Raw genomic sequence first — 57671 nt, forward strand, 5'->3', positions numbered from 1 at the left:
CAAGGATTCGTTCCAGTACGCCAGTGACGACAAGGTTGCTCGCGTTCTGCGTGAACAGCAAGTCGATGCCCAGCGCCTGCTCGAAGCGGTGCAGGGCGCTCTGGAGACGGATGGCGAGCGTTTGCTCGACGCCGAAGAGCGCATGGTCATCGACCTGCAGATGCAGGAACTGGCCGAACTGATGAAAGGCACCGATGGCTATGCCATCGAGCAGCAGACCAAGCGTCTGTCGCAAGTGACCGATGCTTTTGCTGCCCGCCGCATGGATCAGACGGTCAAAGCCGCTCTGTCGGGGCGCAACCTGAATGAAATCGAGGATATCTGATGCCGCAGGTCATTTTTCTGCCCCACGAGAAGTTCTGCCCTGAAGGCATGGTGGTCGAGGCTGAGCCCGGCACGTCGATTCTCGAACTGGCCCACGAGCACCACATCGAGATGGAAAGTGCCTGTGGCGGCGTCTGCGCCTGCACCACTTGCCACTGCATCATCCGCGAGGGTTTCGACTCGCTGGAAGAAGCCGATGAGCTGGAAGAAGACTTCCTCGATCGTGCCTGGGGTCTGGAGGCGCAATCGCGTCTGGCCTGTCAGGCTATCGTTGGTGAGGAAGACCTCACCGTCGAGATTCCGAAATATTCGCTTAACCATGCGGCCGAAGCGCCGCACTGACTGGTAAGACTGTCATGAGCTACGGTTGGAATGATGTTCAACGCATTGCCGAAGAGCTGGCCGAGGCCCACGAAGGGCTCGATCCGTACTCGGTAGGTTTCGTCCGTCTGCAGCAAATGATCCTTGAGCTGCCTGACTTCGACAGCACTTCCGGCCGGGTCGGCGAGAAGGTGCTGGAAGCGGTTCAGGAGCTTTGGGCCGCAGAATTGGACTGATCGTCTCGCAGGTTAGGCAATACCCAAGAACCCGCGTATAATTCGCGGGTTTAATTTTTCGCAAATTACCGTTTCTGGAGTTACACCATGGCTGTTCAACGTACTTTCTCCATCATCAAGCCTGACGCCGTTGCTAAAAACGTGATCGGCAAGATCACCACTCGCTTCGAAGACGCTGGCCTGCGCGTTGTAGCTTCGAAACTGAAGCAACTGTCCAAAGCTGAAGCCGAAGGCTTCTACGCTGAGCACAGCGAGCGCGGTTTCTTCGGTGACCTGGTTGCATTCATGACTTCGGGCCCGGTCGTCGTTCAGGTTCTGGAAGGCGAAAACGCCATCGCTCGCAACCGTGAGCTGATGGGCGCTACCAACCCTAAAGAAGCGGCTGCCGGCACCATCCGTGCTGACTTCGCCGAGTCGATCGACGCCAACGCCGTTCACGGTTCGGACTCCGAAGCCGCTGCTGCTCGCGAAATCGCTTACTTCTTCGCAGCTACTGAAGTAACCACTCGCTAAGCATTGGCTTAAGAGTGAAGGTGAATCCATGACGACATCGACTGTGAAAACCAACCTGCTGGGTCTGACCCAGCCGGAAATGGAAAAATTCTTCGACTCAATCGGGGAGAAGCGTTTCCGTGCCGGTCAGGTAATGAAATGGATTCACCACTTTGGCGTCGATGATTTCGACGCCATGACGAACGTCAGCAAGGCCTTGCGCGACAAGCTCAAGGCCATTGCCGAAGTGCGTGGTCCGGAAGTGGTCAGCGAGGACATCTCCAGCGACGGCACCCGTAAATGGGTGGTGCGCGTGGCGTCCGGCAGCTGTGTCGAGACCGTGTACATTCCCCAGGGCAAGCGCGGCACTCTGTGCGTTTCGTCCCAGGCAGGCTGTGCCCTGGATTGCAGTTTCTGCTCCACCGGCAAGCAAGGCTTCAACAGCAACCTCACCGCCGCCGAAGTCATCGGTCAGGTGTGGATTGCCAATAAATCTTTCGGCAGCGTCCCGGCCACCGTCGACCGCGCCATCACCAACGTGGTGATGATGGGCATGGGCGAGCCGTTGCTGAACTTCGACAACGTCGTCGCCGCCATGCATCTGATGATGGATGACCTCGGCTACGGGATCTCCAAGCGCCGCGTGACCCTGTCCACTTCGGGTGTGGTGCCGATGATCGATGAGCTGGCCAAGCACATCGACGTGTCCCTGGCGTTGTCCCTGCACGCACCGAATGACGCATTGCGTAACCAATTGGTGCCGATCAACAAGAAATATCCGCTTAAGATGCTGCTCGAGTCGTGCCAGCGCTACATGTCCGCCCTCGGCGAGAAACGTGTGCTGACCATCGAGTACACCTTGCTCAAGGACGTCAACGACAAGCTTGAGCACGCGGTGGAAATGATCGAGTTGCTCAAGGATATCCCGTGCAAGATCAACCTGATCCCGTTCAACCCGTTCCCGCATTCCGGGTACGAGCGGCCAAGCAACAACGCGATTCGCCGCTTCCAGGATCAGTTGCATCAGGCCGGTTTCAACGTCACCGTGCGCACCACCCGTGGTGAGGACATCGACGCTGCATGTGGTCAATTGGTAGGGCAGGTGCTGGATCGCACCCGTCGCAGTGAACGTTACATCGCTGTGCGTGAGTTGAGCGCCGACAGCGATCTGGCTCAGAACGCCACGAACACTCACTAAGAGAGGATCTCTATGTCCCTGCGCTTTGCGCTGCTGTTGCTGTTGGCCAGCCTGTGTGCTGGTTGTGTCCTGTCGGGTGACTACAACCCGATGAAGACCAGCAAGGGCCGCGATGAAGCGCGGGCTGCCTACGTGCAGTTGGGCCTGGGTTACCTGCAGCAGGGCATGACCGAACGGGCCAAGGTGCCATTGAAAAAGGCGCTGGAACTCGACGATTCCGATCCTGACGCCAATGCGGCGCTCGGTCTGGTGTTTCAGTCCGAGATGGAACCCCAACTGGCCGACGAGCACTTTCGCAAGGCCTTGTCCTCGCGTCCCGCCGATGCGCGCATCCTCAACAACTACGGCAGTTTTCTCTACGAAGAACAGCGCTATAAAGAAGCCTACGAGCGATTTGAACAGGCTGCCGCCGATACCCTGTATCCTGAGCGTTCGCGGGTGTTCGAAAACCTCGGCATGACTGCAGCGAAGCTTGGGCAGCGCGATCTGGCGCAGCAGCAACTGGAAAAAGCCCTGCGTTTGAACCGTCAACAACCGCGCGCGCTGCTGGAAATGGCTGAGTTGTCCTTCGAAGACAGGCATTATGTGCTCGCGCGTGACTTTTACGACCGTTTCAGCCAGTTGACCGAACAGAATGCACGTAGTCTATTGCTCGGCGTTCGGCTGGCAAAAGTGTTTGAAGATCGCGACAAGGCCGCCAGTTACGGCCTGCAATTAAAACGACTCTATCCCGGTACGCCGGAATATCAGCAATACCTGTCGGAGCAATGATGAAAGCGGCGCATCCCGAAGTTGTAGCAGCGAATCGCGTAAACCCCGGTGAGACCCTGCGCCAGGCCCGCGAAAGCAATGGCTGGTCGCTGGCCGAAGTGGCCCTCAAGCTCAACCTCACCGTGACTTCCCTGAGCAATCTTGAAGCCGGCGCGTTCGACAAGTTGCCGGGGCATACCTTCGCCCGCGGTTACATTCGCGCCTATGCCAAATTGCTCGGCATGGACCAGAGCGTACTGGTCCAGCAATTCGACCAGTCCACCGGCACCGATTCCCAGGGCAGCAACGTTCACGCCCTCGGTCGTATCGAAGAGCCGGTGCGGGTTTCACATACCATTTTGCGTATTGTCAGCCTGCTGTTGCTGATCGCGGTCATCGGCGGCGGCTTCGTCTGGTGGCAGGATCAGACCTCGCTGCGCACCAAGGATCTGGCCGCTCTGACGCCGGAACACGTTGAAGTCGAAGGCGCGGACGGCACCACGCAGATTCATCCGATCGACGAGCCGGAAGATCAGGCTGTCGAAGAGAATCAGGCCGACAGCTCGACCGCACTGGCGTTGCCACAATCCGAAACCAGCGCCGAATCGACCGGTGCCGAAGCTACTGCGCCGGCCACCGCGCCAGCGGCACCGGTGGCTCCGAGCGTCGCGCCGACCGCCCCGGCTCATACCCCAGCGCCAACCGTTGCCGCGCCCGCCGCTCCGGTGCCAAATGTCGCAACGCCGGCGCCAACCGTCGCCGCTCCAACCGCGCCCGTTGCACCCGCGGCCAGCCCTGAAGCGGCAGCGCCGGTTGCCGGCGAAGGTCAGGTCCAGCTGCAATTCAGCGCCGATTGCTGGGCGCAGGTGACCGACGGCCGTGGCAAGGTGATTTTCAGCGGTCTGAAACACAAAGGCGACAGCGTGACCGTGGCCGGCAAGCCGCCACTCAACGTCCGCCTGGGTGTCGCTCGCGCCGCACAGGTCAGCTACAACGGCCAGCCGGTCGATATCGCTCCGTTCACCAGTGGCGAGACTGCTCGCCTGAAGTTGGGTCAATAAGTCATGCACGGCGAATCTCCAATCAAACGTCGCGTTTCGCGCAAGATCTGGGTCGGCAACGTACCGGTGGGCGGCGATGCGCCGATCGCGGTGCAGAGCATGACCAACAGCGACACCAATGACGTCGCCGCCACCGTTGCGCAGATCAACCGTCTGGAAGCTGCCGGCGTCGATATTGTCCGCGTTTCGGTGCCGGACATGGACGCCGCCGAGGCGTTCGGCAAGATCAAGCAGTTGGTCAAGGTGCCATTGGTTGCCGACATTCACTTCGATTACCGCATTGCCTTGCGCGTTGCCGAACTGGGTGTGGACTGCCTGCGCATCAACCCGGGCAACATCGGTCGCGAAGACCGTGTGCGTGCGGTGGTCGATGCAGCGCGTGATCGCGGGATTCCGATCCGCATCGGTGTCAACGCCGGCTCGCTGGAAAAAGACCTGCAAAAGAAATACGGCGAGCCGACCCCGGCGGCGCTGGTTGAATCCGCCTTGCGTCACGTTGAACACCTCGAACGCCTGAATTTCCAGGACTTCAAGGTCAGCGTGAAGGCCTCCGACGTCTTCATGGCCGTCGAAGCCTACCGCCTGCTGGCGAAAGAAATTGTCCAGCCGCTGCACCTGGGTATCACCGAAGCCGGCGGATTGCGTTCGGGCACAGTGAAATCCGCCGTCGGCCTAGGTATGCTGCTCGCCGAAGGGATTGGCGATACTATCCGCATCTCGCTGGCGGCCGACCCGGTCGAGGAAGTGAAGGTCGGTTACGACATTCTCAAGTCTTTGCATCTGCGTTCCCGTGGCATCAACTTCATCGCCTGCCCGAGTTGCTCGCGGCAGAACTTCGATGTGGTGAAAACCATGAACGAGCTGGAAGGGCGCCTTGAAGACCTGCTGGTGCCGCTGGATGTCGCGGTGATCGGTTGTGTGGTCAACGGCCCCGGCGAAGCCAAGGAAGCCCATATCGGCTTGACCGGCGGCACGCCAAACCTGATTTACATCGATGGCAAGCCGTCGCAGAAACTGACGAATGACAATCTGGTGGATGAGCTGGAACGGCTGATCCGCGAGAAAGCGGCCGAGAAGGTCGAAGCTGACGCTGCGGTCATCGCGCGCGGCTGATCGAACGAATTAAGGAATTTTTGTGAGCAAGTCTCTGCAAGCCATTCGTGGCATGAACGACATCCTGCCCGAACAGACCCCACTGTGGCGTTATTTCGAGGGCACTGTTGCGCGTCTGCTGGACAACTATGGTTACAAGCAGATCCGCATGCCGATCGTCGAGTTCACCGAGCTGTTCAAGCGCTCGATCGGTGAAGTGACCGATATCGTCGAAAAAGAGATGTACACCTTCGAAGACCGCAACGGCGATTCGCTGACCCTGCGTCCGGAAGGTACTGCCGCATGCGTGCGCGCAGTCCTCGAACACGGCATCACCGGCGGCGGTCAGGTGCAGAAACTCTGGTACATCGGCCCGATGTTCCGCCACGAGCGTCCACAGAAAGGCCGGTATCGTCAGTTCCACCAGATCGGTCTGGAGGTGTTCAACCTCGACGGTCCGGACATCGACGCCGAACTGATCATCATGACCTGGCGCCTGTGGGGCGAGCTGGGCATTCGTGATGCGGTCAAGCTCGAACTCAACAGCCTCGGCACCAGCGAGTCCCGCGGGCGTTATCGTGAAGCGCTGGTCGAGTATCTCTCGGCGCACCACGACAAGCTCGACGAAGACAGCCAGCGCCGTCTGAAAACCAACCCGCTGCGCGTGCTCGACACCAAGAATGCCGACACTCAGGCGGTACTGGTCGATGCGCCGAAAATGGCCGATTACCTCGATGACGAGTCCCGTGCTCACTTCGAAGGGCTGAAGGCGCGGCTGGACGCGGTGGGCATTCCGTACGTGCTCAACCCGAAACTGGTACGCGGCCTCGATTACTACAGCAAAACCGTTTTCGAATGGGTCACCGACAAGCTCGGCGCCCAGGGCACCGTCTGCGCGGGCGGCCGTTACGACGGTCTGGTCGAGCAGATGGGCGGCAAGCCGACCACCGGCGTCGGTTTCGCCATGGGCATCGAGCGTCTGGTGCTGATGCTCGAAACCCTCGAACAGATCCCGGCAGAAATTTCCCGTCAGGTCGACGTCTACCTGTGCGCCTTCGGTGAGCAGGCTGAACTGGCCGGCCTGGCCCTGGCCGAGCGGGTTCGCGATCAGCTTCCAAACCTGCGCCTGCAAGTCAATGCCGGCGCCGGCAGCTTCAAGAGCCAGTTCAAGAAAGCCGACAAGAGCGGTGCGCTGTACGCACTGATCCTCGGTGACGACGAGATGGCCCAGCAAGTGGTAGGTTTCAAACCCCTGCGTGGCCAGGGCGAACAACAAAGCATTGCCTGGGATGCGCTCGCCGCTCACCTGGCCACCTGCGTCGTGCAGGGTTGAAGCTGTCTTAACAGCCGATTTAGCGATTAAGGAGTATTGGGGTGTCGAGTACCGAAGACGAACAGTTGGCGGATTTGAAGGACTGGTGGACACGCAACGGCAAACCTCTGGTCACCGGCGGCCTGTTGGCGCTGGTCATCGTGTTCGGCTGGCAGGCTTATCACAAGTATCAGAGCAACCAGTCGCAAGGCGCTTCGGTGCTCTATCAGCAATTGCTGGAAACCACCCTGACGCCTGACGGCAAGCCAGACGCCGCACGCGTTGCCGATCTGGCCGGCAAGCTCAACAGCGAATTCGGCGGTTCTGCCTACGCGCAGTACGGCAGCCTGTTCGTCGCCAAGGTCGCGGTCGACAGCGGCAAGCTGGACGATGCGGCCAACGAGCTGAAAGCCATCGTCGACAAACCGGCCAACCCGGCGCTGGGCGAGATCGCCCGTCAGCGTCTGGCGCAGGTGCTGGGCGCGCAGGACAAGACCGAAGACGCCCTGAAGCTGCTCGACGGCGATGCCGACAAAGCGTTCCTGGCCACTCGCGAAGAACTCAAGGGCGACCTGCTGGTGAAGCTGGGCCGTACCGATGACGCGAACAAGGCGTATCAAAAAGCCAAGGCAGCACTGTCGGATGAAGCGGCAGTCGGCGGCCTTCAAATCAAGCTCGACGACCTGGCCAAAGGGGATGCGTGACGTGATCCGTTGGAAGCATGCAGCATTGCTGGCTCTGGCCCTTCTGGCCGCGGGTTGCAGCAGCAACAGCAAGAAAGAATTGCCACCGGCTGAACTGACCGACTTCAAAGAAGAAGTGGTTCTGCACAAGCAGTGGAGTCGTTCGATCGGTGACGGTCAGGGCGAAACCTACAACATGCTGGTGCCGGCGATCGATGGTGACACCATCTACGCCGCCGATGTCACCGGCGTGGTCATGGCCATGGATCGCAGCAATGGCGACGTGAAATGGGAACAGGATCTTGAACTGCCTGTGTCCGGCGCCGTTGGCGTTGGTTACGGTCTGGTGTTGATCGGTACCCTGCGTGGCGAAGTCGTCGCTCTGGACACCAGCAACGGTGAAGAGAAGTGGCGTGCTCGCGTCAACAGTGAAGTCCTCGCGCCGCCGGCCAATAACGGTGACGTGGTGGTGGTGCAGACCCAGGACGATCGTCTGATCGGTCTGGATGCCTCCACCGGTAATCAGCGCTGGGTCTATGACAGCACGCCGGCGGTACTGACCCTGCGGGGCACCAGTGCACCGCTGGTGACCAACCGCCTGGCGCTGGCTGGCCTGTCGACCGGTAAAGTGGTCGCCCTGGATATTTCCAACGGCGTGCCGGTGTGGGAACAGCGCATCGCCATTCCACAGGGTCGTTCGGAACTGGAGCGCGTAGTCGACATCGACGGCGGTCTGCTGCTGTCCGGCGGTACGCTGTACGTGGCCAGCTATCAGGGTCGCGTCGCGGCGCTGGACGTGGAAAGCGGTCGTCAACTCTGGCAGCGCGATGCCTCGAGCTACGCCGGTATCGCTCAGGGTTTCGGCAGCGTCTACGTGAGCCTGTCCTCGGGCACCGTTGAAGGCGTCGATGAGCGTTCTACCACCGCATTGTGGAGCAACGATGCGCTGGCTCGCCGTCAGCTGTCGGCTCCGGAAGTGTTCTCCAGCTATGTTGCAGTGGGTGACCTGGAAGGTTATCTGCACCTGCTGAGTCAGGTTGACGGTCGTTTCGTCGGCCGTGAGCGCATCGACAGCGACGGCCTGCGTGCCCGTCCGCTGGTGGTGGGTGACATGATTTATGTGTATGGCAACAGCGGCAAACTGGAAGCCCTGACCATCAAGTAACACCTATGCTTGGGGTTGACACCCCAGGCAGCTTCACTTGTGGAAGTGAACCTGTTCACTCCCACAGTGTTGCCCCGAGCACCAGCCGCTGCCTCGCAGCGGCTTTTGTATTTTCTGAAATAACGAAGTGGAGAGCCGCATGGTTCCCGTAATCGCCCTGGTGGGCCGACCGAACGTCGGCAAGTCCACCTTGTTCAACCGCCTGACTCGGACTCGCGACGCCATCGTCGGCGACCTGTCCGGTCTGACCCGTGATCGCCAGTACGGTGAGGCCAAGTGGCAAGGGCGTTCCTACATTCTGATCGACACCGGCGGTATCTCCGGTGACGAACATGGTATGGACGAAAAAATGGCCGAGCAGTCGCTGCTGGCTATTGAAGAAGCAGACGTTGTGCTGTTCCTGGTAGATGCCAAGGCCGGTTTCACCGCCGCTGACCAGATGATCGCCGAACACCTGCGCAAGCGTAACAAGCGTTCCCACGTGGTCGCCAACAAGGTCGACAACATCGACCCGGAAATGGCCCGCGCCGAATTCGCCCCGCTGGGCATGGGCCACGCGATCCCGATCGCCGGTGCTCATGGCCGTGGCATCACGCAATTGCTCGAAGCCGCCCTGAGCGACTTCCCGCGAGACGATGACGAGCCGGCTGAAGGTGAAGAGGAAGAAATCGTCGCCGAAGGCGAGGAAGCCAAGCGCATTCCTGGCCCGAGCGAAAAAGACGGGATCAAGATCGCCATCATCGGCCGTCCGAACGTCGGCAAGTCGACCCTGGTCAACCGTATGCTCGGTGAAGACCGGGTGATTGTGTATGACCAGCCCGGCACCACCCGCGACAGCATCTACATCCCGTTCGAACGCAACGAGGAAAAGTACACGCTGATCGACACCGCCGGTGTGCGCAAGCGCGGCAAGATCCACGAAGAAGTCGAAAAGTTCTCCGTGGTCAAAACCCTGCAAGCGATCAAAGACGCCAACGTGGTGATCTTCGTGATGGACGCCCGCGAGGGTGTGGTCGATCACGACCTCAACCTGCTGGGCTTCGCCATCGAGTCGGGCCGTGCGCTGGTCATCGCGATCAACAAGTGGGACGGCATGACGCCGAGCGAGCGCGACTTCGTCAAGGTCGAGCTGCAACGTCGACTGTTCTTCGTTGACTACGCCGACATCCACTTCATCTCGGCACTGCACGGCACGGGCGTGGGCAACCTCTACGCTTCCGTACAAAACTCGTTCAAGTCGGCGGTCACCCGTTGGCCGACCAACCGTCTGACCCAGATCCTGGAAGATGCGGTTGGCGAGCACGCGCCACCGATGGTCAACAACCGCCGGATCAAACTGCGTTATGCGCACTTGGGCGGTGCCAACCCGCCAATCATCGTGATCCACGGTAACCAGATCGAGAAAGTGCCGAAGTCGTACGTGCGCTATCTGGAGAACACTTACCGCCGTGTGCTGAAGCTGGTCGGTACGCCGATCCGCATCGAGTTCAAGGGCGGCGAGAACCCGTACGAAGGCAACAAGAACACGCTGACCGACCGCCAGGTCAACAAGAAGCGTCGCTTGATGTCGCACAACAAGAAAGCCAGCAAGAAACGCCGCGACAAGAAATAAGGTCGCTTGCAGGATCGTTCCCTCGCTCCGCGTGGGAATGCCGCCAGGGACGCTCCGCGTTCCGCCGTTGTTGTGACGCAGAGCGTCACCGGATGCATTCCCACGCAGAGCGTGGGAACGATCAGTAATAGAGAAGGGTGCCGGTTGGCGCCCTTTTTTTATGGGCGCCGGATGGGCTATCCTCGGGCTCTCCCGCGCCGTCGTCAGAGCCGGGTGCTGCCCAGGAATCCCCCGATGATCACCAGCAAGCTGCCGAATGTCGGCATCACCATTTTCACGCAGATGTCTCAGCTCGCGGCGCAGACCGGGGCGATCAACCTGTCTCAGGGCTTTCCGGATTTCGACGGCCCGCAGTCGCTGCGTGACGCGGTGGGTCGGCATATCGCCAGCGGCCATAACCAGTATTCGCCGATGACCGGCCTGCCGGCGCTGCGTCAGCAGATTGCCGCGAAAATCGCGCGCAGCTACGGCGCCACTGTCGATGCCGATCACGAAGTGACCGTCACGCCCGGTGCCACGCAAGCGATCTTCTGCGCCATTCAAGCAATTATCCACAGCGGCGACGAAGTCATCGTCTTCGACCCGGCTTACGACAGTTACGAGCCTGCGGTAGAACTGGCCGGCGGCCGCTGCGTGCATGTGCAGCTGGGCTTGAAGGATTTCTCCATCGATTTCGATCAGCTCAGTGCAGCCCTGACCCCGCGCACGCGGATGATCATTCTCAACACCCCGCACAACCCGAGCGGCGCGCTGATCAGTCGTGCCGAACTGGATCAGCTGGCCGCGTTGATTCGTGATCGCGACATCTACGTAATCAGCGACGAAGTCTACGAACACCTGGTATTCGACGGTGTGCCGCATGTCAGCGTGCTGGCTCATGAGGAGCTGTATCAGCGCGCATTCGTGGTCAGTTCGTTCGGCAAGACCTACCACGTCACCGGCTGGAAAACCGGCTACGTCGTCGCACCGCCAGCGCTTACTGCCGAACTGCGTAAAGTGCATCAGTACGTGAGTTTCTGCGGTGTCACGCCGCTGCAATACGCACTGGCCGATTACATGGCCGAGCACCCTGAACACGTCGAAGAGCTGCCGGGCTTCTATCAGGCCAAGCGCGACCTGTTCTGCGACCTGCTGGCGCCGTCGCGCTTCAGTTTCACTCGGGTCACCGGCACCTATTTCCAACTGGTCGACTATTCGCAGATTCGCCCCGACCTGAATGACGTCGAGATGGCCCTGTGGATGACCCGTGAGCATGGCGTGGCGAGTATTCCGGTGTCGGTGTTCTACCAAAAACCACCGCAAGGCCAGCGTCTGGTGCGCTTGTGCTTTGCCAAACGCGAGGAGACGCTGCGTGAAGCGGCGGCAAAACTATGCGTGATCTGAGTGCATTGCCCGACCTTAACCTGGCGCTGATCCAGACCAGCCTGGCCTGGCATGACCGCCAGGCCAACCTTGAGCATTTCGAGGGGCTGCTCGAGCAGGCGCGGGGTGCCGATCTGATTATCTTGCCGGAAATGTTCACCACCGGTTTTTCCATGGAGTCGCAAACCCTCGCCGAAGCCGAGAACGGCCCGACCAGCAAGTGGCTACGGATACAGGCAGCGAAACTTGACGCAGTGGTCACCGGTAGCGTGATCATCCAGGCCGCCGACGGCAGCCATCGCAACCGCCTGCTGTGGGCGCGACCGGACGGCGAAGTGCTGCATTACGATAAGCGTCACCTGTTCCGCATGGCCGGCGAACACAACCATTACACCCCCGGCGAGCGTCAGGTGCAGTTCGAATTGAAAGGCTGGCGCATTCGCCCGCTGATTTGCTACGACCTGCGTTTCCCGGTGTGGAGCCGCGACGCCCAGGACACTGACCTGCTGCTGTACACCGCCAACTGGCCCGGTGCGCGACGCCTGCACTGGAATCGCCTGTTGCCGGCCCGAGCCATCGAAAACCTCTGCTATGTGGCAGCGGTGAATCGGGTTGGCACCGATGGCAAGGGCTTCGCCTACACCGGCGACAGTCAGGTGCTGGATTTCCAGGGCGAGACGTTGCTGGCGGCGGGGGAGGCGGACGGGGTGTTCAAGGTGGTGCTGGAGGCGGCGCCGTTGGCGGCTTACCGCGAACGGTTTCCGGCGAATCTGGATGCCGACACCTTCGAGTTCACTTAAGCCTTTTTGTTGCCTGAGCTGACCCTATCGCGAGCAGGCTCACTCCTACAATTGGAATGCATTCCCCTTGTAGGAGTGAGCCTGCTCGCGATAGGGCCAGTGAAGGCGGCACAAAAAACTCAGATATGAAAAAGGCACCGGGGCTTTCACTCCGGGGCCTTTTGCATTTCAGCGCTCGATCAAGCCGCTTTCGCCTCTGGCTGGCTCAGCGAGCGATTGAGTGCGCTGAACAGTGCCTTGAAGCTGGCGGTGGTGATGTTCTCATCGATCCCCACGCCGTGCACCGCACGTTCGCCGTTCACGCGCAGCTCGATGTAGGCCGCTGCCTTGGCGTTGGTACCGGCGCCGATCGCGTGTTCGTTGTAGTCCATGATTTCCACTGGAACCGGCAGGCCGGCGACCAGTGCTTCCAGCGCACCGTTGCCCATGCCGCGCCAGTGCAGGTTGGTTTCGCCCTGACCCTTGCTCGCCACTTCCACTTCGACGGCGCTGTTGCCGTTTTCTTCCTGCAGGCGATGGCTGACCAGTGCGTACGGGGTGTTGGCTTGCAGGTATTCACTGATCAACAGCGAGTGAATCTGCTTGGCTGTCATTTCCAGGCCGAGACGGTCGGTTTCACGCTGCACCACCTGGCTGAACTCGATCTGCATGCGACGCGGCAGGCTGATGCCGTATTCCTGCTCCAGCAAGTAGGCGATGCCGCCCTTGCCCGACTGGCTGTTGACGCGGATCACCGCCTCGTAGCTGCGGCCGATGTCGGCCGGGTCGATCGGCAGGTACGGGACTTCCCAAAGGGCGTCCGGTTTCTGCTGGGAGAAGCCTTTGCGGATCGCATCCTGGTGCGAGCCGGAGAACGCGGTGTGGACCAGGTCGCCAACATACGGGTGACGTGGGTGAACCTGAATCTGGTTGCACTCCTCGACCACTTTGCGCACGCCATCGATGTCGGAGAAATCCAGCTGCGGATCGAGGCCCTGGGTGTACATGTTCAGCGCGACAGTGACGAGATCGACGTTACCGGTGCGTTCGCCGTTGCCGAACAGGCAGCCTTCGACGCGGTCGGCGCCGGCCATCAGGCCCAGCTCGGTCGCCGCAACGCCGGTGCCACGGTCGTTGTGGGTGTGCAGGCTGATGATCACGCTGTCACGACGGTTGATGTTGCGGCCGAACCACTCGATCTGGTCGGCGTAGACGTTTGGCGTCGCGCATTCAACGGTGGCCGGCAGGTTGAGGATCATCTTGTGCTCAGGCGTCGGGTTCCACACCTCGATCACCGCGTCACAGACTTCCTTGGCGAACTCCAGCTCGGTGGCGCTGAAGGTTTCCGGGGAGTATTCGAAGGTCCACTCGGTGTCCGGCTGCATCGCTGCGTATTTGACGAACAGCTTGGCCGCGTTGACCGCGATGGCCTTGATGCCGTCCTTGTCCTGGTTGAACACGATGCGACGGAACGACGGCGATGTAGCGTTATAGAGGTGAACGATGGCTTTCTTCGCCCCGCGCAGGGATTCGAAGGTGCGCTCGATGAGGTCCTCACGGCCCTGGGTCAGCACCTGAATGGTGGTGTCGTCCGGGATGTGGCCTTCTTCGATCAGGGTGCGCACGAAGTCGAAGTCGGTTTGCGAAGCCGCCGGGAACGATGCTTCGATTTCTTTCACGCCGACCTGCACCAGGGTTTTCCAGAAGCGCAGCTTCTTCGCCGCGTCCATCGGTTCGATCAGCGACTGGTTGCCGTCACGCAGGTCGGAGCTGCACCAGATCGGCGCGGTGTCGATGGTCTTCGACGGCCAGGTGCGGTCCGGCAGATTGATGACGGGAAACGCGCGGTATTTCGAAGACGGGTCTTTGAGCATGCTCATCGGGAAATTCCTTGTTGTCTGGGCCGAAAAGAGGCGGCCTGCCGGTTGAACGAATGTTCTTGGAAAAGCGTAGGACGAGGCGCAGCGATTCAGCCTGGCAGTCGTGCGCTGACGAGGCACAGGCTGCGGTGCTGGCGAAGCTGAATGAGGGTGTGAGAGGTTTTCATGCCCTCAACCCTAACCGCGAGGGGGAAGGATGGCAAGCAGTCGAAAAAAATTGAGAGGAATCCTCGGCAGGCGAGATTATGCGAGATTTTATTGCGCTGGAGTTCGCTGATCGTTGTGATTTTTGCGCGAGGTTTGATTGGGGCGCAATTGAGGTCGATCGGGTGTCAGGGGTGTTTGAGTACAGCATAAGCCGCCATCGCGAGCAGGCTCACTCCTACAGTTGATCGTGTTCACAACACCAGTCCAATGTAGGAGTGAGCCTGCTCGCGATGAGGCCATCAGCTTCGCTCTATTTTTTAAGGTTGGAAGGCACCAATGAAAATCGCCGGATCCACCCGCGCATCATTCAGGCTGACATTCCAGTGCATGTGCGGCCCGGTCGCCCGGCCGGTCGCGCCGACTTTGCCGACCACCGCGCCACGGGCCAATTGCTGGCCGTTCTTCACATCGATTTTCGACATGTGACAGAACATGCTGATAAAGCCCTGCCCATGGTCAACAAACACCGTGTTGCCGTTGAAAAAGTAGTTACCGATCAGAATCACCTTGCCCGCCGCCGGCGTCTTGATCGGCGTACCGGCCGGGACGGCGAAGTCGAGACCGGCGTGGGGGTTGCGTTCTTCGCCATTGAAGAACCGCCGCACACCGAACTTGCTCGACAGCGGCCCGTTGACCGGTTTGTCCAGCAGCAGGTTGCTCGGCGTGTTCGGGCTGAAGCTGCGGTAGGCCTTGATCTGCTCGGCCAGTTCGCCCTCGATGCGCTTGAGGTTCGACTGATCCGGATTGACCTGCTGCTTGTTCTTCAGGGTGATGCGCTGCTCCGGGTATTGCTTGCTGCCCACGGTGAACGGCAGAGCCCGGCCGCCGCTGCTGATCTGCTGCGCACCAGGTTTGACGGTCAGCGGCACGCCGACAATCGCCAGCCAGTTGTTCTGTTCTTTCACCACCAGCACCGGTTTGCCCTGATACGTGGCTTTCGGCGCTTGTGCTGCCGCGCCCAGATCCACCACCGCGACGCCGCCCGGCACTGGTTTGTTCAGCAGGCGAGTGATGTAACTGTCGGCGTGGGCGTTGAAGGTCAGGCACAGCAAAAGCAGCGGAGCGAGAAAGCGCGGCATGGATCAGTCCAGTAAAGAAAGGGTGACGGGCGTCAGGTGGTTATCCTCGACGCGCACTTGCAGCTCGCCTTCGCCCAGTTTGGCTTTGAGGCGCTGGCCGGTGTGGGTCTGCGCGGCGTCGCGGATCGCGTGACCGCGCTCATCGAGCAGAATGCTGTAGCCGCGACCGAGGGTTGCCAGCGGGCTGACCACATGCAGCGTCTGCATCTGGCTGTGCAGTTGCAAGCGACGGTTTTTCAGCCCTTCGCGCATGGCCCGGGGCAAGCGGTCGGCGAGGCTGTCGAGGCGTTGACGCAGCATCGCCAACTGACGACCCGGATGTTGCCCGGCGAGGCGGGTTTCCAGGCGGATCAGGCGTTCGCGGCGGGTGTTGAGATGACGCTCGAACGCCCGGCGCATGCGCATGTCCAGATCATCCAGACGCTGCGCCTGCTGGCGCAAACGCTCGCCTGGATGGCGCAGCCGTCGAGCCATGCCTTCCAAACGCAGGCGATCGCGCATCAAGCGATCGCGCATACGCATCACCAGGCGGCGATGCAGGCTTTCGACCTGACGGATCAGATGGCTCGAATCCGGCGCAAGCAGTTCGGCCGCGGCGGATGGCGTCGGTGCGCGCACGTCGGCAACAAAGTCGCTGATCGATACGTCGGTTTCATGGCCGACTGCGCTGACGATCGGCGTCACGCAGGCATCGACGGCGCGCGCCACGGCTTCTTCGTTGAAGCACCAGAGGTCTTCCAGCGAACCACCGCCACGGGCGAGGATCAACGCGTCGAAACCGCGGGCATCGGCCATTTTCAGCGCGCGGACGATTTGCGCGGTGGCTTCGCGGCCCTGTACGGCGGTGGGGATCAATGTCAGTTGAATCTGCGGCGCACGGCGGCGGAACACGCTGATGATGTCGCGGATCACCGCGCCGGTCGGTGAACTGATGATGCCGATGCGCTGCGGATGCGCCGGCAGCGGTACTTTACGTTCGGCACTGAACAGACCTTCGGCGCTGAGTTTTTCCTTCAGTGCATCGAAGGCCAGACGCAGCGCGCCGTCACCGGCCGGCTCCACGGTGTCGAGAATCAACTGATAGTCGCCACGGCCTTCGAACAGCGAGACCTTGCCGCGCACTTTCACCGCCAAGCCGTCCTTCAACGCCTGACGCACCCGCGCGGCGTTTTGCCGGAACAACGCGCAACGCACTTGGGCGCCGCTGTCCTTGAGAGTGAAATACACATGCCCCGACGCCGGGCGGGCGAGGTTGGAAATTTCACCTTCGACCCAGATGTTGCTGAACACGTCTTCCAGCAACACCCGCGCGCGGCCGTTGAGCTGGCTGACGGTCAGGACTTCACGGTCCAGGCCAAGTCTTGCAAAGGGATCTTTAATCATGGGGCGCAGTTTAAAGGCATTTGCTCGTCAATCACCACCGATCCAATGTGGGAGTTAGCCTGCTCGCGATAGCGGTGTGTCAGCATATATTGATGTGTCTGACCCACCGCTATCGCGAGCAGGCGAAGGCCTACAGGGGGATGGTACAGTCAGCGGCCTTATAAAGGATGCGGGCCGATGGACGTTATGGAGCTGTTGGGGGCGTGGTCGTGGGGCGCGGGCGGTTGGGCGGCGATCGGGCTGGGCATTGCGCTGGCCTACATCGTCTTCGGCATCGCCGGGTTCGGTACGGCGCTGGTCGCGGGGCCGATTCTGATCGTGTTCATGCCACTGTCGAAAATCGTGCCGCTGCTGGTGCTGCTGGATTTCGTCGCGGCGTTTGGCAACCTGCTGCCGTCGCGGCGCGACGTGGCCCGGCCCGAGTTGTTGCGGCTGCTGCCGTGCATGGCGATCGGTTGCACGCTGGGGGTGATCTTTCTGCTCAACCTCAAGTCCGATGTGCTGCTGTTATTGATGGGCCTGTTTATCAGCGCCTATGCGGTCTATAGCCTGTGGGTAAAAGCGCGGCCGGCGCAGTTGTCGACGGCATGGGCCGTGCCGATGGGCACGGTGGGCGGATTGTTCGGTGCGTTGTTTGGCAGTGGCGGGTTTCTCTACGCGATCTATCTCAACAGCCGCTTATCCAAGGAAGCCGCGCGGGCCACGCAGAGTGCGCTGATCAGTTGCAGCACCGTGGTGCGTCTGAGTCTTTTCGTCATCGCTGGGGTGTATGCCGAGCTACCCTTGTTGATATTGGCGCTGTGCCTGTTGCCGGCGATGGCGCTGGGCTTGTGGATCGGCCGGCGGCTGAGCATGAAGTTGTCGCGCGAAGCGTTTGTGCGGCTGGTGACGTGGCTGGTGCTGGCCAGCGGGATTGCCCTGATCGGGCGCTATTTCAGCACTTGACCGGATTTTGTCAGGGATTAAGCTGCCGGCCGCATTTCCCTTGTAGGAGAGAGCCTGCTCGCGATAGCGGTGTATCAGTTTGCATTGAACTCACTGACAGACCGCTATCGCGAGCAGGCTCACTCCTACAGAGGGTGTCCCGGTATTTTCAGCAGGCTCGACCATGAACACGCAAAGCATCATCGTCCCGAAAATCTCCACCCTGCCGGTGCACGAACCCCGGGCGCGGGCGATCGTGCGTTGGCTGGTGCGCAAGAACATCGTCGAAGAACAACTGACGACCTGCGGGCGCACCGGCAACCGCATGGCCCACGCCATCGCTGACGGCGCCCGCGCGGTGGTGCTGCACCCCGAGGCGCTGCCGTTCGGTGAACCGATCAATGGTCTGGAAATCGTCACCAAGCGTTGCATCTATACCCCGGCCAAGGGCTTCCTCGAAGAAGCCGGCTGTGCCGAATGCCGCCGCGAAGTCGGCGAAGCACTGTTCGAAAGTCTGGAAGACTGGTTTCCCGGCCGCACCGACAATTTCACCTGCCCCGAATGCGGGCATGAAGATGACATCAACGGGTTCCTGTTCTTGCAGGAATGCGCGTTTTCCAACCTCGGTTTCATTTTCAACAACTGGCTCGAGGCCGGGTTCAAGCAGAGCTTCATCGACGAGTTCGCCGACTGGCTCGATCAACCTGTCTCTTGGGTCAAGGTAGAGCTGTAGGGCCGGGCTTTTCCTTCTATCAATTAGGCTGAGTTTTACATTGAACAGCAGGGGGTGTCTGACTATAATGGCGCGCTTCCATTTTCCCGCTCGGGAGCCCCCGCGATGCTGCGTATCAGCCAAGAAGCTCTGACATTCGACGACATTCTCCTAGTGCCCGGTTATTCCGAGGTACTTCCCAACGAAGTCAGTCTCAAGACCCGTCTTACCCGTGGCATCGAACTGAATATTCCTCTGGTTTCTGCCGCCATGGACACCGTTACTGAAGCCCGTCTGGCAATCGCCATGGCTCAGGAAGGTGGCATCGGCATTATCCACAAGAACATGACCATCGAGCAGCAAGCTGCCGAAGTGCGCAAGGTCAAGAAGTTCGAAGCCGGTGTGGTCAAGGATCCCATCACCATCGAGGCCGACGCCACGGTGCGTGATCTGTTCGAACTGACCCGTCTGCACAATATTTCCGGCGTTCCGGTACTGCACGATGGCGACCTGGTCGGCATCGTCACTTCCCGTGACGTACGTTTCGAAAACCGTCTGGAAGCCACTGTCCGCGAAGTGATGACGCCTAAAGAGCGTCTGGTCACGGTCAAGGAAGGCGCCGACAAGAACGACGTCCGTGAGCTGCTGCACAAGCACCGCATCGAGCGCGTGCTGATCGTCGACGACAAATTCGCCCTCAAAGGCATGATGACCGTCAACGACATCGAAAAAGCCAAAGCCTACCCGCTTGCCAGCAAGGATGACCAAGGTCGTCTGCGCGTTGGCGCTGCGGTCGGCACCGGCAAAGACACCGGTGATCGCGTGACCGCATTGGTCAACGCTGGCGTGGACGTGGTGGTGGTCGACACCGCGCACGGTCACTCCAAAGGCGTGATCGATCGCGTGCGCTGGGTCAAAGAGAATTTCCCTGAAGTGCAGGTGATCGGCGGCAACATCGCCACTGGCGCCGCCGCCAAGGCCTTGGCCGAAGCGGGCGCCGACGCAGTGAAGGTCGGTATCGGCCCTGGCTCTATCTGCACCACCCGTATCGTCGCCGGTGTCGGCGTGCCGCAAATCAGCGCGATCGCCAACGTCGCCGCCGCCCTTGAAGGCACCGGCGTGCCGTTGATCGCCGACGGCGGTATCCGCTTCTCCGGTGACCTGTCCAAGGCCATCGTCGCCGGTGCGTCCTGCGTGATGATGGGTTCGATGTTCGCCGGTACTGAAGAAGCCCCGGGCGAGATCGAACTGTTCCAGGGTCGTTCGTACAAGGCTTATCGCGGCATGGGTTCGCTGGGCGCCATGTCCCAGGCCCAGGGGTCTTCCGATCGCTACTTCCAGGATTCCTCGGCCGGCGCCGAGAAGCTGGTACCGGAAGGCATCGAAGGCCGCGTGCCGTACAAAGGCACCCTGAGCGCGATCATTCACCAGTTGATGGGCGGTCTGCGTTCTTCGATGGGTTACACCGGCAGCGCCAACATCGAAGAAATGCGCACCAAGCCTGAGTTCGTGCGGATCACCGGTGCAGGCATGGCCGAATCCCACGTTCACGACGTGCAGATCACCAAGGAAGCGCCAAACTATCGGGTCGGCTGACGCCGACAGCTCTAAGCCACAAGTTACAAGCTGCAAGCGGTGCTGCATCAGTGCAGGGCCGCTCGGCTTCCGATTACTTGCAGCTTGCAGCTTGAAGCTTGCAACTGCTTTTCAGAGTTTCTTTCATGGCCCTCGACATTCACGCTCACCGCATCCTGATCCTCGACTTCGGTTCGCAATACACCCAGCTGATTGCCCGCCGCGTGCGCGAGATCGGTGTGTACTGCGAACTGCACCCGTTCGACATGGACGAAGATGCGATCCGCGAATTCGCCCCTAAAGGCGTCATCCTCGCCGGCGGCCCCGAGTCCGTGCACGAAGCCAACAGCCCGCGCTGCCCGCAGGCCGTGTTCGATCTGGGCGTGCCGGTTTTCGGTATCTGCTACGGCATGCAGACCATGGCCGAGCAACTGGGCGGCAAGGTTGAAGGTTCCGAGCTGCGTGAGTTCGGCTACGCCCGCGTTGACGTGGTCGGCAAGAGCCGTCTGCTCGACGGCATCGAAGACCACATCGACGCCGATGGCCTGTTCGGCCTCGACGTGTGGATGAGCCACGGTGACAAAGTCACGAAGATGCCGGAAGACTTCCACATCCTCGCCAGCACCCCGAGCTGCCCGATCGCCGGTATGTTCAACGACGATCGCGCTTACTACGGCGTGCAGTTCCACCCCGAAGTGACCCACACCAAGCAGGGCGGCCGCATCCTCTCGCGTTTCGTGCTCGACATCTGCGGCTGCGAAGCCCTGTGGACGCCGTCGAAAATCGCTGAAGACGCGATCGCCAACATCCGCGCCCAGGTCGGCACCGACAACGTCCTGCTGGGCCTGTCCGGCGGCGTCGACTCCTCGGTCGTTGCCGCGCTGCTGCACAAAGCCATCGGCGATCAACTGACCTGCGTGTTCGTCGACAACGGCCTGCTGCGTCTGCACGAAGGCGAGCAAGTAATGGCCATGTTCGCCGAGAACATGGGTGTCAAGGTGATCCGCGCCAACGCCGAGGAGCAGTTCCTCAACAACCTGGCCGGCGAAGCCGACCCGGAGAAGAAGCGCAAGATCATCGGTCGCACCTTCATCGATGTGTTCGATGCCCAGTCCAACAAACTGGAAAACATCAAGTACCTCGCTCAGGGCACCATCTACCCGGACGTGATCGAGTCGGCTGGCGCGAAAAGCGGCAAGGCCCACGTGATCAAGTCGCACCACAACGTGGGCGGCCTGCCGGAAGAGATGAACCTGAAACTGGTCGAGCCACTGCGCGAACTGTTCAAGGACGAAGTCCGTCGTCTGGGCCTGGAACTCGGCCTGCCGTACGACATGGTCTACCGCCACCCGTTCCCGGGCCCGGGCCTGGGCGTGCGCATCCTCGGCGAAGTGAAAAAGGAATACGCCGACCTGCTGCGTCGTGCCGACCACATCTTCATCGAAGAACTGCGCAAGGCCGACTGGTACCACAAGGTCAGCCAGGCCTTCGTGGTGTTTCAGCCAGTGAAATCGGTGGGCGTGGTCGGCGACGGCCGTCGTTACGCCTGGGTCGTGGCCCTGCGTGCCGTAGAAACCATCGACTTCATGACCGCACGTTGGGCACACCTGCCTTACGAACTGCTGGAAACCGTCTCCGGCCGCATCATCAATGAAATCGAAGGCATCTCGCGCGTCACCTACGACGTGTCGAGCAAGCCGCCAGCGACGATTGAGTGGGAGTGATCCTGCGCATGCCAAAAAGTCTGTAATCAAGAAAGCCCGCTGAATTGCGGGCTTTCGCATTTTTGCGTTTCGTACTTTCCGAAAAACATTTCATTACAACCGGACGAGCGCGACGCTACCGGTGGCTCGGTGTGTCTTGCCTCTTGGTGTGCTACCTTGTGTAGCATAATGATCAAGCCGTTTGGGGTATCCAATCCATGAACAACAAGCTGAATACCTATGGTGTATCCATAGTGGAGAGGCCTAAAATCAAAGCCACCAAAAAGCTGGACTTGGGTGGTGACCAAGGTAAGCAGATCGTTTACTCAGAAACGAAGCTCGTTCTCAGAACTCACCAGAAGACTTTCAAGAAGCTGGCTGACATGTAATGGAATTGATCTTCTTTCCATTTGAGCGGGTCGTTGAAATAAACACTCAGATTTTGACTACCGAGCCCGGCATGAGAGGGCGGATAAATATTCCAATCCTGCAAGGTGCGCTGGCCAGAATCGACAACGCGATTGCTTATAATGGCCTCGATGATGTATTCGAAATTGCCGCCAAATACACTGCCAGCATCGCGCAGGGCCACGCATTGCCCGATGCCAACAAGCGCACCGGGCTTGCAGTCGGCCTCGAATACCTTTCTCTAAATGATTATGAAATTACCTTGGACAATGATCTGCTAGCGGATGCCGTTAGAGACTTGGTTACTGGGGATATTAACGAGCAAGACTTTGCTGATATTCTTTACTCCAGCTTCAGGGCCTCTCAAAGTCAGACTTAGTATCTGGAGTTCTTGTCATGGTTACTGGCTTGATTAGCTGTAGTTTTGATAAGCAATAATATTGGCTTGATGGATTTTCATCTTCTGTTGTTAATTTTGTAGAACTATTCCCTCAGCAGTTCGATTAACAAAAAACCCTTGGCCTCAAGCCAAGGGTTTTTTCGTTTCATCAGCCTGCAAGCGATTCAGGTGGGCAGGCGGCTTTGCAGGGTCAGGCCGATCTCTATCAGCCGTTCGGATAGCGCGGCGAGGTCGCGGAACATGATGCCGCTGATTCGAGGCATCGACTGGGCCCAAATGTAGACCTGGCCGTCCCTTCGGCTATTCACCGCTGTTCGCACCAGATTGCCTGAGCTGTCGCGGCGTACCAGTGTGTAGGCATTCTGGTTTTTTTCGATCAGAAACATGCCATTGCGATGCAGCAGCTTTTCCTGCGCGGCAGGCGTCCATTGCGGTACAGGTGATTCGACCTGCAAACGCAGGTCAGCATAGAGCACGTCTGAGGAGGCACGGGTCGTTGCGCCGTTATCAAACGGGCCGCGCGCGACTTTCAGGCCGGAATCGATACTGACGCCTGCTTCCTCCGCGGACGAAACCTCCTCGATGCGTAAACCGATGCCGCCCATGTGTTCGCTGATTCCCGGCAGGTTTCTGAAATTGTTGGTAGTCGTTGCTTCGCTCAAGACAACCCATTTGCCCGGTTTGTTGAGAATTTCGTCACCCCACATGATTCGGGTGGTCAGGCGAGTGCGCATCATCTGTTCTTCAATCGAGGTGAGCGGTACCTTCGGCTTGTAGTTCTGCGCAACGTCAAGGCCATGAACCCGGATGCCATTGGCCTGCGCGGTGCTGACCAGTTCGAGGACGTTGGACCTTTCATTCGGGTCGGTGCCAAGACTCGACAAATAGGTACGCAGATCCTGCGACATCTCTCCCGACAGATGAAAGTCGTTGAGATCAACCTGAGCAAAATCACTGAGCAGTCCACGCACGTAAAGGGTGTCGATATGTCGTGCGAATGCCGACATGTTTTCGATCATGAAGCCCATGCTGGTGATGCGATCCAGTGTCTCGCCAATCACCAGTCCATTGCTGTTGGCAAAAATACTGTCAATCAGCTCGCCTGCCGGCATCGCAAAAGTGACAGGCGGGATGACCGGCCGGGCGGGCAGGTTGGTCCAGCTCAACTCCGAATAGAACTCCTTGGCCTCGTTGAGCAGAATGGCTCGTCTTTCGCCGAAGTAGGCGGCAAACACCTCAGCAATCGGTCGATTGCCGTGGGCGGCGCTGGGCAGCGTAGCGAAGGTTTCAGGCAGGTTCATCGCCCATCTTCTCAGCGCTGGCATGTCCATTCCCATCACTTCATGAATGGGCGTCACCAGGCGCAACGGGCGGGCAGATGGGGGAACCGGTTCGACCAGCGGCAACTCCGCCGAGTGCGTTGTGGACGACGGCATGGAGGTTGTCGTTTCAATGTCTGGCACACACGCCTTGCCCACGCATTGACCGCCGCCCCTGAGCCGCAACGCAGGGATGCGTTCCCACTTGCCGCCAGCACCGAAGCGTACGGGCAGCGAATACGCGAACTGATTGGGGCGCTCGGGATTGACGATCGCCCAGTGTCCGCTCTCCTCGGAATCGTCAAAGTAGCGCACGTAATACGCGTCGTCGCCGATTTTGATCGCGTAGCGTGGCTCCTTGTCGAGACGATAGATGCCTTCAAATTTCCCTGGGTCCGCCTGGACGGCGTCCGGTACCAGCACCTCGTTGCATCGGTAGCGCGCAGGAATGCCTGGCACGGGGGCAGCGGCAGTCGTTGAGGTCTGGGATGTGGCAGGGGACGTTTCGGCGGGAAGGTCGTTTGCCAACTCATCGCCGGCTTCTTCAATCACCGTGGCTGGCGGCGGCTCCACGGGGGGCAGGAGAGGCGTGTTCGCCGAAGTGAACTCGATCAACCCGGCCATTTCTTCGGCTTCGGCAAACTCGACCTGCGGGCCGACTTCCAGCTGCGCGCCCGTGCCGATCAGAAACGGCACATCCAACACAATTTCGATACCGTTGAGCACTGCATTGGCAAGACCCGTTTTACGTTCGGCGGCTGTGGTGCCGTTGACGGCCTGATCAATGTTCAGCCCCATGTTGGCGATGCTCGCGCCGATCAACGGCAACGCCGCCGGCCAGCCCACCGCCGCCATCGGGCCGAATACTTTCAGACCGGCGCTCAGATAGCCTATCCAGAGTTTTTTGCGCAGGTCACTGTTGGAGGTCAGCACCAGCCGTGCCTCGGCGACCATGGCGCTGCGTGTCGATTCGCTTAACCAGGTGAACGCGTCCCCGGTGACGGCGACGTTGCTGCGATTGATCATCTGGTGATCGCTATGGCCCCAGGTACTTACCAGGCGGTTCATCAGATCGGTGAGATTTTCGCTGATGCGGTGACTCTCGGCGAGCGGGAAATGCTTGAGGAATGCGCTGCGTTTGTCCTCGGCATTCATCTGCTCAAGCAGCCACCAGTGCAGATCCGCCTCACTGTCCATCAGGCGAAAAGCCGGGGCTTCGCCTGGCAGGTAAAGGGTTTGCCGGCCGCTGTCTTCGACCAGACGCAGCACATCGGTGGCGACGTGGCCATCGAGATCCAACGCGCGTACTTGTGCGCCGACCGGGTAGGTCGCCCGCAGCATTTGCAGAGTGACGGGCCAGGTAATCGGCCCGATGACCGAGGCGATGATGCGCTGAAAATCATTGCCCCCAAGGTCGTTCTGTTGCAGCGCCTGCACCGCCTGACTGAGGAAGTTGCACTTGCTCAGAACACGAAAATCATCCGCCGAGGTTTGCCAGAACTTACTCAATTGCTCGCTGTAGCGCGTGCTGAAGTCGACTTCCCAGAACACTTTCAGAACATCGCTGCCAAGCAAGCGCACTTCGTTGCTTTGATTGAAGTTCTCGGCAGTCGGACCCTCCGAATAAAAGCCACCGTAGAGGCCGAGGAGGTCGGCGTTGTCTTGATCGGTCGCGCGAAAGCGATGAATGACCAGTTGGGTGAGGGTCAGCGTTTCGTAGGGCTTTTCCAGCAAATGTTCCCAACCGGTAAAGGTCAGCGCGCTGCTCTGCGCGGTTTTGAAACGGTGGAAATACACCCGGTCGGGATCGAGGCCGGACAGACCTTTGGCCACCAGCAGTTCGCTGGCAACCTGACGCGCGGCGTCAAACAGACCCGGGCAGGTCTGCACGAGGGTCGTGGCGAGGGCTTTCAGGACGGTTTTGTCTGCGGCGTTGGGCAGCAGACGGCGTTCGGGAGCGGTCATGAGTTTTTCATCCTTGAGAAAACAAGGATGGAGCATGACCGAATGGCTCAAGCCAAGTGCGTTACCCGGCTATGGCCCGATGCCTTGTTGGCGGCGAGGGAAGGTTGTCACACGCATCAAAGAAATTGCGACCGAATCAGATCCGTATCGAACGGCGTCAGCCCTTGATCTGGCGAGAAGACCGTTTGCGCCTGCTGTGCAGAGGCCACTCGTACGCCTCGTGCCCGCACATGTAAATCGAAAAGCGTGTGCAGATCCGGCCGCGGTGTATGCACCAAGGCGCGCAGCATCAGCGAAACTCCGCTGAGGTTGTTGTCGACGTTGTTCCAGCGGGGCGATGAAGTCAGCCCCAGGTCGGCCCAGATCATGCGTCTCTCGTGTAAGTCCATTACGAAGGGCAGACAGATACCTGTGTCGGAGGCGATATCGATGCGATCGACCACGGAAAGCGGCTCGAACACTTCACCCGATGCCGTATCGGCGCGAGCCATCCAGCCTGCGAAGCATTCAGGAAGGTCACAATATGGCTGCCGGGTAAACGAGTTGAGGGAGGACACGACATAGCGGATACCTTTCTCGACGAGAACATCAAGGTCTAGGTCGATGAACTCGGAAGCCCCCTCGGGCGCGTCGACGATGTCGCCGCTGTGGTAACCGCCGTAACCTTTGAGGTTGTAGTACGCGACCGCGTCCTTGAAGACGAAGTCGGCGTCGTAGAAGACAGCGGACAAATCGATATCCGTGCGCTCACGGCCATTCTTCCACCACAGAAACAGGCGAATGAATCGCGTATCGGGCATCGGCAATCGACTGCCGCGTACCAGCGTGCGCAGGGATTTCGCTGCGGCCCGCTGTGCCAGTGGCACTCGGTATTCGCGCAATGCAGGATCGATGAAGCAGCGGCCCAGCGGTGGAAGCGATGCGAAACGCGTTATCAGGGCGTGTTCGCAGATCTGTGCGGCACGCGCCAATACTGGTGGTGCGATTGGATCGCGACGATCTTTGGTGCCGAAGACTTTGGCCAGCGCTCCTTTCGGTGTGAACGCCCGCAAGGGCAGGGGACGCGGGGCTTGTACCTGAGCCAGCAACTGCAGCAGAACAGGCGAGGACACTTTCGCTGCAACAGTTTCAAAAGCGTCGAGTACCGCGTCTGGATCGGTGGCACGCCGCAATGTTACATCCAGACGTCGGGCGAATTCTCCAGGACGATCTTGCAGCACGGGTGTCAGCGCGGCGATCTGGCGTTGGGCAAGCATGGTTTCGACAAGGGACCCAAACGAAGCCGGCGCATCGTTGCGTCGCGCTGCGGTGATGGCGGCGAAAGCTTGCGGATACTTGTCAGCGTAATCGCCCGGATGCAGGACTTCGGCCAGGCGTTTCCAGCGTTCAGCCTGGCGCATCACATCTTCCGTAGCGTTGGGTGCGCGGTCGAGCAGGCGCAACAGCCGGCGACGCATCGAACGCTTCATTTTGCGGAAGCGCGTCAGCGCGGTCGCCAGCGACAAGTCCCCACCATGCAAGGCGATCGCCACGCGCAGCACGTCGGTTGCTGTTTCGACGTTTTGTTCCAGAAATGCTTCCACCCCGGCATTGTCACCAATATGCAGAATTAATGCTCCGGCGATCAGTGCACGAATTTCGCGGAACGGGATGGTCTCAGGCAACAGACGGAACACGTCGTTTTTATACGTTCGGACAAACCAGATGACATCGGCGGCTTCCTCGTCGGACAGCGAGGTGCGCGATGAGACGAGCGGTTCGAGCAGTGACTCGAATTCGCTGACGCTTCCCGGTTCGATCACCCAATGGATGAAGTTGCCTTCAAGCAGGGCCGGCCGAACCTGTTCACTGGGCGGCAAGCGTCGCAGGGTGTGATAGTGCAGGACGGCGTTGAGATACAACTCCGCCTCTGAAGCCTCAAGGACCTGATTGGGAAAATCGGGATAAAACGGTCGGTGATGGACGTGAGCGCCGCTGCGTCGCCGCAGTACTCGGATAACCTCACGCATCCAACTCCTGAGTTCTTCCGCAGAGAGCATGCCAATTTGCTCAATCAGCGGCTCGGAGAACACGCATCTGAACGCCGTGACTTCTTTGACAGCCGATGCGACCTGCGCACGCGTGGCTCCGCCGGTACCCGCAGGGACGTGAAATTTAGTACGGCGCCGCAGGAACAGCTCCTGATTGATCATGATTTCTTCCTTGGTCGCCGTTTCCAGTGAGCGGAGGCTCACCTGTGCAATTGATACGAAAACGCCTGCAATAAGCAGGCGCAGTGTGGAGAGCGGAACCCCTAGTTCATAGGGGATAGAAGGAAGGTGTTCCATAGCCACGGCGGCATACTAACGGAGGTCATCGGGTTTGTCAGCGAACCACATATTTTGAAACCAGCTCGCTTGTCAGCGGCTGTCAACGCCGCGCCACATCCGAAAAATAGAACTTGTCCAGCGTATGCCGTGACTCGGTGTATTCGAACTGCCGGCCGTCCTGCAGGAAGGTCTGGTTGCTGACCACGATGACGTGGCTCTGGCCGTCGAGGTCCAGATGCAGCTGATCGTCCTTGCTGCGCGGCACGGCTTCGATGGTGCGCTGGGCATAGGCGATCTGTAATTGCAGGGTCTGCTCGATGTGGGCGTAGATCGACTGTTGTGCGATGTCCAGAGACAGGCCAGGAATCACATCGCTGACGAAGTGGTTGATGTCGAGGATCACCCGTTTGCCGTCGATCCGCCGCACGCGCTTGATCCGCGTGATCAGGCTGCCGGGTTCGGCATGGATGTGTTCGAGCAAGGGGCCTTCGAGGGCGAACTGGCTCAGTTCGACCACTTCGGTGCTGACGTCGTTGCCCAGGCGCGGGTAGGTTTCTTGAAAGCTGACGATGCCGCCGAGCTGAAACTCGATCGGGTTGGTCGAAAGTACGAAGGTGCCTTTGCCGTGAACCTTTTGCGCGAAGCCGCGTTCCTGCAGCAGTTCGATCGCCTTGCGCACCGTGCCACGGCTGGCCTGGTAGCTGTCCATGAGTTCGGTTTCGGACGGCAGCCGGGCACCGCGCTCCAGGCGTTCAGTGGTGATACTGGCCAGCAGATCGTTGTAGATCTGGTTGTATTTGCTCATGGATGGGCTCGGTGCCGAGGCTGCTCAAAGCTTCGAACCTTAAGGCCAGGGTAGGGCTTTGTCCATGTGGACGATAGAAATCGGCCTAGGGCCAAGTAGGAAAATTCGCCATTGGTCTGGCGGGAATATGCACAAACAAACTCGTCTGTACGAGTTGTTGCATTAACTCGTCTGTACGAGTATTTTTCGCTTCGGCGTGCTGCCAATAACAACAACCCACAGCGGAAGAACAAGCATGAGCCACGACTACCCGAACATCGCCAGGGACTTGCTGCAAAGCCTCGGTGGCGCCGACAACCTCGAGCAGGCCGCGCATTGCGTCACGCGTTTGCGTCTGGCTCTGAAAGATCCGAGCCTGGTCGACACCGCCACGCTCAATCAGATCGATCTGGTCAAAGGCTCGTTCTTCACCGGTGGTCTCTATCAGGTGGTGATCGGTCCGGGGGAAGTGGAAAAGGTCTATGCCGAACTGCGCAAACAGACCGGTCTAGCCGCGTCGACCATTGCTGACGTTAAACAAAAGAGCGCGGAAAAGATCAACGCCATGCAACGGCTGGTGCGGGTGTTCTCTGACGTGTTCATGCCGATCCTGCCGGCGCTGATCATTGCCGGCCTGCTGATGGGCATCAACAACCTGCTTGGCGCCAAGGGCATGTTCATCGACGGGCAGACGCTGCTCGATGCCTACCCGAAACTTGACGGGCTGTGGAGCCTGGTCAACCTGATGGCCAACACTTCGTTCGTATTTCTGCCGGCGCTGGTGGGCTGGTCGGCGGCCAAGCGTTTCGGCGGCAGCGAAATTCTCGGCATCGTGCTCGGCCTGATGCTCGTCCATCCGGACCTGCTCAACGCCTGGAACTACGGCAAAGCGGTGGCCGGGCTGGACGGGCAGCAACTGCCGTACTTCGACATTCTTGGTTTGTTTCAGGTGGAAAAGGTCGGTTACCAAGGGCAAATCCTGCCGATCCTGCTCGCTGCCTACGTAATGAGCGTGATCGAAAAGTGGCTGCGCGCCCGGGTGCCCAACGCGATCCAGTTACTGGTGGTGCCGATCACCACCATCGTCGTCACTGGCGTGCTGGCGCTGGCGATCATCGGTCCCGTGACGCGGCATATCGGCATCTACATTACCGAAGGTCTGGTGATGCTGTTTGACCTGGCGCCGTTGGTGGGTGGACTGATTTTCGGGCTGCTGTATGCGCCGCTGGTGATCACCGGCATGCACCACATGTTTCTTGCCGTGGACCTGCAATTGATCTCGAGCCAGGGCGGCACCTTCATCTGGCCGATGATCGTCATGTCCAACCTCGCTCAGGGCAGTGCGGCGCTGGCGGTGTTCTGGATGACGCGCAATGCGCGGGACAAGAGCATGGCCTCGACCTCGGCGATTTCTGCTTATTTCGGTATCACCGAGCCGGCGATGTTCGGCGTCAACCTGCGCTACAAGTTTCCGTTCTACGCCGCGCTGGTCGGCTCTGCGCTCGGCTGCATATTCCTTTCGCTGAACCGCATCCAGGCCTCGGCGATTGGCGTCGGCGGGTTGCCGGGGTTCATTTCGATCATTCCACAGTACATCCCGATGTTCGTGATCGGGATGCTGATTGCCATACTCGTGCCGTTCGTCCTGACCTGCGCACTGAGCATGAAGATTGTCCGTCCCGGTTTTCGGGTTGCCTGAGATATCTGAAGGAGTTGTGCCATGCAGGACTGGCAGCGTTCGGTGATCTACCAGATCTACCCGAAGAGTTTTCATAGCCACGCCGGCAACCCGACCGGGGATCTGCTGGGGATTGTCGCCAAGCTCGACTATCTGCACTGGCTGGGTGTCGACTGTCTGTGGGTCACGCCGTTCCTGCGTTCGCCGCAGCGCGACAACGGCTACGACATCAGCGATTACTACGCCATCGATCCGAGCTACGGCAGCATGGCCGACTGCGAATTGCTGATTGCCGAAGCGGGCAAGCGCGGGATCAAGCTGATGCTCGACATCGTGGTCAACCATACTTCGATCGAACACATCTGGTTTCAGCAAGCGCGCAGCAGCCTCGACAATCCTTATCGCGATTTCTATATCTGGCGCGATCAGCCGAACAACTGGGAGTCGAAGTTCGGCGGCTCTGCCTGGGAGTACGAGGCGCAGACCGGTCAGTATTACCTGCACCTGTTCGATCACACACAGGCCGACCTGAACTGGGACAATCCGCAGGTGCGCGCCGAAGTCTTCAAAATGATGCAGTTCTGGCGCGACAAAGGCGTGGGTGGTTTCCGCCTGGACGTGATCAACCTGATCTCCAAGCCCGAAGACTTTGCCGAAGACGACAGCGATGGCCGGCGCTTCTATACCGATGGGCCGAACGTGCATGCGTACTTGCAGCAGATGCACCGCGAAGTCTTCGAAGGCTACGACCTGATCAACGTCGGCGAGATGTCATCGACCAGCCTCGAACACTGCATTCGCTATTCGAATCCGCAGTCGAAAGAGCTGTCGATGACCTTCAACTTTCATCACCTGAAAGTCGATTATCCGAACCTGCAGAAGTGGGTTCGCGCCGACTTCGATTTCCTCCAGCTCAAGCGAATCCTCTCTGACTGGCAGACCGGCATGCAGGCCGGCGGCGGCTGGAATGCGCTGTTCTGGTGTAACCACGATCAACCGCGGGTGGTCTCGCGTTTTGGCCACGACGGCGAGTTTCGCGAGCTGTCGGCGAAGATGCTCGGCACCGCGCTGCACTTTCTGCAGGGCACGCCATTCGTGTATCAGGGCGAAGAGCTGGGCATGACCAATCCGGGCTTCGAGTCGATCGAGCATTATCGCGACGTGGAGACCCTGAACATCTTTCGCCTCAAGCGCGAGGCGGGTAGCAGCGATGCCGACAACATGGCGGCGATCATGCAGAAGTCCCGCGATAACGGGCGCACGCCGATGCACTGGGACGCGACGCCGAACGCCGGTTTCAGCGTTGCCGAACCGTGGATCGGTGTGCCGGCCAATGCCGCGCAGATCAACGTTGCTCAGCAGTTCGATGACCCGGACTCGGTGCTGCACCACTACCGCACGCTGATCGCACTGCGGCGCAGCGAACCATTGATCACCGACGGGCTGTACCGGCAGTTATTGCCCGAGCATCCGCAAGTCTGGGCGTATCTGCGTGAGGGCGACGCCGAGCGCTTGCTGGTGGTGAACAACTTCTACGCCGCGCCGTGTGCAATCGAATTGCCCGCAAGCGTTATCAGCGAATCGATGCGCCAGCGAACCTTGATCAGTAACTATCCGGACGCCACGCCGCGCACTCGCCAGTTGATCTTGCGACCTTACGAGTCGTTCGTTGTGCACCTGATCGATCCCTGATTTCTAACCCGTAAAACCATGTTTGAAAAAACACGCAGAACCCTGCGCGGGGGAGCTTTGCGCGCTGAATTTCTGCAAACACACAATAAAAATAATGGGATGGCTCATGAAAACAACAATAAAGCGCAGCCTTGCAATGACAGGTGTTTGCCTGGCGTTACCCGCCTCGACACACGCGCTGGAGTTCGGCGGTTACTTGCGCAGCGGTGTCGGTACGTCGGTCAACAGCAGCAGCCAGTCGTGCTTTCAGTTGCCCGGCGCGCAAACCAAATATCGCTTGGGCAACGAATGCGAACAATACGGCGAACTGGAGCTGCGTCAGGATCTGTACACGCTGGAGGACGGTTCGGTGCTGAGCGTCGACGGCATGGCTTCGCTGTACAACCGCTACGACCGCAAACCTACATTCAAAGACCACACCGGTTCGATCCGTTTGCCCCAGGCCTACGCGCAATGGTCGGCGATGCCCGCGCTCAACGGTGGTTCGTTGTGGGCCGGGCGCCGTTACTACAAGCGTAACGACATTCACATTTCCGACTTCTATTACTGGAATCAGAGCGCTACCGGCGGCGGCATCGAAGACGTATTGATCGGTGATCTGAAATACAGCTACGCGTTTTCGCGCAAGGACAATCTCTACCAGAAGGACTACATCAATCGCCACGATTTCAACGTGGGCGGGTTCAAAAGCAACCCCGGCGGTGAGCTGGAATTCGGGCTGAGCTACATCGACAAACCCGACAGCCGCGACGCCCATCGCGGCTGGGCGCTCACCACCCAACATGTGCAGGACGGATTCCTCGGCGGCAAGAACAAACTGGCCCTGCAATACGGCGAAGGGCCCGGCACCGGGTTGGGCTATACCGGCGACGTCGGACTCGACGACAGCAATAAAAGCTATCGCATTGTCGAGTTCTTCGACTGGCAATTGACGCCGCGTTTCGGCGGACAAATCGCAGCGGTGTATCAGAAGGATATTCGTGCGCAGGGAGCCGATCAGAGCTGGCTATCGTTGGGCGTGCGCCCGGCCTATGCGCTCACCGAGCAGTTCAAACTGGTCACCGAACTGGGCCACGATCAGGTCGATGCGCCAGGCGGTACGCGCAAACTGAGCAAATTCACCGTGGCCCCAACCTGGTCGCCGAAAGGTCCGGCCTTCTGGGCGCGGCCCGAGGTGCGGTTGTATTACACCTATGCGACGTGGAACGAGGCGGCGAAACGCGCGGCCAATCAACTGGCGAAAGGCTCGGCACTGTCCGACAGCGGCGCCTTCGGCAATGCCCGGCACGGTGCGAATGTCGGATTGCAGGTCGAATACTGGTGGAAATAAGCGATGCTGACGGGAGCATCGCGCCCCGTCGGTACTTCAATACGAACATTGCAGGTGACGTCATGGCCACACCCCAACCCTTACAACTGCTGGCGCCGCTGTCCGGCGTGCTGATGGCGCTGGATCGGGTGCCCGATCCGGTGTTTTCCGGGCGCGTGATCGGCGACGGTCTGTGCATCGACCCGACCTCGTCGACCCTGTGCGCGCCGCTGGCCGGTGTGGTCAGCAACGTGCAGGCCAGCGGGCATGCGGTGAGCATCACCGATGAGCACGGCGTGCAGGTCTTGATGCACATCGGCCTGGATACGGTGAACCTCGCCGGCCAGGGTTTCACTCGTCTGGTCGAAGAAGGGCAGCAGGTGGCTGCCGGACAGGCGCTGATCGAGTTCGATGCCGACTACATCGCCCGCCACGCCCGCAGCCTGCTGACCTTGATGCTGGTGGTCAGCGGCGAGCCGTTCACCTGGCTGGTCGAGCCGAGTGGCCGGGTTGACAGCGGTCAGCCATTGCTTGAAATCAGCGCTGTCCAAGGACTGAGCGAGGACGCTGGCGCGACACCAGGCCAGACACTTTTTTCGCCAATGCTGACCTTGCCCAACCGCAACGGCTTACACGCGAGACCGGCAGCGGTGTTCGCCCAGGCCGCCAAGGCGTTTACCGCAACGATTCATCTGCATAAGCAGCAAGCGCAGGCCAACGGCAAATCGCTGGTGGCGCTTATGGCGCTGCAGACTGCGTTTGGCGACAGCGTGCAGGTCAGTGCGGTGGGCGACGATGCGCAGGCGGCCATCGACACGCTGGCCCGCTTGTTGGCTGAGGGCTGCGGAGAACCGGTGACGGCGCAGGAGCCCGTCGCGGTCGCCATCAATGAGCCGCTGACGCTGTTGCGCGGGGTGTGCGCGTCTCCCGGCTCGGCGTTGGGCAATGTGGTCCAGATCAGCGAGCCGAGTTTCGACGTCAACGAATTCGGCGGCGACGTCGATGCCGAACGCGAAGCACTCGCCACCGCCCTGATCGAAGCAGATCTGGCCTTGCAGCATCTGCGCGATACCGCCGTGGGCGAGGCCGAAGCGGAGATCTTCAAGGCCCATCAGGAACTGCTCGAAGACCCTGGCCTGCTCGATCAGGCCGCAGCGTTGATCGACACCGGCAAAAGCGCGGCATTCGCCTGGCGTACGGCAACCGAAACCACCGCAGCGATGTTCCGCCAGCTCGGCAATGCGCTGCTGGCAGAGCGGGCGGCGGACCTGAGCGATGTCGGCCAACGTGTGCTCAAGCGCCTGCTGGGCATTGACGAGCAGACATTGGATTTACCGGAAGGCAGCATTCTGATCGCCGACCAACTGACCCCGTCGCAAACCGCCCGCATCGATACCCGCAAAGTGCTCGGTTTCGCCACGGTTGGTGGCGGCGCGACCAGCCATGTGGCGATTCTCGCCCGGGCGTGCGGCTTGCCATCGATCTGCGGCGTGCCGGTGCAAATGCTTGCTTTGAGCAACGGCACCGAAGTTTTGCTCGATGCCGACAAGGGCGAACTGCAGGTGCAGCCGGACGCGGCGACGATCGAGCAATGGCAGGCGCGCCATGCGCAACAGCGACAGCGCCATGCCCTTGACCTGGAGCACGCTGCGCTGGCGGCCTGCACTCGCGACGGGCAGCACGTCGAGGTGTCGGCCAACGTCGCCTCGCTGGCGGAAACCGAGCAGGCCATGGCCATGGGCGGCGCCGGAGTAGGGCTGCTGCGTTCGGAGTTTTTGTATCTGGGCCGCAACCATGCGCCGAGCCATGCCGAGCAGGTCGCCACCTACAGCGCCATCGCTCGTTGTGTCGGGCTTGAACACAATCTGGTGGTGCGTACCCTCGATGTCGGCGGCGACAAACCGCTGGCCTATGTGCCGATGGAGAGTGAGAGCAATCCGTTTCTCGGCCTGCGCGGTATTCGTCTGTGCCTGGAACGTCCGCAATTATTGCGTGAGCAGTTGCGCGCCATGCTCGGCTGCTGCGCACTGACGCGCCTGCACATCATGCTGCCGATGGTCACGCAACTGGCGGAGCTGCGTCTGGCCCGGCAGATGCTTGAAGAAGAAGCGCTGGCGCTGGGCCTCACTGAAAGGCCGAAGCTGGGGATCATGATCGAAGTGCCGGCGGCGGCGCTGATGGCCGACCTGTTCGCGCCGTTGGTGGACTTCTTCTCGATCGGTACCAACGACCTGACCCAGTACACCCTGGCCATGGATCGTGATCATCCGCGTCTGGCCAGTCAGGCGGACAGTTTTCATCCCTCGGTGCTGCGCCTGATTGCCACGACGGTCAAGGCTGCGCACGCCCACGGCAAATGGGTCGGTGTGTGTGGCGCGATGGCGTCCGAGCGCTTGGCGGTGCCGCTGTTGTTGGGCCTGGGTGTGGATGAACTATCGGTGAGCGTGCCGATGATCGCTCCGATCAAGGCTACCGTGCGCGAACTGGCGCTGGCCGATTGTCAGATCATCGCCAAACAGGTGCTTGGCCTGGAAAGCGCCGGACAGGTGCGCGAGGCATTGCAGCTGTTTCACGAAGCGAGCTTCGAAGCCGCGCACGTTATGGAGAATTGAAGATGTTCGATCAATTGCAAAAAGCCTTTTGGAAAGCCCTGACCCCGGACCTGGTGCCGGACGCACCGAGCGTGCAAGCCACGCCGAACGACGGGTTGAGCGCTGCCATCGTTGCCGCCCTGGGCGGTGTGGATAACCTGCAATCGCAGCAGCCGGTGGCATTGACGCGGGTGCGGGTGACGTTGCGCGAAGTGTCGCGGCTGGATGAACAGGCCTTGAGCGATGCCGGCGTTGCGGGCGTCATGCCTCTGGAGAACGGCGTGGTGCACCTGATTACCGGGCTGCGTGCTTAGCCTGCAACTGATGTGCGGCGGCGGGTCGCCCTTACTGTTTCTCAACCGCAGGTGTATCGTATTCGCCTTTTGCGGGCCCTAGGGCCTGTCGCTGATACGTGAGGTAGTTGAGTTCATGTCCTTTACCCGTCGCCAAATCCTCGGTGGCCTGGCCGGTCTTGTTGTCGTTGGCATGGGGGCGGGGGGCGCGTCGCGTTACTGGCTCGGCAAAATGGCCGACGCCGAGGCGGGCCACGACTATGAACTGATCGCCGCGCCGCTGGACGTCGAACTGGTGCCGGGGCACAAGACCGAGGCGTGGGCGTTCGGGCCGTCGGCGCCGGGCACCGAGCTGCGCGTACGTCAGGGTGAATGGCTGCGAGTGCGCTTCATCAACCACTTGCCGGTGGCGACAACCATTCACTGGCACGGCATTCGTCTGCCGCTGGAAATGGACGGCGTACCCTATGTGTCGCAATTGCCGGTGCTGCCGGGCGAATACTTCGATTACAAATTCCGCGTACCGGATGCTGGCAGTTATTGGTATCACCCGCACGTCAGCAGCAGCGAAGAACTCGGTCGCGGGCTGGTCGGGCCGCTGATCGTCGAAGAACGCGAGCCGACCGGTTTCCAATACGAAAAGACTTTGAGCCTGAAAAACTGGCACATCGACGATCAAGGCAACTTCGTCGACTTCAGCATTCCTCGCGAAGCCGCGCGGGGCGGTACAGCGGGGCGTTTATCGACGATCAATAGCGTGCCGTTGCCGGTGATCGATTTGCCGGCCGGGCAGATCACCCGCGTGCGCTTGCTTAACCTCGACAACACCCTGACTTATCGCATCAACATTCCCGGCGTCGAAGCGAAAATCTATGCGCTGGATGGCAACCCGGTCGAGCCACGGCCGCTGGGCAAGGAGTACTGGCTCGGCCCGGGCATGCGCATTTGCCTGGCGATCAGGGCGCCGGCGGCGGGCGAAGAACTGTCGCTGCGCAACGGCCCGGTGCGCTTGGGCACATTGCGTTCGGTGGCCAATACTGATGCGCCGACGGACTGGCCCAAAGCCCTGCCGGCCAACCCGGTGGCCGAGCCAGACCTGGCCAATGCCGAGAAACTCAACTTCAATTTCGAATGGGTCGGTTCGGTGTCGGTGAATGTCGACAACGGCAAACCGCCGAGCCTGTGGCAGATCAACGGCAAGGCCTGGGACATCACCGACAAGACCTGCGCTGATCGACCGATTGCCAGCCTCAAGATGGGCCAGAGCTACATCTTCGAATTGAAGAACATGACCCAGTATCAGCACCCGATCCACCTGCACGGCATGAGTTTCAAGGTCATTGCGTCGAACCGGCACAAGGTCATTCCGTATTTCACCGACACCTACCTGCTGGGCAAGAACGAGCGCGCGCAAGTGGCGCTGGTGGCCGATAATCCGGGGGTGTGGATGTTCCACTGCCATGTGATCGACCACATGGAAACCGGCCTGATGGCCGCCATCGAGGTGAAGTGATGCGCCAGATTCGCCCAGCGGCGATTATCGACCGCAGCCGCGACCGCGACTTCATGCGCGAAGCCCTGACGCTAGCCGCGCAAGGCGCAGCGCTGGGCGAAGTGCCGGTGGGCGCGGTGCTGGTGCAAAACGGTGAGATCATCGGTCGCGGCTACAACTGCCCGATCAGCGCCAGCGACCCGAGCGCCCATGCGGAAATGGTCGCGATTCGCGCCGCTGCCCAGACTGTGGATAACTATCGTCTACCGGGCAGCACCCTGTATGTAACGCTTGAGCCTTGCAGCATGTGCGCCGGGCTGATCGTGCATTCGCGGGTGGCGCGGGTGGTGTATGGCGCGCTGGAGCCGAAAGCCGGGATTGTGCAGAGTCAGGGGCAGTTTTTTACCCAGGGTTTTTTGAATCACCGGGTGTTGTATGAGGGCGGGGTGTTGGCGGAGGATTGTGGGGCGGTGTTGACCGAGTTCTTTCGCGCCAGACGCAACCGTTAACCACATTGATCAACCAATGTACCCGGTGTTTTTCAAGTGAATTTCCGCATGCCTACCCAAGTTATCGCGAATAGCTGAGAAAAATGCAGGCCAGTGGTTATTACCGTCTTTTACCAAGAAGGTCGAAGCCAAATAACGACGTGCTTCTTCAAGGGACCTGCCGTTTTCCACCAATGCCGTCAATTGGTCGCTTAGCTTATCGAGAGCCGGTTTTCTGAGCTTGCGCAGGCGTGGACTATCCAGTTGTAAGTTGTCTATGGTTGCCTGTGCTTTGATGTCGCAGACCGCTGCCAGGATGCAGCTTTCCTTATTCACCCGTATTTCACCCGTGCTACGGTCGAATTTGAAAAAGCAAAGATCACTTGTGAGACCTAGAGGGTTCAGAATTACTGCGTCCCAGTTGTTTTCGCCCTTTGGGACGTCACAACTATGCAAAGCGGTGAAGCGGGTCGTCGCTTCGACTACGTCTGCTCTGGAACCGCCGTGACAAACAGCCAGAAGATTTTGCCAGTCCAGATGCCAGTTCTTTGGAGTGGAGTTATCAGATTTCGGATGAAAATGTTCCACGCGAAAGTCGGCGACCCCCGTGCTGTCTGCCGCTTTCAAGTTGATTTCGCAGTAAGCACATATACCGCTTTGATCAATTGTGAGCTGACGCTGAACTGCTTTGCGCCTTGCTACGTTTCTCCTGAATTTTTCCCAAGTCTGTGTGGGGTTGGCGGCTGCGTAGACCTGTAATTCATTGGGCTCTTGGCCCTTCAAAGTACTTTTCATGAGCGGCGATCCATTTCCTTAAGACGAACATCCATATCCAGCCGTATCAGTTCCGGTTCGTGGCCGGCGCCCCAAGCATCGAGTTTTCTCTTCAATACCAGCCCGTCCTTTGAATCCCACTGATCGTCGGCCACCAACTGTTGATATTTTTTTAGATCACGGACTATCGCTATTTTTTCCGAGCGGGATTCTGTTCCAAGAACGTCAGTCAGCATCTGTTGTGCTTCTGCGCCCTCGGAAAAATCGACTAGATCTACATGAGCTTTCCCGTCTTGCCAGTCAATTATGCGTAATGATTTTGGAGGAACGGTGCTTATTACCTGCGGGCTATGGGTAGTAACAATGAACTGTACATCCGGAAAGGTACGCATCAGGTCAGGAAGTATTTTTTGCTGCCACCCCGGATGCAAGTGCAGGTCTACCTCGTCTATAAGAATCACTCCTTCAGTTGCTAAAGGATCCGCGGCTTGCGGGTTGGCTTCCGCCATTCGTGCAGCAATATCCATAACCATCGCAATCGTGGTTCGGTAACCATCACTCAACTGTTCTATACGCAACTGTTTGGTTACGCCCTCTACGTTCCAGTCGAGCATTAGTCCAGCTGGGTATGCTCCGCGAGGGTTACTGAAGTCTGGCATTAGCCTACCGATTGCCATGCGTATTGCACGTAGTTCAGGTTGCTCAAATTCGAATGAGCGTCGAGCCTTATGCTCTCGGCTCTCGCAGTCCTCCAAGTGATAAAAGTACTCTATAAATCTTTTGAAGTTTGTTCGACTTTGTAGCGCGCCATCGAATGCGTCAAATCGATTGAAACTGTTCTTGAATCCTTTTTTACGTTGAGGAATATCGAAGACCCCTCGTCCGGTACCATAGTAAATGAATATAGGAAGTTTATAAGATTGCTTCTCGTTGGAGGCATCGACGAAACTGTCTGCATATTCCGTCAGAGCTTTACTTCCAATCGCAGGTGGTATCTGAGCAGCAGTTTTTTTTGTCTGATCCCTTTTTTCTGTGCGGTCCCATTGCAGTCCTTCCGTACTCTCGCAAAGGATTCTCATGTAAGCGGGTTTGGTGCCGTCAGGATTTATTTGGAAGTCAGCGTCGCGTGGACTTATGCCGGAAACGCCAGGAAGTCTTGAAACAAATAGGCCAAAAGCGGTAGCCAGCGCATCCAGTACGCTTGATTTACCCGCGCCATTTCGTGCCACTAAAACAGTTATCTTTTCGTCGAATTCAATTCTGAAATCAGTGAAGCGACGATAGTTTTTCAAGGTTAGTTGTCTGATTTTCACAGTGCATGTCCTTTCTGTGATGGCTTCTCTGAACGGCTCATTTCCCTTCGCTTGCCAATCCGCGTGAAATTAGCAGATTTCAAAAAAACAGGCTTACTTTGAAAACCTATTTCGTCGCAACAATAACCGCCCGCATCGGCGCCGGCAGCCCCTCAACCGTTTTGCTGTGGTCCTCAGGATCAAGAAAATCGCTCAAGGACTGATACTTCATCCACTCCGTCCCGCGCTGTTCTTCGACCGTGGTGGTGCTGACATCCACGCAACGAATATCGGTGAAGCCCGCGCGGCGCAGCCACAATTCCAGCGCTGGTACTGACGGCAGGAACCACACATTACGCATCTGCGCATAGCGATCTTCGGGCACCAGCACCTGATGCTTGTCGCCTTCGACCACCAGCGTTTCCAGCACCAGTTCGCCGCCCTTGACCAAGCAATCCTTCAGCGCCAGCAAGTGCTCGATCGGCGAGCGACGGTGGTAGAACACGCCCATGGAAAACACCGTGTCGAAGCCTTCGAGGTTCGTCGGCAGGTCTTCGAACGGAAACGGCAGGTGCCAGGCGTTCGGCTCGGACAGATAACGCTGCACCGCCTGGAACTGGCAGAAGAACAGCCAGTTCGGGTCGACGCCGATCACGCTGTCCGCGCCGGCGCCGAGCATGCGCCACATGTAATAACCATTGCCGCAGCCGACATCGAGAATGCGTTTGCCCTTGAGGTCCAGGTGCGGGGCGACGCGCGACCATTTCCAGTCCGAGCGCCACTCGGTATCGACGTGCACGCCAAACAGGTCGAACGGGCCTTTGCGCCACGGCGACAGGCCCATCAGCGCGGTGCGCATCTGCGCGCGGGTTGCGTCGTCACAATCGGTGTCGATCTTCAGACCGTCGAGCAAATCAACTTCGCTTGGCTGGATCTTCGGCAGGGCGTCCAGCGCACTTTGCCAGCGCTCCAGATCGCCGTGACCTTTCTCCATTTTCTTGTCGAGTTGCGCTTGCAAGGTATTGGCCCATTCGGCCAGCGGTGTACCGGCCAGACGGCGGGCGAGGGGGGACAGATCAATCATGGCAAGGCAATCAACGAGGCAAAGTTAAGACACTGGAACCACGGCACGACTTTCGAGAACCCGGCGGCCAGCAGGCGTTCGCGGTGTTCTTCGAGGCTGTCGGGCTTCATGACGTTTTCGATGGCGCTGCGCTTCTGGGCGATTTCCAGTTCGCTGTAGCCGTTGGCGCGTTTGAAGGCCACGTGCAGATCGGTGAGCAGCGCGTGTTCTTCGGCATCGTTGAAGCGCAGCTTCTCCGACAGGATCAACGCGCCGCCCGGCAGCAACGACTGACGAATGCGCGAAAGCAACGCGGTGCGCTGATCCGGGGCGATAAATTGCAGGGTGAAGTTCAGCGCCACCACCGAAGCGGGTTGGAAGTCGAGAGCGAGAATGTCGCCTTCGATGACTTCGACCGGCAGCAACTCCTGGAACATCGAGTCCTGACCGTTGAGGTATTCGCGGCAGCGCTCGACCATCGCCGCTGAGTTATCCACAGCGATGACACGGCAACCGTCGGTGCGCACATGTCGGCGCAGGGCTTGAGTCACGGCACCCAGTGACGAGCCGAGATCGTAAAGCACGCTGTTGGGCTGAGCGAATTGCGCGGCGAGCACGCCGAGGTTTTCGACGATGGTCGGGTAACCCGGCACCGAGCGCTTGATCATGTCCGGGAACACCCGCACCACGTCTTCGTTGAAGGCGAAGTCAGGCACCTGGGCCAAAGGCTGGGCGAAAAGGCGATCGGGTTCTTTGCTCACGGCGGTTTCCGGCGGTGTCGATGGAAAAGGCCGGCATTTTAGCCAAAGTGGCGCGGGGATGCTTGGGTTGCTGATAAAGCACAGTACGGGCGGTTAAAGTTCGCCGTCAGGGATATCGCTATCGCGAGCAGGCTCGCTCCCACAGGGGATCGCGGTGTCCTGTGGGAGCGGACCTGCTCGCGAAGAAATCAACGCGGTTTCGCGAGTCAGTTCACAGAGATGGCGCAGTCAAAGGTTTCCACTGGCAGCACTTCCGGTGCCCACGGTTGTTGCGAAGTCAGGCGAAGACGGCCGGTGCCGGGCGCGAAGGCCTGGAAGCGCCAGGTAGAAACGCCCGCCGCGCCAACCACGCCGGCATCTTCCGGATTGCTGTAAACCTCCGGGCTGAGCGCACGCAATACGCCGCCGGCCGAATCCTGGATGGCCCAGCGATAGCCGGTGGTTGGGTTGCTTGGCAGCATGAGGATGAGGTTTTGTCCGTTGGTCAGCCGCACCGGGCATTCGCTTTGTTTTTCCACGGTCACGTTGTGTTTTGGCTGCGTGGCACAGGCGGCCAGCAGAGAGAGAGCGAGGGGGAGAAACAGGCGAGTGGGGGACATGGGATCAGTGGCTCCGGCGGTTACGACGACGAACGGCGAGCATAACTGAAGATGGGACAAAGTGTGACAGGCGGGTATTGCATTGACCCGGCCGACGCCATCGCGAGCAGGCTCACTCCTACAGGGGGAACGCATTCCAAATGTAGGAGTGAGCCTGCTCGCGATAGCGGTATATCAGGCGCTAAAAACTGTCAGAACAGCACCTTCGCCACATCGGCAAACCGCTTGGCAAAATGCACGGTTATTCCTTCCTTCAGATAATCCGGCAGTTCCTCGAAGTTGCCGCGGTTGGCTTCCGGCAGGATCAATTCGAAGAGCTTCTGCCGCCGCGCCGCAATCACCTTCTCGCGCACCCCGCCAATCGGCAGCACATGCCCGGTCAGCGTCAGTTCACCGGTCATCGCCACGCCCTTTTTCGGCGGTTGATTGCGTGCCAGCGAAAGCAACGCACTGGCCATGGTCACGCCGGCGCTCGGGCCGTCCTTCGGCGTGGCGCCCTCCGGTACATGCAGGTGAACGAAGGCTTCGTCGAAGAACTTCGCGTCACCGCCGAATTGCTTCAGGTGCGAGCTGACGTAGCTGTAAGCGATTTCCGCCGACTCTTTCATCACATCGCCCAGCTGCCCGGTGAGCTTGAAGCCGCGGTTGAGCGTGTGGATCCGCGTGGCTTCGATCGGCAAGGTGGCGCCGCCCATGCTGGTCCAGGCCAGACCGGTGATCACGCCGGTGCCGGACAACACTTGTTCGTTGCGGAACACCGGATGGCCCAGCGACGCTTCGAGGTCTTTGGGGCCGAGTTTGATCACTGCCTTGGGATCGTCGATCAGCTTCATCACCGCTTTACGCACCAGTTTGCCCATCTGCTTTTCCAGCTGGCGCACCCCGGCTTCACGGGCGTAACCGTCGATCAAGGCCTTGAGGGCGCTGTCGCTGATGCTCAGGCTGCCCTTGGACACGCCGGCCTTTTCCAACAGTTTCGGCCACAGGTGACGCTTGGCGATGGCGACTTTTTCTTCGGTGATGTAGCCCGACAGGCGAATCACTTCCATCCGGTCCAGCAGCGGGCCGGGGATCGAATCCAGGGTGTTGGCGGTGCAGACGAACAGGACTTTCGACAGGTCCATGCGCAGGTCGAGGTAATGGTCGAGGAATTCGACGTTCTGCTCCGGGTCGAGGGTTTCCAGCAGCGCCGAAGCCGGGTCGCCCTGGTAGCTCTGGCCCATCTTGTCGATCTCGTCGAGCATGATCACTGGGTTCATCACTTCGACGTCTTTCAGCGCCTGCACCAGTTTGCCCGGCTGGGCGCCGATGTAGGTGCGGCGGTGGCCCTTGATCTCGGCTTCGTCGCGCATGCCGCCGAGGCTGAAGCGATAGAACGGCCGGCCGAGGGATTCGGCGATCGACTTGCCGACGCTGGTCTTGCCCACGCCCGGCGGGCCGACCAGCAGCACGATGGAGCCGCTGATCTCGCCTTTGTAGGCACCGACGGCAAGGAATTCGAGGATGCGGTCCTTGATGTCGTCCAGCCCGGCGTGGTGCTTGTCGAGAATTTTGCGCGCGTGCTTGAGGTCGAGTTTGTCTTCGCCGTACACGCCCCACGGCACCGAAGTGGCCCAGTCGAGGTAGTTGCGGGTGACCGCATATTCCGGCGAGCCGGTTTCCAGGATCGACAGTTTGTGGGTTTCTTCTTCCAGACGCTTTTGCACCTGCGCCGGCAGGACTTTGCCTTCCAGGCGTTGTTCGAACTGTTCGAGGTCGGCGCTGCGGTCGTCCTTGGTCAGGCCGAGTTCCTGCTGGATGACCTTGAGCTGCTCCTTGAGGAAAAACTGGCGCTGGTGTTCGCCGATCTTGCGATTAACCTCCGCGGAAATCTCTTTTTGCAGGCGCGCGACTTCGACTTCCTTGCGCAACATCGGCAGGACTTTTTCCATGCGCTTGAGCATCGGCACACAGTCGAGCACGCCTTGCAGCTCGGAGCCGGTGGCCGAAGTCAGGGCCGCGGCGAAGTCGGTCAGTGGCGACGGATCGTTGGGGCTGAAGCGGTTGAGGTAGTTCTTCAGCTCTTCGCTGTACAGCGGGTTGAGCGGCAGCAGTTCCTTGATCGCATTGATCAGCGCCATGCCGTAGGCCTTGACCTCATCGGTCGGCTCGGTCGGCTGGTGCGGGTATTCGACCTCCACCAGATACGGTGGGCGATGGTGTTTGAGCCAGGTCTTGATGCGCACGCGGCTCAGGCCCTGGGCGACGAACTGCAGTTTGCCGTTCTCGCGGCTGGCGTGGTGGACTTTGACCAACGTGCCGTATTCGGGCAGGGCGCCGGTGTCGAAGTGGCGTGGGTCTTCCTGGGGTGTGTCCATGAAGAACAGGGCCAGCGAGTGGTGTTCGGATTTGCTGACCAGTTCGAGGGTTTCGGCCCAAGGCTCTTCGTTGACGATGACCGGCAGGACCTGTGCCGGGAAGAACGGGCGGTTGTGGATCGGGATGATGTAGACCTTGTCCGGCAGGTTCTGGCCGGGCAGGGCGAGGCCGGTGCCGGAGCTGGTGTGTTCGATGTGCTCGGCTTCGCTGTAGTCGTCGGGGTTGTCCGGGAGTTCCTGCTGGTCGGTCATGGGGCACCTGCGCAATGGGGTATGGGGTCTTAGATGGGGCAGGGGTGGGGTGGTTTCAATGGGGCGGGTGTGTTTCTGGTTGTGTGTTTGGGTTTGGAAAGCTTTTGGCCTTGTTAATCTTGGCGGCCTTGGGCCAGTGGCGAGATCCTTCAGGTCGGGGTGGGTAGGCTGTTGGAATCTAACAATAACTGTGTATAGCTAGCAAAAAACGCTATTATTGGTTAGCTTTAACTATTAAATGGAGTTTTAATGGATCCCTATCGTAATCCGTTCGCCCCCGGGGCTGGTTTTCCTCCACCGGAGCTTGCTGGCCGAGATCCTGTTCTCGAAATGGCTCGGATTTCTTGCGGCCGAGCAGTGAGGGGCAAGCCAGCACGGTCGCTGATGCTCCTTGGCCTTCGTGGAGTAGGCAAGACGGTACTCCTGAATGAAATCGGCAATATCGCAAGACAAGAGGGGATGCTCGTTTCCCAGCTCGAAGCTCCAGAGAAAAATACACTTTCCACTCTTCTTTACCCCGAACTGCGACGCGTAATGCGTTCACTTTCGGGATTCGAAGGAGCAAAGCAAATTGCCAGCCGGGGTATGAGCGCCCTGCGCAATTTTGCCTCGATATTCAAAATCGACATCGGTGGCGTTGAGGTAGGTGTTGAGGGTGAAGAGCCTGGGCTCGCTGATAGCGGCGATCTGCAACATGATCTTCCAGACCTGTTCGGTGTGATTGGTGAGGGCGCTAAAGCTGCTGGCAAGGGATGGGTGCTGCTCATCGACGAAGTTCAGTACCTCTCGGAAGGCGATCTGTCGGCACTTATCGTTGCGATGCATCGAATGGCCCAGCGCGGGTTGCCTGTGGTTTTGGTTGGGGCAGGACTGCCGCAGGTTGCCAAATTGGCTGGTGAGGCGAAGTCCTATGCGGAGCGGCTATTCCTCTACCCGCCTGTAGGCGCGCTGGACGAAGAAGCAGCAAAACTTGCTGTTCGAAAACCCGTCGAGGAGGAGGAGCAGACGATCGAGGACGCTGCCCTTCAAGCTATTGTCGCGCGAACGAAGGGCTACCCGTTTTTTTTGCAGGAATGGGGTTCAACTTCATGGGATGTTGCTGCCGGCCCCATGATCACGCTCGCTGATGTCGAGCGCGCTTATCCAGAGACTATCGCCGGACTCGATGCAGGCTTCTTCAAGGTTCGGTATGACCGGCTTACCAGAGCCGAGATCCAGTTCGTGATGGCGATGGCCGCCCTTGGTGATGGCCCCTACCCTATGGCAGGTATCGCCAAGGTGATGGATCGTGATCAATCATCGTTAGGCCCGGCTCGGGCCAATATCATTTCCAAAGGTATGATCTACAGCACTGACCATGGTTACCTTGATTTCACCGTTCCTCTTTTCGCGGAATACCTTCGTCGTCGTGGCGAATGAATCAGCAGTAGCGTTTGATGTGTTAGCCACCTGATCTACCCAGACAAGTTCCCCGACTTGGCCTGGCGCGGCGGGAAGATCAGGATCAAGATCGGTACCCGAGCTTGCGCTCATTGTGTGGAGGAGCTGCCGAAGGCCCGGGCCGCGATCGGACGACCTTCTGATTTGGCTTTCCGTGTGAGTGAGCCTGCTACCACGATTTTTCCGGTGCTCGCCAAATTGCATGCACAAAAAAGGCGATGTCCTATAGGGGACATCGCCTTTTTATTACCGCCGGCTAACGCTTATTCCGGCAGTTTGTACGCAATGATGTAGTCACCCATCTTCGTACCCAGCGAGCCGTGACCGCCGACAACCAGCAGCACGTATTGCTTGCCGTCCTTGCCGGTGTAGGTCATCGGGGTCGCTTGACCACCGGCTGGCAGACGCGATTTCCACAACTCTTTACCGGAGTTGACGTCATACGCGCGCAGGTACTGGTCGAGGGTGCCGCTGAGGAAGCCGACGCCGCCGGCGGTGACGATCGAGCCGCCCATGCTTGGCACGCCGAGGGTGAAGCCGATCGGGATCGGCGAGCTGTCGCGGCTGGTGCCGTTCTTGCGTTTCCACACGACTTTGCCGGTGGTCAGGTCGATACCGGCGACGTAGCCCCAGGCCGGGGCCTGGCACGGTACGCCGAGTGGCGACATGAACGGGTGCATGATCACCGCGTATGGTGCGCCAGTGTTTGGCTGCACACCCGAGGTTTCGCTTTCGCGTTTGCTGCCCGCTTCAACTTGCTCGCGTGGCACCATTTTCGACACGAAGGCCATGTAGTTCGGGCTGGTGAACAGCATCTGGCGAACCGGGTCGACCGAGACGCCGCCCCAGTTGAACACGCCGACGTTACCCGGATAGATCAGGCTGCCCTGTTCCGATGGCGGGGTGTACTGGCCTTCGTAACGCAGTTCCTTGAACTGGATGCGGCACAGCATCTGGTCGAACGGGGTCGCGCCCCACATGGCTTTTTCGTTCAGTTCCGGGGCCAGCAGGTTGAGGTCCGAACGGGCCTGGGTCGGTGCGGTGTGGTCGCCTTTGACAGCGCCTTGCGGTACCGGGATTTCCTGGATCGGGATGATCGGTGTGCCGTCACGACGGTCGAGGACGTACAGGCTGCCCTGTTTGGTCGGGGCGATCAGCGCCGGTTTCACGCCTTCGGCGGTTTTCATGTCGAGCAGGGTTGGCTGGCTGCCCACGTCCATGTCCCACAGGTCGTGGTGGGTGAACTGGTAGTTCCAGCGCACTTTACCGGTGGCCAGATCCAGCGCAACGACGCCAGCGCTGAACTTCTCGGCGCCCGGGGTGCGGTTGCCGCCCCATTGGTCCGGGGTCTGGTTGCCCAGTGGCAGGTAAACCATGCCGAGTTTTTCGTCGACACTGGCCAGCGACCACATGTTCGCCGAGTTGCGGCTGTAGGTTTCGCCCGGGGCCAGAGGCTCGGTGGCGTCTGGCTTGTCGCTGTCCCAGTTCCATACGAGGTGACCGTCGCGCACGTCAAAGGCGCGGATCACGCCGGATGGCTCGTTGGTCGACTCGTTGTCAGTAACGTGACCGCCCATGATCACCAGATCACGGGTAATTGCCGCCGGCGAGGTGGAGTAGTAGCCACCGGCGGTGAACGGGCCGATGCCTTGGGTCAGGTCGACCACGCCGTTGATGCCGAAGCCTTCGCAGATCTTGCCAGTGTCGGCGTTCAGTGCGATCAGGCGGGCATCCGCGGTTGGCAGGTAGAGGCGACGCGGGCAGGCCTGGGCAACGGCCTGGCCGGCGGCGGAGATGACCGCGGAGCTGGCGTTTTCCGACTTGGCGTAAGCGGCTTCGTCGTAGTACGACACGCCACGGCAGGTCATGTGCGCAAAGCCTTTGAAGCCGACCGGGCTCTTGATCTGCGGGTCGAAGCGCCACAGTTCTTTACCGGTGTCCGGATCCAGCGCCAGCACTTTGCTGTGCGCGGTGCACGCATAGATCATGCCGTTGGCTTTGAGCGGGGTATTTTCGTTGGTCAGCTCGACCGGGTCATCCTTGGTTGGCAGATCGCCGGTCTGGATGCGCCAGGCTTCCTGCAACTTGCCGACGTTGGCCGGAGTGATCTGCTTGAGCGGCGAGTAACGGTCACCGAATTCGGTGCGACCGTAGGCCTGCCAGTCGCCGTCCGGCATGGCCGGTGCGGTGCTGGTCGTACCGGCGGTTTCGCGGCCCAGTTCGCCAAAGGTTTCGCCCGGATGGGTGAACAGGCTGGCCAAAGCGGTAACGCCGGCCAGGATCACCGCGACGGTCAGACCGCCGGTGCCCATTTTCGCCGGGCCGTTGAGCAGCAGCGGACGGCGGAACCACGGCAGCAACATCACGAAACCGAGGACAAACCACAGCGCCAGACGCGGCACCAGTTGCCACCAGTCCAGACCGACTTCCCACAGCGCCCAGACGGTGCTGGCGAACAGGACGATGGCGTACAGGCCCAGCGCCGCACGACGACGCATCAGCAGCAGAATGCCGCTCAAGGCGATGCCGATACCGGCCAGCAGGTAGTACAGCGAGCCGCCAAGCGTGCTCAGCTTGATTCCCCCGGCCAGCATGGCCAGGCCCATCAGTAGAAGCAGGATGCCGAGCAGGGCGGGTAGCAACCGACCCCGGCTCGAAGCACTTTCGGTGCTCATAATGTGATTCTCCGTGACGTTTATGTAGTCCCGCGCTGTAGTCACTTTAGATGACGATTTGGCGCAGGCATGGTTCAGATAAAAACTTGTTCGGCTAACGAAATGCATTTGTGTAGGAGTGAGCCTGCTCGCGATAGCGGTTTTTCAGTCACTGGAGAGGTCGCCTTGAACACCGCTATCGCGAGCAGGCTCACTCCTACAGGAGGTTGCGTATTCTTTAGAACGACGACTGGATCTTGATCCCGCCGATCAGGGCGTCGTCGACGTCGTTCACGCCACCGGGGTGGCGGATGTATTGCAGGTTCGGGCGTACGGTCAGCCAGTTCGTCACGTGCACGCCGTAGTACAGCTCGGCGCTGTATTCGGTGTCCTGTGGCGGCAGAAAGGACGGATCGTCGTAGTCATACACGGCGTTGGCGCGGTTGCTCGCTTCGGCGTTCTTGCGATAGGCCGGGTTGACGTGCACACGGGCCAGGGCGAAACCGATATCGTCCCTGGCGCGCGCGTCGAATGGGCCTTTATAGGTGAGGCCGGCCTGCACGTAGTTGTCGATCGCATTGGTTTTCTTGTCGTGCATTGTTGCGTTGGCGAACACGCTCAGGCCACGGCTGTTATCGCTGGCCACGCTGGTGATCTGCTGCTGAAGGCCCAGCCACACGCCGTGTTTGCTCGACGCGCTGCGGTAGGCTGCGCCGCTGAGGGCGGCAGGCCGGTCGTTCTGGTCTTTGTAAACGTCCGAAGCCTTGGCGTTGCTGTAGTAGTAACCGGCACGATATTCACCGGGCAGACCGTTGAGCTTCGGCGTCCACACCAGTTCGATCGGCAGGATCGCCCCTTGGGTACCGCTGCCGCTGAGCTTGAAGCCATTGCCGCGATCGAGGTTCGACGGGTTCTGCTCGTAGGCGCCGACCTGGGCGTACAGCTCCGGCGTCAGGTGATATTTGACCCGCAGCGCCCACTGGCTGACCGGCCAGTTGTACCAGATGCCGCCGACCCAGTTGCCGACCTGCGAGCCGCAGAACGCCAGGTTCTGGAAGTCGCAGGGGAAGCTGTTGAAGTCTTCGCCTTCGCCGAAACGGCCGACCTTGATGTCGAGCTTCTGGTCGAAGAATTTCTGCTGATACCACATCTGTGTCAGCCGGGTGGTCTGGCCGCGGCCCCAGACTTCCTGGGCAGAGGTGAAACCACCGACCCGTGGATCGTTGATGCGGTCGTTGCTGATGTTGTTGCCGCTGCGCTTGGTGATGGTCAGCTGAAACTCGGCGTCGTCCCAACCGAGGATCTTCTGCAGGTCCAGGTGCGTGCCGAGGCCGAACTGGTCGCTGTAACGCGCGGTACGGTCATGGTCATAGCCGCCGTGCAGGTTGCTGCCCATTTCGCCGGTGTAATCGAGTTTGAAGTCGTAGCCTTTTTCCGCGAGTTCAGTCCGCGTGCCGTTCCAGTCACCGAGCATGTACGGTGAGTCACTGTCGAACGCGGGCGCCGCCTGGGCGCACGTGGCGAGGCCCAGCGCAGTGCAGCCGCCAAGGATGCGCAGGGTGGAGATAGCGCTGTCTCGGGAGAAGGAAAAATCAGCCATGGATAAGTCTTTTTTTGATGTTTTGAGAGTGCAATTTCGGCGCTTCAATATGACGCAGGCAGTGAAGCGATTCAGCGGAAGGGCGGCAGGATAATGATCTGTAACAAATTGAGAAAGGGCTTTTGCAGACATGCAGCGTTTCGGATTCGGTAACAGTGCGGCAAACGGGCGCATTGTCGCTCGCTTGCCGGCCTGCGATGTTCTCGGGTTGACCTACATTTACAGTCAGGCCTTTCACCCGATCCCCCCCCTCGGCTAAGGTGCGCGGCTTTACGCATTTTCACTTCGCTCGAAGGCCTGGCATGAACGAACCAACCCCTGATCCGCTGCACGGCGTGACCCTTGAACAGATCCTCAATGCACTGGTGACCCACTATGAATGGTCGGGGCTGGCCGAGCGCATCGATATCCGTTGCTTCAAGAGCGATCCGAGCATCAAGTCGAGCCTGACCTTCCTGCGCAAGACGCCGTGGGCGCGGGAGAAAGTCGAGCGGCTTTACATCAAGCTGATGCGCACCAAGCGACCGCTTTGAGATGGACGCAATCTGGCGCCAGCGCCTGATCACCTGCGCCGCCGTTTTGGGCTGGGCCGGATTGGCCATTCAGTTGTACCTGATTTTCTTTGCGCGCTTGAGCGTAGGCGCCGGCCTGCTCGGCGGGCTGGTGAGCTTCTTCAGCTACTTCACGGTATTGACCAACACGCTGGTGGCTACGGTGCTGACTTGCGCTGTCGCTCAGCGCGAATCGGCAGTGCGGCGCTGGTTCCTGCAGCCGTGGGTGAGCAGCGGGGTGGCGGTGAGCATCACCGTGGTCGGCCTTGCTTACAGCATTCTGCTGCGGCATTTGTGGCACCCCGAAGGCTGGCAATTCATTGCGGACGAATTGCTCCACGACGTGATGCCGCTGCTGTTTCTCGGCTATTGGTGGTGCTGCGTCCCCAAAGGCACGTTACGCCTGTGGCATCTGCCGCTGTGGCTGATCTATCCGTTGGTGTATTTCGTCTACGCCTTGCTGCGCGGGCATCTGCTTGGCGCGTATGCGTATCCGTTCATCGATGTCGCGGTGCTGGGTTATCCACAGGTGTTTATCAATGCCGGGGGGATCTTGGTGGGGTTTGTGGTGGTGGGCCTGCTGGTGATTGGTCTGGATCGACGACGTTCAATGTCGGAGTGAGCCTGCTCGCGATGGCGGTGTGTCAGTCAACATAAATACTCAATGTCAGACCGCTATCGCGAGCAGGCTCACTCCTACAAGGGGATGCGGGTCAGGGGAATATCATTCCTCGTCAGAGCCCTCGGCGCGCCAGTAGCCTGCAGCCTTGATGAACTCCTCATCGAGCCCGTGCTCATCGATCAGCACCCGGCGAATCTGCCGTGAGACTTTCGTTTCGGTCGCGACCCACGCATACAGATTGCCCTTGGGCACCTGCAGTTGTTTGACGGTGGTCAGCAGGTTGTCCTTGCCGCCCTCGCGCAAGACCCAGATCACATTGACCTGCGCGGCGCTTTCCAGCCGTTGCTGCTCGGCGCCGTTTTCCACTTCGACCACCACCAGGGCCTTGCGATTGGCCGCCAGGCCTTCGAGGCGGCGCGCGATGGCGGGCAGGGCGGTTTCGTCGCCGATCAGCAGGTAGCTATCGAATATGTCCGGGACGATCATCGAGCCACGCGGGCCGCCGATGTGCAGATACTGGCCGGGTTGCGCCTGCTCGGCCCAGGTCGACGCAGGGCCGTCGCCGTGCAGGACGAAATCGATGTCCAGCTCCATTTTGTCCAGGTCGTAGCGGCGCGGAGTGTAGTCGCGCATTTCAGGCTTTGGACCTTCATCCTTACCGGCGCCGAGCACCATGGTTTCCAGTGCAGCAGCCTGTTCGGCGTTCTGCGGGAACAGCAATTTGACGTGATCGTCCGTGCCCAGGCTGATGAATCCGGCCAGCTCCGGCCCGCCGAGGGTGATGCGGCGCATGCGCGGCGTCAGGTCGACCACGCGCAACACTTGCAGTTTGCGACGTTTGATTTCATGCATGACGCGGTGGATGGTCTGGGTATCGACGGCGGTCATTCGGCAGTCTCCGGGGCAGGTCGAGCGGCGGGGCCGTCGACGATGGCTTTGGCAGTGTTGTTAAGCAGGTCGCGCACACGCAGGATTTCTTCCGCGCTCCAGCGTCCGTGGTGCATTTGCAGAGCGTGGCGCAGGTTGTGCACCGCCTCGTGGATTTCCGGCGGCCGGTCGTGACCGCGCAGCGAGCGTTTGCTGACCTCGATGCGCATGCGCACGCCGTCCAGCGCCACCGCTTGTTCCTCAAGCGAGACACGACCGGCGTCGGTGACGCTGTAGCGTTTCTTGCCGCCCTCGGCGTCGCCGCTGATCAGTTCGCTTTCTTCGAGAAAGGTCAGGGTCGGGTAGATCACTCCGGGGCTCGGGCTGTAGGCGCCGTCGAACATGCTTTCGATCTGGCGGATCAGGTCATAGCCGTGACACGGCTGTTCGGCGACCAGCGCCAGCAGCAGCAATTTCAGGTCACCGGGGGCGAATACCCGCGGGCCGCGACCACCGCGTTCGCGGCCGGGGCGGCGGTCGAAGCCGTCGCGGGGGTCACCGTGTTCGCGGTGAGGGGAATGATGGTCTTTCATTTCTGTCTTCTCTCGTCGTGTTTAGATACAACTTAAGATATATCTTAAGCGCCACGCAAGACGTTTTTTTCGCTCGGTGTGCGCGGCTGACGAGCGGCAGGGGCCAGGGAAATGCAAGCCCGGGAATGCTCATGACGAATCCACAAGCAATGACCTCAAGGTTAAAGTCATCGCTCTAGTTGCTGTAGAGTATAAGTTCTAAAGTTGCGAAGTTACTGCCGGGGCGGGGCGAAGTTGCTGTATGTTTTTTTAACTAAAACTGTCTGTAGGGCATCGCTTACAGTTACTGTTTCGAATATCGCTATTTAGCTGTTTTTTCTTGCAGGTCATAGGGTTGTTTAACTACGAGGTTGTCGGAAGTTGCCTGCTTACATTCCAGAGCTAACAGCCGATGATGGCCGCACATTGAAAGTTCAAGTTGATCTGGCTTAACTCGGGCGACGACTCGGGCAGTGTCTGCTTGAACTTTCAATGTTCATCCCCCTATCAAGCAAACAGGTACATAACGATGTTCAAGAAACTCGCAATCGCCGCTCCACTGGCTCTTCTGGCAATGACTTCTACCGGTGCATTCGCTGCCGGCGAAGCGTCGCACTCGATCAGCCTTGTCGCGCATGTGCCGACCAACGGTTTCTACGTCGTGCCAACCGACCCGGATCTGGTCAACAAGGACCAGGACATGAGCTACCAGCCGACCACCGGCAAAATGGCCGACGTCAATGGTTTCTTCGACGTACGTAACAACAACGGTTCGGTACACGCCAGCCTCGAAAGTGCACCAAAACTGGTGTCCGGCAGTACCTCGATCGACCTGCAGGTCATGCTTAACAACAAGGAACTGACCCTGACCCCGCAAATGGTCGTTGGTGAAGCCGAGTCTGACGTCAACTACCGTGCACCGCTGAAAATTTCTGCCAAGGGCAGCAACTTCCAGCCGGGCGATTACACAGGTTCCGTGGCAATGATCTTCGACGCTGTGCCACCGGTCGGCGGCAACTGATCGACTGATCAGGTTCATAGCGCTCGCTTTCACGCGTGGCGTCAACCGACGGGGCAGGCAGCGATGTGTGCCCCGCCGGACTTTCATTGTCAGTAAACCAGAGTACGAGTTCATGTTCCCGATGACCCCCATCGCGGCTGCGCTTGCGCTGTTGTTTTGTGCCAGCGCAGCCGTCGCATCCAACACCGCCGGTACCACGCCACGCAGTCTGCTGGCGCAGGCCAAAGGCTTGCCAGCGGATTTCGAGGAGCATTTCTTTGATGTGCCGCTGGCGGTGCGGGTAGAAGTCGACCAGCAGCCGTTGGGCGAAGCCATGGTGGTGTTGTCCCGCGATGATCGCATCACCCTTCTCGAATTCACCGACACCAGTGAAAACCGTTTCGGCCCGTCCGAGCGGGAAAAGTGGGCCAGTTATCTCAAGCCCGGCGTGCCCTTGGGTGGGTGCAGCGGTTCCTGCCCGGATCAGTTTCTGGCGGTGCACTACAACCTGGAAAATTCGCTGGTTTCGATCGTCACCGAAAATGCCGAACGCGACGTTGAGGCCAAGCGCTATTACGAGCAACCCAGCGGCGGCAGCAGCGGCCTGATGGTGCGTAACCAGCTCAACCTCAACGGTGGTCAGGATCAGGACCTCGGTGGGCGTTTCGGCCTTGAGGCCAGCGCCAGCCTGGGCAACTGGAGCCAGACCCTCAACCTGCAAATGGCCCGTCTCGGTGGCCCGGACGACAAGCTCTATCACGCCGTCCACGAGTTGCACACCCAACGCGAACTGCAAGGCAGTTTTGTCCGTCTGGGCTATTTCACCCCCAATTCCGAAGGGCTGACGCGCCAACCGCGCACGTTCGGCACCAGCCCCGACACCGCTGTCGGCGTCATGTACGGCAGCTCCGACAGCCTGGCCATCAACAGCCCGATGCCCAGCGTGTACCCAATCTATGTCACCGCCAATCGTCAGGGCTCGGTAGAGATCTGGCGCGACGGCTTGCTGATCAATACGCAATCGGTGCCAGCCGGGTTGCAGACCCTTGATACCCGGCCATTGCCCGGCGGGATTTACGAAGTGGAAGTGCGCCTGATCGAAGACGGCCAGATCACCTCCACCACTCAGGAGCTGGTGTACAAGCCGAGCAACTGGCGCAACCTCGACGAGCGCTGGCGCTACAACCTGTTCGCCGGTGAAGAAAGCAAACTGCTGAGCAACTGGGACACGCAATCGAGCGGCAGCCCGACCGCCGGCGCGGCAGTGAACTACTTGCTGCATCCGCGAGTGATTGTCGGCGCATCGGCGCGGCAGATCCGCGAAAAGCTGCAGTACGGCACGTCCATTGACTGGACGCTGGCCAATCACGTCAGCCTCTACGCCAACGTCTACAAGACAGAGGATTACGGCACCGGACTCGATCTGCAGAGCCTGTACAACTACGGCGCCGGCAGCATTGTCGTCAGCCACAACCGCAGCTGGCTCGACACCACCAACACCTACGACACCTTGCCAGATGGCACGCGTATCCGCCCGCGCAATGTGTTCGTCGGCCAGACCAGCAATTCCTCGCTGGCGCTCAACCATCGCGTCAGCAGCAAGAGCTCGGTGAATGCCCGAGTCGCGCACAGCGAGGGTAACGTCGAAGGCTTCGGTGTCGACCTCGGCTGGACCCAGCGCACCACGCTGCTGGGCAGTGACGCCAGTTGGCGCTTGTCGATCTTCGATCGACCGGGCAGCTACAGCAGTGGCGATGCGCGCAATCGTGGCGTCGACCTGAGCATCAACCTCGCGCTCGGTGCGCCCGGCCAGCAGATTACCGGCAGTATCGGCTCGCGCACCGCCCGCGATGGTCAGCGCGACAACCACGCCTCGCTCGGCTGGCGCCGGGACTTCAAGGATCACGTCCTGCAAAACGTGTCGCTCACCGCGCTCACCGACACCTATGGCCTGGGCATGTCCGGCCTGACCAACTTCCGCACCGATGCGGTCAACGGCGACGCGTTTGTCCAGCGCTCCTCGTACAACGGCAATTTCACCGGCGGCCTCAACCTCGACAGCACGCTGGTCGTCGGTGGCGAGCAGATGCTCATGACCAATCACAGCGAAGTGCGCGGCGCCGGGATGATCGTCGATGTCGAATCGGACATCGACGACATCGTCCTGCGTGCCGACGACTATAGCGGGAGCAGCGCTGCCTTGAAGCCGGGGCGCAATTTCATCCCGATCACGGCCTATCAGAACAGCTCCGTGAGCTTCGACTTCGAGGGCAATAACGTGCCCGCAGCGACGATCGAGCCGGCGCGCACTCGCTATCACCTGAACAAGGGCGGGGTGGAGTACCGCAAGATCCGTGTGATGAAAACCCTGACGGTGCTCGGTCGCCTGATCGATGAAGCAGGGCGGCCGCTCAAGGGCCATCATGTGATCAACCATGCCAGCCGTGGCGTCACCGAGGTCGACGGGTTCTTTTCAATGGAGATGAACGCCGGTTCGCCGACCCTCGAAATCCGTCGCGATAATCGCTTGCTGTGTCAGTTCCGCCTCGATGCCAACCAGTACCGCAGTGAAAACAACGTCCTGATGATAGGCGATCTGCGCTGCACGCCAGACACCGTGGCCGACGTCGGTGTCACCGCGCAGAAGGCGGGCTGAACCGATGACCAGGTCCACATTTGGGCGACACGC

The 57671-nt window shown here is 59.8% G+C and carries 48 protein-coding genes (1 of these 48 running past the window's edge); 32 read left to right on the forward strand and 16 right to left on the reverse strand.

Annotated features, from left to right (window positions below; translation table 11 throughout):
- The 14 genes from hscA to J3P93_RS05670 form a co-directional block, all read left to right on the forward strand.
- Positions 1-325 carry the end of a Fe-S protein assembly chaperone HscA gene (gene hscA, locus J3P93_RS05605; RefSeq protein WP_434595705.1) on the forward strand. It extends 1541 nt beyond the left edge of the window, so 325 of the gene's 1866 nt are visible here — the last part of the coding sequence; its start codon lies off the left edge, out of view; the stop codon is at positions 323-325.
- The gene (gene fdx, locus J3P93_RS05610) at positions 325-666 is read left to right on the forward strand and encodes an ISC system 2Fe-2S type ferredoxin (RefSeq protein WP_041071821.1); all 342 of its coding nucleotides are present in this window, start codon (positions 325-327) and stop codon (positions 664-666) included. The genes hscA and fdx overlap by 1 nt, the downstream gene beginning before the upstream one ends.
- A 14-nt stretch (positions 667-680) precedes the next feature.
- Entirely contained in the window at positions 681-881 is a 201-nt protein-coding gene (gene iscX / locus J3P93_RS05615) for a Fe-S cluster assembly protein IscX (RefSeq protein ID WP_047296339.1), read from the forward strand.
- An 87-nt stretch (positions 882-968) separates the two neighbouring features.
- A complete protein-coding gene (ndk, locus tag J3P93_RS05620; protein WP_024014216.1) occupies positions 969-1394 on the forward strand; it encodes a nucleoside-diphosphate kinase in 426 nt (141 codons plus the stop codon).
- Positions 1395-1422: 28 nt separating this feature from the next.
- Positions 1423-2571: a 23S rRNA (adenine(2503)-C(2))-methyltransferase RlmN gene (gene rlmN / locus J3P93_RS05625; RefSeq protein ID WP_090286031.1), complete on the forward strand. Its 1149-nt coding sequence runs from the start codon at positions 1423-1425 to the stop codon at positions 2569-2571.
- A gap of 12 nt (positions 2572-2583) precedes the next feature.
- Entirely contained in the window at positions 2584-3342 is a 759-nt protein-coding gene (gene pilW / locus J3P93_RS05630) for a type IV pilus biogenesis/stability protein PilW (protein ID WP_434595708.1), read from the forward strand.
- Positions 3342-4382 (forward strand): RodZ domain-containing protein, encoded by a 1041-nt coding sequence (locus J3P93_RS05635; RefSeq protein WP_434595710.1) that lies wholly within the window; start codon positions 3342-3344, stop codon positions 4380-4382. Before pilW ends, J3P93_RS05635 begins: the two co-directional genes overlap by 1 nt.
- A 3-nt stretch (positions 4383-4385) precedes the next feature.
- Entirely contained in the window at positions 4386-5495 is a 1110-nt protein-coding gene (gene ispG, locus J3P93_RS05640; RefSeq protein WP_090286025.1) for a flavodoxin-dependent (E)-4-hydroxy-3-methylbut-2-enyl-diphosphate synthase, read from the forward strand.
- Between the two features lie 22 nt (positions 5496-5517).
- Positions 5518-6807, forward strand: a complete 1290-nt coding sequence (hisS, locus tag J3P93_RS05645; protein WP_203419386.1) for a histidine--tRNA ligase — start codon at positions 5518-5520, stop codon at positions 6805-6807.
- Positions 6808-6848: 41 nt separating this feature from the next.
- Positions 6849-7490: a tetratricopeptide repeat protein gene (locus J3P93_RS05650; protein ID WP_434595713.1), complete on the forward strand. Its 642-nt coding sequence runs from the start codon at positions 6849-6851 to the stop codon at positions 7488-7490.
- On the forward strand, positions 7483-8634 hold the full coding sequence (gene bamB / locus J3P93_RS05655) for an outer membrane protein assembly factor BamB (protein ID WP_434595715.1): 1152 nt from the start codon (positions 7483-7485) through the stop codon (positions 8632-8634). The genes J3P93_RS05650 and bamB overlap by 8 nt, the downstream gene beginning before the upstream one ends.
- A 139-nt stretch (positions 8635-8773) precedes the next feature.
- The gene (gene der / locus J3P93_RS05660; protein ID WP_090286015.1) at positions 8774-10246 is read left to right on the forward strand and encodes a ribosome biogenesis GTPase Der; all 1473 of its coding nucleotides are present in this window, start codon (positions 8774-8776) and stop codon (positions 10244-10246) included.
- Positions 10247-10480: 234 nt separating this feature from the next.
- Positions 10481-11629, forward strand: a complete 1149-nt coding sequence (locus tag J3P93_RS05665) for a pyridoxal phosphate-dependent aminotransferase (RefSeq protein ID WP_434595717.1) — start codon at positions 10481-10483, stop codon at positions 11627-11629.
- Entirely contained in the window at positions 11617-12408 is a 792-nt protein-coding gene (locus tag J3P93_RS05670; protein ID WP_434595719.1) for an amidohydrolase, read from the forward strand. Before J3P93_RS05665 ends, J3P93_RS05670 begins: the two co-directional genes overlap by 13 nt.
- Positions 12409-12587: 179 nt before the next feature.
- Here the strand turns inward: J3P93_RS05670 and leuA are convergent, their stop codons facing one another.
- The 3 genes from leuA to xseA form a co-directional block, all read right to left on the reverse strand.
- On the reverse strand, positions 12588-14267 hold the full coding sequence (leuA, locus tag J3P93_RS05675) for a 2-isopropylmalate synthase (protein WP_434595721.1): 1680 nt from the start codon (positions 14265-14267) through the stop codon (positions 12588-12590).
- Positions 14268-14731: 464 nt separating this feature from the next.
- The gene (locus tag J3P93_RS05680) at positions 14732-15553 is read right to left on the reverse strand and encodes a peptidoglycan DD-metalloendopeptidase family protein (RefSeq protein WP_434595723.1); all 822 of its coding nucleotides are present in this window, start codon (positions 15551-15553) and stop codon (positions 14732-14734) included.
- 3 nt (positions 15554-15556) lie between these two features.
- Positions 15557-16936 carry an exodeoxyribonuclease VII large subunit gene (gene xseA, locus J3P93_RS05685; protein ID WP_090286002.1) on the reverse strand — a complete coding sequence of 460 codons (1380 nt, stop codon included), beginning with the start codon at positions 16934-16936 and terminating at the stop codon, positions 15557-15559.
- 177 nt (positions 16937-17113) lie between these two features.
- On the opposite strand from xseA, the gene J3P93_RS05690 reads away from it, so the two are divergent.
- The 6 genes from J3P93_RS05690 (at position 17114) to J3P93_RS05715 (ending at position 22637) form a co-directional block, all read left to right on the forward strand.
- Entirely contained in the window at positions 17114-17881 is a 768-nt protein-coding gene (locus J3P93_RS05690) for a sulfite exporter TauE/SafE family protein (RefSeq protein ID WP_434595726.1), read from the forward strand.
- A 163-nt stretch (positions 17882-18044) separates the two neighbouring features.
- Positions 18045-18593, forward strand: coding sequence for a sugar ABC transporter ATPase (locus J3P93_RS05695; RefSeq protein WP_208939875.1), 549 nt, complete (start codon positions 18045-18047; stop codon positions 18591-18593).
- A gap of 105 nt (positions 18594-18698) precedes the next feature.
- A complete protein-coding gene (gene guaB, locus J3P93_RS05700) occupies positions 18699-20168 on the forward strand; it encodes an IMP dehydrogenase (protein ID WP_016773343.1) in 1470 nt (489 codons plus the stop codon).
- 125 nt (positions 20169-20293) lie between these two features.
- Complete coding sequence (guaA, locus tag J3P93_RS05705; protein ID WP_042608327.1) at positions 20294-21871, forward strand: glutamine-hydrolyzing GMP synthase; 1578 nt, start codon at positions 20294-20296, stop codon at positions 21869-21871.
- A gap of 197 nt (positions 21872-22068) precedes the next feature.
- A complete protein-coding gene (locus J3P93_RS05710; RefSeq protein WP_093098605.1) occupies positions 22069-22239 on the forward strand; it encodes an acetyltransferase in 171 nt (56 codons plus the stop codon).
- A complete protein-coding gene (locus tag J3P93_RS05715; protein ID WP_093098608.1) occupies positions 22239-22637 on the forward strand; it encodes a type II toxin-antitoxin system death-on-curing family toxin in 399 nt (132 codons plus the stop codon). Before J3P93_RS05710 ends, J3P93_RS05715 begins: the two co-directional genes overlap by 1 nt.
- Positions 22638-22822: 185 nt before the next feature.
- Here the strand turns inward: J3P93_RS05715 and J3P93_RS05720 are convergent, their stop codons facing one another.
- The 3 genes from J3P93_RS05720 to treR form a co-directional block, all read right to left on the reverse strand.
- Complete coding sequence (locus J3P93_RS05720; RefSeq protein ID WP_434595729.1) at positions 22823-25942, reverse strand: membrane-targeted effector domain-containing toxin; 3120 nt, start codon at positions 25940-25942, stop codon at positions 22823-22825.
- A gap of 116 nt (positions 25943-26058) precedes the next feature.
- Positions 26059-28134, reverse strand: a complete 2076-nt coding sequence (locus J3P93_RS05725; protein ID WP_434595731.1) for a TerD family protein — start codon at positions 28132-28134, stop codon at positions 26059-26061.
- A 217-nt stretch (positions 28135-28351) separates the two neighbouring features.
- The gene (treR, locus tag J3P93_RS05730) at positions 28352-29056 is read right to left on the reverse strand and encodes a trehalose operon repressor (protein WP_434595733.1); all 705 of its coding nucleotides are present in this window, start codon (positions 29054-29056) and stop codon (positions 28352-28354) included.
- A 235-nt stretch (positions 29057-29291) separates the two neighbouring features.
- Here treR and treP point away from each other — a divergent pair, with 235 nt between their 5' ends.
- From treP to tadA, 7 genes are all read left to right on the forward strand, one after another.
- Positions 29292-30734 carry a PTS system trehalose-specific EIIBC component gene (treP, locus tag J3P93_RS05735; protein ID WP_434595735.1) on the forward strand — a complete coding sequence of 481 codons (1443 nt, stop codon included), beginning with the start codon at positions 29292-29294 and terminating at the stop codon, positions 30732-30734.
- A gap of 21 nt (positions 30735-30755) precedes the next feature.
- On the forward strand, positions 30756-32405 hold the full coding sequence (gene treC, locus J3P93_RS05740; RefSeq protein ID WP_434595737.1) for an alpha,alpha-phosphotrehalase: 1650 nt from the start codon (positions 30756-30758) through the stop codon (positions 32403-32405).
- Between the two features lie 106 nt (positions 32406-32511).
- Positions 32512-33735, forward strand: a complete 1224-nt coding sequence (locus J3P93_RS05745) for a maltoporin (RefSeq protein WP_434595739.1) — start codon at positions 32512-32514, stop codon at positions 33733-33735.
- 62 nt (positions 33736-33797) lie between these two features.
- A complete protein-coding gene (gene ptsP, locus J3P93_RS05750; protein WP_434595741.1) occupies positions 33798-36326 on the forward strand; it encodes a phosphoenolpyruvate--protein phosphotransferase in 2529 nt (842 codons plus the stop codon).
- Positions 36327-36328: 2 nt separating this feature from the next.
- Positions 36329-36619, forward strand: a complete 291-nt coding sequence (locus J3P93_RS05755) for a PTS transporter subunit EIIB (RefSeq protein WP_434595743.1) — start codon at positions 36329-36331, stop codon at positions 36617-36619.
- A gap of 115 nt (positions 36620-36734) precedes the next feature.
- Positions 36735-38111 carry a multicopper oxidase family protein gene (locus J3P93_RS05760; RefSeq protein ID WP_434595745.1) on the forward strand — a complete coding sequence of 459 codons (1377 nt, stop codon included), beginning with the start codon at positions 36735-36737 and terminating at the stop codon, positions 38109-38111.
- Positions 38111-38599 carry a tRNA adenosine(34) deaminase TadA gene (gene tadA, locus J3P93_RS05765; protein ID WP_434595747.1) on the forward strand — a complete coding sequence of 163 codons (489 nt, stop codon included), beginning with the start codon at positions 38111-38113 and terminating at the stop codon, positions 38597-38599. Before J3P93_RS05760 ends, tadA begins: the two co-directional genes overlap by 1 nt.
- A 9-nt stretch (positions 38600-38608) precedes the next feature.
- Here the strand turns inward: tadA and J3P93_RS05770 are convergent, their stop codons facing one another.
- The 6 genes from J3P93_RS05770 to lon form a co-directional block, all read right to left on the reverse strand.
- The gene (locus J3P93_RS05770) at positions 38609-39373 is read right to left on the reverse strand and encodes a retron system putative HNH endonuclease (protein ID WP_434595749.1); all 765 of its coding nucleotides are present in this window, start codon (positions 39371-39373) and stop codon (positions 38609-38611) included.
- Complete coding sequence (locus J3P93_RS05775) at positions 39370-40665, reverse strand: AAA family ATPase (protein WP_434595751.1); 1296 nt, start codon at positions 40663-40665, stop codon at positions 39370-39372. The genes J3P93_RS05770 and J3P93_RS05775 overlap by 4 nt, the downstream gene beginning before the upstream one ends.
- 106 nt (positions 40666-40771) lie before the next feature.
- Positions 40772-41728 (reverse strand): tRNA 5-methoxyuridine(34)/uridine 5-oxyacetic acid(34) synthase CmoB, encoded by a 957-nt coding sequence (cmoB, locus tag J3P93_RS05780; protein WP_434595753.1) that lies wholly within the window; start codon positions 41726-41728, stop codon positions 40772-40774.
- Complete coding sequence (gene cmoA / locus J3P93_RS05785) at positions 41725-42468, reverse strand: carboxy-S-adenosyl-L-methionine synthase CmoA (RefSeq protein ID WP_203419370.1); 744 nt, start codon at positions 42466-42468, stop codon at positions 41725-41727. Before cmoA ends, cmoB begins: the two co-directional genes overlap by 4 nt.
- Before the next feature lie 206 nt (positions 42469-42674).
- On the reverse strand, positions 42675-43067 hold the full coding sequence (locus J3P93_RS05790; protein WP_434595755.1) for a protease inhibitor I42 family protein: 393 nt from the start codon (positions 43065-43067) through the stop codon (positions 42675-42677).
- Positions 43068-43258: 191 nt separating this feature from the next.
- Positions 43259-45676 (reverse strand): endopeptidase La, encoded by a 2418-nt coding sequence (gene lon / locus J3P93_RS05795; RefSeq protein ID WP_203419368.1) that lies wholly within the window; start codon positions 45674-45676, stop codon positions 43259-43261.
- Positions 45677-45925: 249 nt separating this feature from the next.
- Here lon and J3P93_RS05800 point away from each other — a divergent pair, with 249 nt between their 5' ends.
- Entirely contained in the window at positions 45926-47095 is a 1170-nt protein-coding gene (locus J3P93_RS05800; protein ID WP_434595758.1) for an AAA family ATPase, read from the forward strand.
- Positions 47096-47379: 284 nt separating this feature from the next.
- Here the strand turns inward: J3P93_RS05800 and J3P93_RS05805 are convergent, their stop codons facing one another.
- The gene (locus J3P93_RS05805) at positions 47380-49791 is read right to left on the reverse strand and encodes a glucose/quinate/shikimate family membrane-bound PQQ-dependent dehydrogenase (RefSeq protein WP_434595760.1); all 2412 of its coding nucleotides are present in this window, start codon (positions 49789-49791) and stop codon (positions 47380-47382) included.
- Between the two features lie 217 nt (positions 49792-50008).
- Positions 50009-51370, reverse strand: a complete 1362-nt coding sequence (locus J3P93_RS05810; RefSeq protein ID WP_434595762.1) for a carbohydrate porin — start codon at positions 51368-51370, stop codon at positions 50009-50011.
- Positions 51371-51672: 302 nt separating this feature from the next.
- On the opposite strand from J3P93_RS05810, the gene J3P93_RS05815 reads away from it, so the two are divergent.
- Positions 51673-51903: a VF530 family DNA-binding protein gene (locus J3P93_RS05815; RefSeq protein WP_203419364.1), complete on the forward strand. Its 231-nt coding sequence runs from the start codon at positions 51673-51675 to the stop codon at positions 51901-51903.
- A gap of 1 nt (position 51904) precedes the next feature.
- Positions 51905-52543, forward strand: a complete 639-nt coding sequence (locus tag J3P93_RS05820) for a Pr6Pr family membrane protein (RefSeq protein WP_434595764.1) — start codon at positions 51905-51907, stop codon at positions 52541-52543.
- Positions 52544-52645: 102 nt separating this feature from the next.
- Here J3P93_RS05820 and J3P93_RS05825 read toward each other — a convergent pair whose 3' ends face one another.
- Positions 52646-53431: a siderophore-interacting protein gene (locus tag J3P93_RS05825; RefSeq protein WP_434595766.1), complete on the reverse strand. Its 786-nt coding sequence runs from the start codon at positions 53429-53431 to the stop codon at positions 52646-52648.
- Positions 53428-54003 (reverse strand): PadR family transcriptional regulator, encoded by a 576-nt coding sequence (locus J3P93_RS05830; RefSeq protein WP_434595768.1) that lies wholly within the window; start codon positions 54001-54003, stop codon positions 53428-53430. The genes J3P93_RS05825 and J3P93_RS05830 overlap by 4 nt, the downstream gene beginning before the upstream one ends.
- Before the next feature lie 508 nt (positions 54004-54511).
- On the opposite strand from J3P93_RS05830, the gene J3P93_RS05835 reads away from it, so the two are divergent.
- Entirely contained in the window at positions 54512-55003 is a 492-nt protein-coding gene (locus J3P93_RS05835) for a CS1 type fimbrial major subunit (RefSeq protein ID WP_093098665.1), read from the forward strand.
- Between the two features lie 112 nt (positions 55004-55115).
- The gene (locus tag J3P93_RS05840) at positions 55116-57638 is read left to right on the forward strand and encodes a TcfC E-set like domain-containing protein (protein WP_434595771.1); all 2523 of its coding nucleotides are present in this window, start codon (positions 55116-55118) and stop codon (positions 57636-57638) included.
- The last annotated feature ends 33 nt before the right edge of the window (positions 57639-57671 follow it).

Source organism: Pseudomonas sp. R3-57, assembly GCF_051132065.1.
Classification (GTDB): Bacteria; Pseudomonadota; Gammaproteobacteria; order Pseudomonadales; family Pseudomonadaceae; genus Aquipseudomonas.

Bases quoted from the DNA above. Each gene is read 5' to 3' on its own strand.
- fdx (WP_041071821.1), top strand. From the start codon at position 325: ATGCCGCAGGTCATTTTTCTGCCCCACGAGAAGTTCTGCCCTGAAGGC.
- iscX (WP_047296339.1), top strand. From the start codon at position 681: ATGAGCTACGGTTGGAATGATGTTCAACGCATTGCCGAAGAGCTGGCC.
- ndk (WP_024014216.1), top strand. From the start codon at position 969: ATGGCTGTTCAACGTACTTTCTCCATCATCAAGCCTGACGCCGTTGCT.
- rlmN (WP_090286031.1), top strand. From the start codon at position 1,423: ATGACGACATCGACTGTGAAAACCAACCTGCTGGGTCTGACCCAGCCG.
- pilW (WP_434595708.1), top strand. From the start codon at position 2,584: ATGTCCCTGCGCTTTGCGCTGCTGTTGCTGTTGGCCAGCCTGTGTGCT.
- J3P93_RS05635 (WP_434595710.1), top strand. From the start codon at position 3,342: ATGAAAGCGGCGCATCCCGAAGTTGTAGCAGCGAATCGCGTAAACCCC.
- ispG (WP_090286025.1), top strand. From the start codon at position 4,386: ATGCACGGCGAATCTCCAATCAAACGTCGCGTTTCGCGCAAGATCTGG.
- bamB (WP_434595715.1), top strand. From the start codon at position 7,483: ATGCGTGACGTGATCCGTTGGAAGCATGCAGCATTGCTGGCTCTGGCC.
- der (WP_090286015.1), top strand. From the start codon at position 8,774: ATGGTTCCCGTAATCGCCCTGGTGGGCCGACCGAACGTCGGCAAGTCC.
- J3P93_RS05665 (WP_434595717.1), top strand. From the start codon at position 10,481: ATGATCACCAGCAAGCTGCCGAATGTCGGCATCACCATTTTCACGCAG.
- J3P93_RS05670 (WP_434595719.1), top strand. From the start codon at position 11,617: ATGCGTGATCTGAGTGCATTGCCCGACCTTAACCTGGCGCTGATCCAG.
- leuA (WP_434595721.1), bottom strand. From the start codon at position 14,267: ATGAGCATGCTCAAAGACCCGTCTTCGAAATACCGCGCGTTTCCCGTC.
- J3P93_RS05680 (WP_434595723.1), bottom strand. From the start codon at position 15,553: ATGCCGCGCTTTCTCGCTCCGCTGCTTTTGCTGTGCCTGACCTTCAAC.
- xseA (WP_090286002.1), bottom strand. From the start codon at position 16,936: ATGATTAAAGATCCCTTTGCAAGACTTGGCCTGGACCGTGAAGTCCTG.
- J3P93_RS05690 (WP_434595726.1), top strand. From the start codon at position 17,114: ATGGACGTTATGGAGCTGTTGGGGGCGTGGTCGTGGGGCGCGGGCGGT.
- J3P93_RS05695 (WP_208939875.1), top strand. From the start codon at position 18,045: ATGAACACGCAAAGCATCATCGTCCCGAAAATCTCCACCCTGCCGGTG.
- guaB (WP_016773343.1), top strand. From the start codon at position 18,699: ATGCTGCGTATCAGCCAAGAAGCTCTGACATTCGACGACATTCTCCTA.
- guaA (WP_042608327.1), top strand. From the start codon at position 20,294: ATGGCCCTCGACATTCACGCTCACCGCATCCTGATCCTCGACTTCGGT.
- J3P93_RS05710 (WP_093098605.1), top strand. From the start codon at position 22,069: ATGAACAACAAGCTGAATACCTATGGTGTATCCATAGTGGAGAGGCCT.
- J3P93_RS05715 (WP_093098608.1), top strand. From the start codon at position 22,239: ATGGAATTGATCTTCTTTCCATTTGAGCGGGTCGTTGAAATAAACACT.
- J3P93_RS05720 (WP_434595729.1), bottom strand. From the start codon at position 25,942: ATGACCGCTCCCGAACGCCGTCTGCTGCCCAACGCCGCAGACAAAACC.
- J3P93_RS05725 (WP_434595731.1), bottom strand. From the start codon at position 28,134: ATGATCAATCAGGAGCTGTTCCTGCGGCGCCGTACTAAATTTCACGTC.
- treR (WP_434595733.1), bottom strand. From the start codon at position 29,056: ATGAGCAAATACAACCAGATCTACAACGATCTGCTGGCCAGTATCACC.
- treP (WP_434595735.1), top strand. From the start codon at position 29,292: ATGAGCCACGACTACCCGAACATCGCCAGGGACTTGCTGCAAAGCCTC.
- treC (WP_434595737.1), top strand. From the start codon at position 30,756: ATGCAGGACTGGCAGCGTTCGGTGATCTACCAGATCTACCCGAAGAGT.
- J3P93_RS05745 (WP_434595739.1), top strand. From the start codon at position 32,512: ATGAAAACAACAATAAAGCGCAGCCTTGCAATGACAGGTGTTTGCCTG.
- ptsP (WP_434595741.1), top strand. From the start codon at position 33,798: ATGGCCACACCCCAACCCTTACAACTGCTGGCGCCGCTGTCCGGCGTG.
- J3P93_RS05755 (WP_434595743.1), top strand. From the start codon at position 36,329: ATGTTCGATCAATTGCAAAAAGCCTTTTGGAAAGCCCTGACCCCGGAC.
- J3P93_RS05760 (WP_434595745.1), top strand. From the start codon at position 36,735: ATGTCCTTTACCCGTCGCCAAATCCTCGGTGGCCTGGCCGGTCTTGTT.
- tadA (WP_434595747.1), top strand. From the start codon at position 38,111: ATGCGCCAGATTCGCCCAGCGGCGATTATCGACCGCAGCCGCGACCGC.
- J3P93_RS05770 (WP_434595749.1), bottom strand. From the start codon at position 39,373: ATGAAAAGTACTTTGAAGGGCCAAGAGCCCAATGAATTACAGGTCTAC.
- cmoB (WP_434595753.1), bottom strand. From the start codon at position 41,728: ATGATTGATCTGTCCCCCCTCGCCCGCCGTCTGGCCGGTACACCGCTG.
- J3P93_RS05790 (WP_434595755.1), bottom strand. From the start codon at position 43,067: ATGTCCCCCACTCGCCTGTTTCTCCCCCTCGCTCTCTCTCTGCTGGCC.
- lon (WP_203419368.1), bottom strand. From the start codon at position 45,676: ATGACCGACCAGCAGGAACTCCCGGACAACCCCGACGACTACAGCGAA.
- J3P93_RS05800 (WP_434595758.1), top strand. From the start codon at position 45,926: ATGGATCCCTATCGTAATCCGTTCGCCCCCGGGGCTGGTTTTCCTCCA.
- J3P93_RS05805 (WP_434595760.1), bottom strand. From the start codon at position 49,791: ATGAGCACCGAAAGTGCTTCGAGCCGGGGTCGGTTGCTACCCGCCCTG.
- J3P93_RS05810 (WP_434595762.1), bottom strand. From the start codon at position 51,370: ATGGCTGATTTTTCCTTCTCCCGAGACAGCGCTATCTCCACCCTGCGC.
- J3P93_RS05815 (WP_203419364.1), top strand. From the start codon at position 51,673: ATGAACGAACCAACCCCTGATCCGCTGCACGGCGTGACCCTTGAACAG.
- J3P93_RS05820 (WP_434595764.1), top strand. From the start codon at position 51,905: ATGGACGCAATCTGGCGCCAGCGCCTGATCACCTGCGCCGCCGTTTTG.
- J3P93_RS05825 (WP_434595766.1), bottom strand. From the start codon at position 53,431: ATGACCGCCGTCGATACCCAGACCATCCACCGCGTCATGCATGAAATC.
- J3P93_RS05830 (WP_434595768.1), bottom strand. From the start codon at position 54,003: ATGAAAGACCATCATTCCCCTCACCGCGAACACGGTGACCCCCGCGAC.
- J3P93_RS05835 (WP_093098665.1), top strand. From the start codon at position 54,512: ATGTTCAAGAAACTCGCAATCGCCGCTCCACTGGCTCTTCTGGCAATG.
- J3P93_RS05840 (WP_434595771.1), top strand. From the start codon at position 55,116: ATGTTCCCGATGACCCCCATCGCGGCTGCGCTTGCGCTGTTGTTTTGT.